Source organism: Janibacter sp. CoH_79_TC_3 (assembly GCF_058197955.1).
This window is the reverse complement of sequence record NZ_JBXWIV010000002.1, coordinates 403,700-461,370: the sequence shown is the minus strand read 5'-3', so window position 1 is coordinate 461,370 and position 57,671 is coordinate 403,700. Positions and strand designations below refer to the sequence as shown.

42 protein-coding genes (2 of these 42 running past the window's edge) are annotated in these 57,671 nt (G+C 37.9%); 15 read left to right on the top strand and 27 right to left on the bottom strand.

Annotated features, from left to right (window positions below; translation table 11 throughout):
- The 3 genes in view from AC2FA3_RS03995 to AC2FA3_RS03985 are tightly spaced (at most 38 nt apart) and all read left to right on the top strand, a layout consistent with a single transcriptional unit that may run on beyond the window.
- A protein-coding gene (locus tag AC2FA3_RS03995; RefSeq protein WP_490508427.1) for a hypothetical protein crosses the window boundary here: on the top strand, window positions 1-380 show its final stretch. The gene continues 652 nt to the left of window position 1, outside the view; only the last 380 of its 1,032 coding nucleotides appear in the window; its start codon lies beyond the left edge, outside the window; the stop codon is at window positions 378-380.
- 38 nt (window positions 381-418) lie between these two features.
- Window positions 419-2,938, top strand: coding sequence for an Hsp70 family protein (locus tag AC2FA3_RS03990; RefSeq protein WP_490508426.1), 2,520 nt, complete (start codon window positions 419-421; stop codon window positions 2,936-2,938).
- A gap of 4 nt (window positions 2,939-2,942) precedes the next feature.
- Window positions 2,943-4,655, top strand: coding sequence for an AAA family ATPase (locus AC2FA3_RS03985; RefSeq protein WP_490508425.1), 1,713 nt, complete (start codon window positions 2,943-2,945; stop codon window positions 4,653-4,655).
- 151 nt (window positions 4,656-4,806) lie between these two features.
- Here the strand turns inward: AC2FA3_RS03985 and AC2FA3_RS03980 are convergent, their stop codons facing one another.
- Entirely contained in the window at window positions 4,807-5,709 is a 903-nt protein-coding gene (locus AC2FA3_RS03980; RefSeq protein ID WP_490508424.1) for an XRE family transcriptional regulator, read from the bottom strand.
- A 1,085-nt stretch (window positions 5,710-6,794) separates the two neighbouring features.
- On the opposite strand from AC2FA3_RS03980, the gene AC2FA3_RS03975 reads away from it, so the two are divergent.
- Complete coding sequence (locus tag AC2FA3_RS03975) at window positions 6,795-8,132, top strand: DUF1376 domain-containing protein (RefSeq protein WP_490508423.1); 1,338 nt, start codon at window positions 6,795-6,797, stop codon at window positions 8,130-8,132.
- A gap of 153 nt (window positions 8,133-8,285) precedes the next feature.
- On the opposite strand, the gene AC2FA3_RS03970 is transcribed toward AC2FA3_RS03975, so the two are convergent.
- The 3 genes from AC2FA3_RS03970 to AC2FA3_RS03960 all read right to left on the bottom strand — a co-directional run bounded on the left by AC2FA3_RS03970 (window position 8,286) and on the right by AC2FA3_RS03960 (window position 11,404).
- Window positions 8,286-9,475 (bottom strand): IS3 family transposase gene (locus tag AC2FA3_RS03970; RefSeq protein WP_101210725.1). Its coding sequence is split into 2 segments (ribosomal slippage): window positions 8,286-9,217 and window positions 9,217-9,475, totalling 1,191 coding nucleotides; the frame shifts between segments, so codons are not numbered across the junction.
- A 358-nt stretch (window positions 9,476-9,833) separates the two neighbouring features.
- Window positions 9,834-10,999 (bottom strand): IS3 family transposase gene (locus AC2FA3_RS03965; RefSeq protein ID WP_192993974.1). Its coding sequence is split into 2 segments (ribosomal slippage): window positions 9,834-10,741 and window positions 10,741-10,999, totalling 1,167 coding nucleotides; the frame shifts between segments, so codons are not numbered across the junction.
- Window positions 11,000-11,191: 192 nt separating this feature from the next.
- The gene (locus AC2FA3_RS03960) at window positions 11,192-11,404 is read right to left on the bottom strand and encodes an ATP-binding protein (RefSeq protein ID WP_490508422.1); all 213 of its coding nucleotides are present in this window, start codon (window positions 11,402-11,404) and stop codon (window positions 11,192-11,194) included.
- A 447-nt stretch (window positions 11,405-11,851) separates the two neighbouring features.
- On the opposite strand from AC2FA3_RS03960, the gene AC2FA3_RS03955 reads away from it, so the two are divergent.
- Entirely contained in the window at window positions 11,852-12,463 is a 612-nt protein-coding gene (locus tag AC2FA3_RS03955; RefSeq protein ID WP_490508421.1) for a hypothetical protein, read from the top strand.
- A gap of 135 nt (window positions 12,464-12,598) precedes the next feature.
- On the opposite strand, the gene AC2FA3_RS03950 is transcribed toward AC2FA3_RS03955, so the two are convergent.
- From AC2FA3_RS03950 to AC2FA3_RS03875, 16 genes are all read right to left on the bottom strand, one after another.
- The gene (locus AC2FA3_RS03950) at window positions 12,599-12,859 is read right to left on the bottom strand and encodes a hypothetical protein (RefSeq protein ID WP_490508420.1); all 261 of its coding nucleotides are present in this window, start codon (window positions 12,857-12,859) and stop codon (window positions 12,599-12,601) included.
- Window positions 12,860-13,296: 437 nt separating this feature from the next.
- Window positions 13,297-14,202 carry a PD-(D/E)XK nuclease family protein gene (locus AC2FA3_RS03945; RefSeq protein ID WP_490508419.1) on the bottom strand — a complete coding sequence of 302 codons (906 nt, stop codon included), beginning with the start codon at window positions 14,200-14,202 and terminating at the stop codon, window positions 13,297-13,299.
- A gap of 117 nt (window positions 14,203-14,319) precedes the next feature.
- A complete protein-coding gene (locus tag AC2FA3_RS03940) occupies window positions 14,320-15,399 on the bottom strand; it encodes a PDDEXK-like family protein (protein WP_490508418.1) in 1,080 nt (359 codons plus the stop codon).
- 285 nt (window positions 15,400-15,684) lie between these two features.
- Window positions 15,685-17,076 (bottom strand): GIY-YIG nuclease family protein, encoded by a 1,392-nt coding sequence (locus AC2FA3_RS03935; protein WP_490508417.1) that lies wholly within the window; start codon window positions 17,074-17,076, stop codon window positions 15,685-15,687.
- The gene (locus AC2FA3_RS03930; RefSeq protein ID WP_490508416.1) at window positions 17,030-19,231 is read right to left on the bottom strand and encodes a DEAD/DEAH box helicase; all 2,202 of its coding nucleotides are present in this window, start codon (window positions 19,229-19,231) and stop codon (window positions 17,030-17,032) included. The genes AC2FA3_RS03935 and AC2FA3_RS03930 overlap by 47 nt, the downstream gene beginning before the upstream one ends.
- Before the next feature lie 50 nt (window positions 19,232-19,281).
- Window positions 19,282-19,983, bottom strand: coding sequence for a hypothetical protein (locus AC2FA3_RS03925; RefSeq protein ID WP_490508415.1), 702 nt, complete (start codon window positions 19,981-19,983; stop codon window positions 19,282-19,284).
- A gap of 168 nt (window positions 19,984-20,151) precedes the next feature.
- Entirely contained in the window at window positions 20,152-20,769 is a 618-nt protein-coding gene (locus AC2FA3_RS03920; protein ID WP_490508414.1) for a hypothetical protein, read from the bottom strand.
- Between the two features lie 62 nt (window positions 20,770-20,831).
- Window positions 20,832-22,505: a class I SAM-dependent DNA methyltransferase gene (locus AC2FA3_RS03915; protein WP_490508413.1), complete on the bottom strand. Its 1,674-nt coding sequence runs from the start codon at window positions 22,503-22,505 to the stop codon at window positions 20,832-20,834.
- A 450-nt stretch (window positions 22,506-22,955) separates the two neighbouring features.
- On the bottom strand, window positions 22,956-23,933 hold the full coding sequence (locus AC2FA3_RS03910; protein WP_490508412.1) for an Eco57I restriction-modification methylase domain-containing protein: 978 nt from the start codon (window positions 23,931-23,933) through the stop codon (window positions 22,956-22,958).
- Window positions 23,933-27,211, bottom strand: coding sequence for a DEAD/DEAH box helicase (locus tag AC2FA3_RS03905; protein WP_490508411.1), 3,279 nt, complete (start codon window positions 27,209-27,211; stop codon window positions 23,933-23,935). Before AC2FA3_RS03905 ends, AC2FA3_RS03910 begins: the two co-directional genes overlap by 1 nt.
- 2 nt (window positions 27,212-27,213) lie before the next feature.
- A complete protein-coding gene (locus AC2FA3_RS03900) occupies window positions 27,214-28,224 on the bottom strand; it encodes a hypothetical protein (RefSeq protein WP_490508410.1) in 1,011 nt (336 codons plus the stop codon).
- A gap of 57 nt (window positions 28,225-28,281) precedes the next feature.
- Window positions 28,282-28,731 (bottom strand): hypothetical protein, encoded by a 450-nt coding sequence (locus AC2FA3_RS03895; RefSeq protein ID WP_490508409.1) that lies wholly within the window; start codon window positions 28,729-28,731, stop codon window positions 28,282-28,284.
- Window positions 28,706-30,727 carry a hypothetical protein gene (locus AC2FA3_RS03890; RefSeq protein WP_490508408.1) on the bottom strand — a complete coding sequence of 674 codons (2,022 nt, stop codon included), beginning with the start codon at window positions 30,725-30,727 and terminating at the stop codon, window positions 28,706-28,708. Before AC2FA3_RS03890 ends, AC2FA3_RS03895 begins: the two co-directional genes overlap by 26 nt.
- Window positions 30,724-32,451 (bottom strand): site-specific integrase, encoded by a 1,728-nt coding sequence (locus AC2FA3_RS03885; RefSeq protein ID WP_490508407.1) that lies wholly within the window; start codon window positions 32,449-32,451, stop codon window positions 30,724-30,726. The genes AC2FA3_RS03890 and AC2FA3_RS03885 overlap by 4 nt, the downstream gene beginning before the upstream one ends.
- Window positions 32,444-33,709 carry a tyrosine-type recombinase/integrase gene (locus AC2FA3_RS03880; RefSeq protein WP_490508406.1) on the bottom strand — a complete coding sequence of 422 codons (1,266 nt, stop codon included), beginning with the start codon at window positions 33,707-33,709 and terminating at the stop codon, window positions 32,444-32,446. The genes AC2FA3_RS03885 and AC2FA3_RS03880 overlap by 8 nt, the downstream gene beginning before the upstream one ends.
- Before the next feature lie 107 nt (window positions 33,710-33,816).
- The gene (locus AC2FA3_RS03875) at window positions 33,817-34,956 is read right to left on the bottom strand and encodes a type IIL restriction-modification enzyme MmeI (RefSeq protein WP_490508405.1); all 1,140 of its coding nucleotides are present in this window, start codon (window positions 34,954-34,956) and stop codon (window positions 33,817-33,819) included.
- A gap of 244 nt (window positions 34,957-35,200) precedes the next feature.
- On the opposite strand from AC2FA3_RS03875, the gene AC2FA3_RS03870 reads away from it, so the two are divergent.
- The 4 genes from AC2FA3_RS03870 to AC2FA3_RS03855 all read left to right on the top strand — a co-directional run bounded on the left by AC2FA3_RS03870 (window position 35,201) and on the right by AC2FA3_RS03855 (window position 37,211).
- Window positions 35,201-35,608, top strand: a complete 408-nt coding sequence (locus tag AC2FA3_RS03870; protein WP_490508404.1) for a hypothetical protein — start codon at window positions 35,201-35,203, stop codon at window positions 35,606-35,608.
- Window positions 35,609-35,661: 53 nt separating this feature from the next.
- Window positions 35,662-36,084 (top strand): hypothetical protein, encoded by a 423-nt coding sequence (locus tag AC2FA3_RS03865; RefSeq protein WP_490508403.1) that lies wholly within the window; start codon window positions 35,662-35,664, stop codon window positions 36,082-36,084.
- A gap of 73 nt (window positions 36,085-36,157) precedes the next feature.
- On the top strand, window positions 36,158-36,331 hold the full coding sequence (locus AC2FA3_RS03860) for a hypothetical protein (RefSeq protein WP_490508402.1): 174 nt from the start codon (window positions 36,158-36,160) through the stop codon (window positions 36,329-36,331).
- Between the two features lie 178 nt (window positions 36,332-36,509).
- Window positions 36,510-37,211, top strand: coding sequence for an IS1 family transposase (locus AC2FA3_RS03855; protein WP_490508401.1), 702 nt, complete (start codon window positions 36,510-36,512; stop codon window positions 37,209-37,211).
- A 60-nt stretch (window positions 37,212-37,271) separates the two neighbouring features.
- On the opposite strand, the gene AC2FA3_RS03850 is transcribed toward AC2FA3_RS03855, so the two are convergent.
- From AC2FA3_RS03850 to AC2FA3_RS03840, 3 genes are all read right to left on the bottom strand, one after another.
- Window positions 37,272-39,161: a hypothetical protein gene (locus AC2FA3_RS03850; protein ID WP_490508400.1), complete on the bottom strand. Its 1,890-nt coding sequence runs from the start codon at window positions 39,159-39,161 to the stop codon at window positions 37,272-37,274.
- A gap of 78 nt (window positions 39,162-39,239) precedes the next feature.
- On the bottom strand, window positions 39,240-39,548 hold the full coding sequence (locus AC2FA3_RS03845; RefSeq protein ID WP_490508399.1) for a hypothetical protein: 309 nt from the start codon (window positions 39,546-39,548) through the stop codon (window positions 39,240-39,242).
- 204 nt (window positions 39,549-39,752) lie between these two features.
- A complete protein-coding gene (locus AC2FA3_RS03840) occupies window positions 39,753-40,469 on the bottom strand; it encodes a hypothetical protein (RefSeq protein WP_490508398.1) in 717 nt (238 codons plus the stop codon).
- Window positions 40,470-40,783: 314 nt separating this feature from the next.
- On the opposite strand from AC2FA3_RS03840, the gene AC2FA3_RS03835 reads away from it, so the two are divergent.
- From AC2FA3_RS03835 to AC2FA3_RS03825, 3 genes are all read left to right on the top strand, one after another.
- Window positions 40,784-41,230 (top strand): hypothetical protein, encoded by a 447-nt coding sequence (locus tag AC2FA3_RS03835; protein ID WP_490508397.1) that lies wholly within the window; start codon window positions 40,784-40,786, stop codon window positions 41,228-41,230.
- A gap of 215 nt (window positions 41,231-41,445) precedes the next feature.
- Window positions 41,446-42,210 (top strand): hypothetical protein, encoded by a 765-nt coding sequence (locus AC2FA3_RS03830; protein WP_490508396.1) that lies wholly within the window; start codon window positions 41,446-41,448, stop codon window positions 42,208-42,210.
- A gap of 324 nt (window positions 42,211-42,534) precedes the next feature.
- Complete coding sequence (locus AC2FA3_RS03825) at window positions 42,535-43,020, top strand: hypothetical protein (RefSeq protein ID WP_490508395.1); 486 nt, start codon at window positions 42,535-42,537, stop codon at window positions 43,018-43,020.
- A gap of 221 nt (window positions 43,021-43,241) precedes the next feature.
- On the opposite strand, the gene AC2FA3_RS03820 is transcribed toward AC2FA3_RS03825, so the two are convergent.
- Window positions 43,242-43,808, bottom strand: coding sequence for a hypothetical protein (locus AC2FA3_RS03820; RefSeq protein ID WP_490508394.1), 567 nt, complete (start codon window positions 43,806-43,808; stop codon window positions 43,242-43,244).
- 69 nt (window positions 43,809-43,877) lie between these two features.
- On the bottom strand, window positions 43,878-44,363 hold the full coding sequence (locus tag AC2FA3_RS03815) for a hypothetical protein (RefSeq protein WP_490508393.1): 486 nt from the start codon (window positions 44,361-44,363) through the stop codon (window positions 43,878-43,880).
- A 431-nt stretch (window positions 44,364-44,794) separates the two neighbouring features.
- Between AC2FA3_RS03815 and AC2FA3_RS03810 the strand changes: the two genes are divergently transcribed.
- Genes AC2FA3_RS03810 through AC2FA3_RS03800 form a run of 3 tightly spaced genes read left to right on the top strand, consistent with a single transcriptional unit; the run spans window position 44,795 to window position 50,923 of the window.
- Window positions 44,795-45,352, top strand: a complete 558-nt coding sequence (locus tag AC2FA3_RS03810) for a hypothetical protein (protein WP_490508392.1) — start codon at window positions 44,795-44,797, stop codon at window positions 45,350-45,352.
- A complete protein-coding gene (locus AC2FA3_RS03805) occupies window positions 45,352-47,676 on the top strand; it encodes a hypothetical protein (RefSeq protein WP_490508391.1) in 2,325 nt (774 codons plus the stop codon). Before AC2FA3_RS03810 ends, AC2FA3_RS03805 begins: the two co-directional genes overlap by 1 nt.
- Window positions 47,669-50,923, top strand: coding sequence for a site-specific integrase (locus AC2FA3_RS03800; protein WP_490508390.1), 3,255 nt, complete (start codon window positions 47,669-47,671; stop codon window positions 50,921-50,923). The genes AC2FA3_RS03805 and AC2FA3_RS03800 overlap by 8 nt, the downstream gene beginning before the upstream one ends.
- Before the next feature lie 28 nt (window positions 50,924-50,951).
- On the opposite strand, the gene AC2FA3_RS03795 is transcribed toward AC2FA3_RS03800, so the two are convergent.
- Window positions 50,952-56,249, bottom strand: coding sequence for an NACHT domain-containing protein (locus tag AC2FA3_RS03795; protein WP_490508389.1), 5,298 nt, complete (start codon window positions 56,247-56,249; stop codon window positions 50,952-50,954).
- Window positions 56,250-57,671, bottom strand: the 3' portion of a protein-coding gene (locus AC2FA3_RS03790) for an SIR2 family NAD-dependent protein deacylase (protein WP_490508388.1). The gene runs 2,112 nt beyond the window's last position; the window shows 1,422 of its 3,534 coding nt (coding positions 2,113-3,534); its start codon lies beyond the right edge, outside the window; its stop codon occupies window positions 56,250-56,252.

Below are 57,671 nucleotides of genomic sequence, written 5' to 3'. Positions count from 1 at the left end.
CTGAAGCTGCTACCCTAAGCGCTAGCCCACATATGCTTTCAAATAGTGAAGATAATATCGATCATGGTCTGGCTATTAAGCTTGCAGATGAAATTCATCGTATGCGTAGACGCATAACTGCGCTACCAGAGGATACTAAAGGGCTTAAATCATTGAGTAAGTCTCTTGAGAGGTTAGAGGACGAGCTTGAAGATAATGGCTATGAGGTGATTGATTATCTGGGTATGGATTATACCGAAGGAATGGCAATTAAAGCCCGATTTATACCCAGTGATGAGCTGAATGAAAATGAAAGTATAATCACCAGAGTAATTTACCCTCAGGTCAGCTTTAACGGGAAGATGGTTCAAGAGGCTGATGTTGAAGTGAGTGTTGGTTAGAAAAAATTCAATTAATAATAAAGTATAGGAATGTAGATATGCGTCAAAAAGTAGATTTTGGTATTGATTTGGGCACAACCAACTCTGCGATTGCAGTCATGCAAGATGGTGACTCTGTAATCATTAAATCAGATGACGATCAGGGCGATACCACACCCTCCTGTGTTTCTTTTAATAAAAAGCAGATTATGCGTGTTGGTGAGAAGGCAAAAAATTCAATAGAGCAAGAGGCTATACAAAATCTTGTAAAACATAAAGCGGGAAATCCTAACGGTTATCAAGAGTTTAAGCGCAATATGGGTACCAATTATCTCTATGAATCCACATTTATGAATAGAAGTTATACTGCTGAAGAACTCTCTGCTGAAGTGCTTAAAAAACTAAAAGGTTATGTCAGAGATGAGAGTGTCACTTCTGCTGTGATTACAGTCCCTGCTATGTTTGAACAAAGTCAGTTAGACGCTACGCAGCGGGCTGCTCAGCTAGCAGGATTTAGCTATTGTGAGCTACTACAAGAGCCTATTGCAGCCTCAATTGCTTATGGTGTTAAAGCAAATAGCCAGTCAGGCTACTGGCTAGTATTTGACTTTGGTGGTGGTACTTTTGATGCAGCATTGATGCATACGGAAGATGGCATCATGAAAGTAGTTGATTCAGCAGGCGATAACCACCTTGGTGGTAAAGACCTGGATACAGCAATAGTGGATCATTTGTTTATACCAGAGATTCAACAGCAATGTGAAATAGAAGACACTATTTCTAGTTCAGCTACTAAGGTAATACTACAAGAAGCATTGAAGAGATATGCAGCAGAGGCAAAGATCAAACTATCATCAAGTGGTCAGTGGAACGAATTTATTGATGATCTAGGTGAGGATGATAATGGAGAAGATATTGAATTTGATATCACAATTACATTAGATCAATATGAAAAAGTAGTCACTCCTATATTCCAGCAAGCTATTGATATCACCCAAGACTTAATTAAACGTAATAATTTAGAGCCCAATGACTTAAGCTCGCTTATTCTAGTAGGTGGTCCAACGTTCCAGCAAACGCTACGCCGTATGCTAGCAGAGCAAATCACAGATAAGATCGATACCAGTATAGATCCTATGACGGCCGTTGCTCGAGGCGCGACCTTATTTGCTTCCACTAAAGACATTCCTAGAGAGCTGCAAAAGCGTGATACTACAAAGGCTCAGCTTATCTTAAAATACCCTGAGACCACAGTTGAAACAGCTGAACACTTAGGTATTAAAATTGACAGAGCCTCATCAGACTCTCTACTGCCAGAGACATTCAATTTAGAAGTCCTGCGTACCGATGGTGCTTGGTCGTCAGGTAGTTTAGCTATAGACAATGATGTTGAAATTATTGAGTTGCACTTAAATACAGGGAAAACCAATCACTTTGAGCTAAAGCTATCGAGTAGTGATGGTACGATAATTCCTTGTCAGCCAAGTACCATTACTATTATTCAAGGTCTAAAAATAGCCAATGCGACATTACCTTATAATATTGGTATTGAGGTTTACGATACCTTGGTAGCCAAACAAGGTGTTTGGCCGCTGGCGGGATTAGAGAAAAACAAAACACTGCCAGCGAAAGGTAAAGGCACGTACAAGACGATGCAGGATGTTCGTCCAGGAGTGGAAGAGGACATTATAACCATTCCAATCTATGAAATTAACTTTGATAAAGAAGGTTCAAAGGCTGTTTTTAATAAGCGCTTTGGTGAAATTATTGTTTCGGGTAAGGACTTGCCTGGATTTTTACCTTCAGGCAGCGATGTTGAGGTTACTTTAAGTATAGACTCTTCACGTATTGCGAGATTTGAATTGTACTTTCCATCGCTAGATGAAACTTACGAAAAGCAAGTAGCTTCAGAGATTAAAACGGATATCTCTTCCAGTCAATTGAAGCGTGAGATTAATGAGGCACGAACAGTAGCACAGGAGCTATCACATTCAGGTAATAAAGAAGCCGATAAGAGAGTGCAAGAGCTTGATGAAGCTGAGCGATTACTTGATGAGCGTAGTGATGATCGTGATACCAAAGAGAAAGTTAGAACAAGTCTGACTAAAACATTAATTGAATTAGACGAATATGAAGAACAAGGGGCTTGGCCTAAAGCAGAGCTTGATCTTGAAGATGCTATTGAAGATTTGCGTGATATTAATAGTGAAAAAGGGAATGCTCAGTTTAGTAGTTTATTAACTGAGTTTGAAGCACAAGCCCGCCAGATTATATCCAAACAAGATGCGCAAAGTGCTGCAAAACTAACAGACGAAGTTAGAAGTGCTGCATTTAGCTTACATCGTCAAGATCCTGCTTTCTGGGTTGGTATGCTAGAGTATATGGATTACGGGTTTGACGATATTCAGTGGACGGATCGTGATGCTGCGTTTAGAGGAGTGCAACATGCGAAACGTTTGTTACAAACAAATCCTTCTCTTGACCAGTTGCAAGATGCTGTTGTCACCATTATGGGGCTAATGAAACCTGAAAGTAGGGCTGAAATGAATAACGTTGATACTAGTCTGCTGCGTAAGTAATGAGATGATGAATTCAGCATTTATTCGTGGTGATTTGATTGATGGTCGTTATCACGTCGACTTTTTTCTATATGAAGATGATATAACTGAAACATATAGAGTTAAAACCAATAAAAATGAGCTTAAATATCTTAAGCTCATTAAGTCTGAGTATACGTCTATTTTGGAAGTAGAAGCACTAAAAGAAGCGCTAGGCTTGATAAATAAAAACGGTCACCAAAGTATCCTAAGCTGCTCTGATTTGCAGAATTTAAGCGTAGAAGGGCAGTCACAGTATTACTTTATACACGATTTCGTTCATGGGGAGTCTTTAAAACAGCGATTAGATAGAGAGATTAGCATAGTTGTATATGATGCTTGCAAGATTATAAGAGCAAGTTTTGATGTACTGTCAAATGCTGGCATGGCTTCTACTCGAGTTTTAACTCCAAATGATATCTTTATAAACTACTTAGATGAAAAGGGGAGTGTACTTATATTCCCTTTAGATTTAACCCGCTATATAAAACATACAGAGTCATCTATACCTCGCTATTCATTGGCTTATCAAAGTAGAGAGGCGGAACATAATACGAACTATTCACTAGCAACTTTGCTGTATAGGTGTCTGTTTGGTTTTTTACCTTGGCAGTATGATATTGAATGGAAAGCAACTTACAAAGCAGTACAGTATCAAATATTTTCTTACCGAGATTCAAACCCTCTAAGTCAATCAACCTTTTACTCTCAGCACATACCGGACGATTTAAAAAGTATTGTCTTTCAAACTCTAAATAATATAGGGGTAAACGAGTTTAGCAAGAAGTTAGACTTATTTATAAAGCAATACTATGAGTTTCCTTATTATGACGATATTCAGCTACCTAATAGTGAGACAATAAACATCAAGCTTAAGGTATCAAAAGGCTCTCAGTATAAGAGTGATCATGTTGGTCTAAGCAAAGTAGCAGGGATGAGGGATCTGAAGTCCCTATTGACCACTGATATTATTGAGCCTTTAAAAAATAAGCAGGCTTATAAGGAATATGGGATTGAGCCACTTAACGGCTTATTGTTTTATGGTCCCCCTGGCTGTGGTAAAACTTTTATAGCAAAACAGCTTGCTGCTGAATTGGGTTATACATTCTTTGAAATTAAGCCTTCTGACTTGGCTAGTGTTTATGTTCATGGCACTCAAGAAAAGATTGGTAAGCTATTTTTAGAAGCCAGTCTTAAGGCACCTTCGGTGATATTTATTGATGAGGTTGATGCAGTAATGCCAAGTCGTGATAGTGCACATATGGGTCAACACTATTCTTCAGAAGTTAATGAATTTCTCGCTCAGCTCACAGAATGTAGTGAGAAAGGCATTCTTACCATTATGGCTACAAATAGGCCTGATGCAATAGACAAAGCGATTCTAAGAACTGGTAGAGTTGATAAAGCGGTTTATATACCTCTGCCTGACTTTAATACTCGTAAAGAGATGCTGAAGATTCTTTTGGAAGGACGACCTATAGATAGTGGTTTGGATCTTGACTCTATAGCCATGTTGATGGCGCATTACACCTCTAGCGATGTTAATTATATAGTCAATGAGGCGGCCAAACTTGCGCTGAAAGAAAGTAGTAAAATTGGTTATGGACATTTAACGGAAGTGCTTCGCAAAACGAAATCATCTGTTAATTATGATCAACTCGAAAAGTATGACTCTTTTACTGACTTTCAAAGGTTCTAGTTTTTCTGTTTTTAGACCTTAATCCAAGCTATGAGAATATTGGTTACGAACTATCTGAACCGCCCCGATATTGTCGTATTCTCTCAGAATGTTAAGTCTCCTACAATCCCGGGGCAGTTCAGATGTCTAGAATTAGTTGAGAACTATGTTTTTACCAAGGAACGAAGTTAGTCCAAGCATAAACATAGCCAATAATCACTAAACTATCTATTTCTTCCTTAGAAACTACCTCGTTTGGGTAATCTGTATTCTTACTCTGAAGCAGCAAGCTGCCATCTGACTGACTGAATAATGTTCTTATACCAGAGAAATTATATCTTCTAATTAGATAAGTGTTGCCATCCCGAATTGTTCTTTTGCTTAAATCGACTGAGCATTGAGAACCTCGCATGATTATGGGCTCCATGCTGATGTCTTCTTGATTATAATATAATGTCTTTTCAAGTTGAGCTTTTGAGCGCTCCGCAATTTCAGAAGGTGATCTTAGTGATTTGTTCGAGTATTTAAAATTAGTTAAGTCAAAAAACTCATCTATCTCCTGTAACGTATCCCTATTTTCGTACATATCATCTATTGTTATATGTGATTCAAACCATCTCTCATATTCCTCTGCCCCATATTTCTTGTATTCCTCTACTTGTTTTTCTTGTTCAGCAGATAACTCAAATTGCTGTTCATATTCACAATGCATATGATTTTCGAACTCATCACGTAAATACCGGATGCTATATGGAAGGCTAGGGTCTAATCCTAGTTTCTTAATGTAAACTTGCCTATTGTTTTCTTCAGCTGTATTTAAATAGTCCATAGCATCATCAATATCTGCATATGAAGTATAAGGATACTCACCATTCAAGATCCAGTATTCTGGTTCATCTAAAACTTGAGAAAGACGAAGCAAGTACTCTCCACTCGGGCAGGCTTTTCCTCTAAGCCATTTCGAAACACTTGATTTTGACACACCTGTTGTTTTCACGATGTCCACTTGTCTAAGACCTTTATCATCCATACATTTCTTAATTCTAGCTGCAACTTCTTTGAGGTATTCGCTCATAAGACACTCCCTAACTGAGATATTACTAAAGTTTCCTACATGTAATTTTAACACGGGAAACTTTAGTGTGGAACTTTATTTAAGTTATGGATTGTCATCTACTAAGCCAAATAATAAAAGTTGAATAATACTCAAGAAGTGAAAAGTAAACTTATCATAGTAAGTGGCAATCGTACGGTAATACTTAATTTTGATAAATAAATTCTCACTCAGACGAGGGGCTTTATAGAGCTTTTGTCAAAATCCATTAGCCATTAGCCATTAGCCATTAGCCATTAGCCATTAGCCATTAGCCATTAGCCATTAGCCATTAGCCATTAGTTATTAGTTATTGGCTAAAACTGGTGACACTTAGATGGTATCACTGCATGACCTCATACCACTCTCTTAACCAACTACTACAACGAATATAAATCATACTAAAGTTATCGAAACGTTCGGGTAAGTTGTATTAATTGATATATATATCTTTTCATCCTCTTTTCGTTAGTCATCTTATAGAGTCGACCGTTTCCTCATGTGCTTAATTTCAAGTTATAGAAATGTAATAAATATAAGTTATATATGATTTCGCTACCTAATTGATAATATTTCATAATAACCTTGATTGTTTCTATATTCATTTAAATAATATTAATATATATTTTTATTAAATTTTAGAATTTAGGACACTTTAGCTTGATTTAATTTGTGTCCTTGGTAGACTATATCAATCGCTAATTAATAACGCTAATCAACAAACATCAAGGAATAGCTATGCTTCGTAGGAAAAACTGGTCTGATTACACTCAGTTTGAGAAAGATATGATGAAAAAAGTTGTCATTGAGGCTGATTTGGATACTCCATTTACATCGGAGTACGCAGCAGCGTATCTTGGCAAATCGACGAGTACGCTTCAATACATGCGTTGCCATCAATCTAACGCAATCATTTATAGTAAAACGGGTCATCACGTTTTGTATAGAAAAAGACACCTTGATCAATATATTGATGATTGTAAAAAGTCCTGTACGTCAAGCTAAGGCTCTCAAGGTTTTAATCGATAGGGTTAGCTAAAATTGAATATTTATATATGGGATACCTCATGACACATAGTGAAACGAACACAGAGAAAAAATCTTACACTGAGTTTGGTGTTATGCATATGATTATGCACAAATTTGGTGATTGGGAGATTGAAACTCGATATATGTCTCGTATTGAAAAAAGCTTATATTTCGATATGCGTACTATTTATTTAAAAACGGGCGAAAGTCTAACTTCTGATATTGATATGCTGTCACGGCGTTTGTCATGTCAAACCAATAGTGAAAAAAGGGCCTTAGAATTCCTTTTAAAAGATAAGTTCACATTAGATAAGCGTACCAAACGCTACAAGCATCCTGAATGGGAAGTCATTCTAAAGAACTATAAATTTAAAAACCCAAACAAAGATGTCACAAATTACATAAGTAAAAATAATAGTTTGACAGATGGTGTCACATCAAAGAAACCTTCGACAGCTGCAGAGAGACAAGCAAAATTACGTGAGGAAGGCAAAGTGATTCGTGAGCATTTGTCTTCTATAGGTATTGATTCTAAGAAGGTCAAAAGTATAACTGAATTACGAAAATTATATGATGAACATAAAAGTATAGTCGAATTGACTTCAACAAATAATAATGTCACAAGCGATGTCACGGATGGTCACAATGAGTGTCACGCGATAGTCACGCAGAAAGAAGCTATAACAAGTAATCATGAACAAGGAACAGGAACAGTCAACCAACAACCAATTGAGAAAGAGAGGGATGCACAACATCTTCCTGAAGCACCCTTTGAACTTGAAATGGTAAACGAAATACCACTAGCTGCCGATTGTGAGATACAACGAATACAAGCACAGTCATCCCAAGTAGAAAAAATTCAATATCAACAGTTAGGAAGTATCGAAAACTGGCAAGCACCAGAACTGCATATAATCCTAGAGAAGCTAAACCGTAATGGAAATGTCATTAGTATGACGGATGAACAGTTCGAAATTCATGTCGAAGAATTTAAAGTTTACTACCATGCACAGGAATCTATGGGTAAATCACTGATAACCGAACATCTTCGTATAATGAAGTTGCACCATTGGATAGAGCGTGCTTTCTCTAGCCAGAGCCGAACCAATGTTAATAAAGATTATAGCAATTCTAACAATAGTGATTACCCTTATTCAACAAGTGAAAAATCTGTTTATCATGCTAGTCACACTCATTCTGAATCTAATATTAAAAAGGATGTTAAAGTCAATGCATTTTATGCTGGATTTTGGAGAGAACCTTTGCCTAATATGACGCTCGACGAAACATTAGAGTTAGTTAATCAATGTAGGGAAGTAGGAGAGGGGGCGCATGAAACACATGATCGTTTACTTAAAAAGATAGAGAGGGTGTGAGATTTTAGCTAAACTGTTGCTGACTAGATTCAAGCTCCAGTATTAACAACACTACCTAAGAAAAGTAAAAGTTATACCTTAGCACTCTACATTATATAGGTAATAGTATATAGAGATTTTTTTGACTTATCAGAGTGAAATTGTAGTGGTCAACTAATTTAGGACACCTGATAAGAGGTTTTGATTAAAGTAACGTCTTTCTGTTTCAGCTGGTGTTAAATAATTGTTGAAAGTGTGCGGTCTCACGGTTTGATAGTAGCCCCAGATATAATCACTAATGGCACTTTTAGCCTCAGCGATATTCTCATAACCGCCCTTTGGCATCCACTCTGTTTTGAAGCTTCTAAAGAAGCGCTCAGTTGGGGCGTTATCCCAACAATTTCCACGACGGCTCATACTCTGTGTCATACCGTCGCAATCATCGATTGATTCAGCAAATTTCTTACTGGTGTAATGCGTGCCCTGATCTGAGTGAAATAACACACCACTTGGTTTGAGTCTCGTCTGATACGCCATTTTCAGAGCGTTACCTGTCAGAATACTATCGGGTGAGTCTGAGACACTAAAGCCCACCACACGACGGGCGTACAGGTCTAAAACAACGGCTAGGTAACACCAGCCGCCTTTAATGCGAATATAAGTGACATCGCCCGTCCAGACTTGGTTGGGCGCCGTTGGGCTAAATCTGCGTTTTAAAAGGTTGTCATGGGTTTTATGTTCCTGATCAGCGTGCTTGTATTTGTGGGTCTTGAGCTGGCAACTGACCAGTTTCATTTGCTTCATAATCTTGGCAGCTAAGTAACGCGTTAGCCTAATACTGTGCTCATTCCACAGGATGGCGACAATGGTGCGAGCCCCAGCTGATTGTTTGGAGTCATTGAATATTTGACGTATCAAGGCTTTGAGTTTGACACGTTCAATATCGATAGGCTTAGTCTGTGTGCCATAGTAGTAGCTGCTTTTAATGATGCCAAATAAGTCACATAGTCGGCGTTTACTGACGCTTTTGTCTTGCTCTGCAAGCTTGCTTATCAGCGATAGCCGTTCAGGCTGTCCAAGGCCAGCAGAGCAGAAGCCTTTTTTAATATGTCGCGCTCCATAGTGAGTCGCTTAACCTGCTTACGCAATTCTTGTAGCTCGCGTTGTTCATCCGTTAAAGCATTGCCGACTTTAGGTGCTTGGCCATTCGTTTCTTGTCGATACTGACTCAGCCATTTCTGCAGGGTGGATTTGCCAATGCCAAGTGAGCTTGCTACATCAGGTATTTTACGCTTATGCTCAGTCACTAAGCTGATGGCTTCAAGCTTGAATTCTCGGGTATATTGATTGCGATTGTTGGTCATACTAGTTTCCTTCTTTGGGTTATTATAACCTCTTAGAAGCTGTCCAATTTTATTATGCCACTACAAATAAATCCGTGATATACATAGATATTTCGAACACTATAACATCGATGGATCTATTACCTAATAAGATAAATTTTTAATTAACATTTGGTTAACTTTAGTAGTGACTCACTTTCAGCTATTGATAGAGATCCTTCTAAGGCTGTCAATTGAGCGTATTGATGCTTTAACTCTTTGGGGAGGACAGTTACTAATAATGGTTTCGTATAATAGATGACGTACATTGTTAGAAGTCCGTCTGATCCAATATGACCCATGCTGTCAAATCCGTAGAACCAAACTTGGGAGATTTTAATTACGCAGCCTGACGATAGTAGTCAAACCACACCTGTCTTGGCGCTCGATAGCCCAAGCCCTTTTGAATCCTAGTCTGATTATAATACAGCTCAATATACCCAATGATATCGCTAGTGGCTGCAAACCTCGTTTTATAATCTTGATGATATACTAGTTCATTCTTCAAGACGCCCCAGAAGCTTTCTATAGGTGCGTTGTCATAGCAATTACCTTTGCCGCTCATTGAGCCTGTAAACTTATGCTGCTCGATAATCTTATGGTACGCATGGCTACAATATTGGCTACCTCTATCTGAATGAACAATCAGTCCTTGAGTAGGTCGTTTGTTCTTGATTGCCATATTGAGTGCACGGCATACTAAATCAGCGGTCATGCGCTTATTAATAGCGTAGCCGACAAGCTCTTTGGTGTATAAATCTTTCACTCCAGCTAAATATAACCAGCCCTCAGCAGTCCAGATATAGGTAATGTCGCTGACCCATGCTTCGTTAGGACGCTTAGCGTCAAACCTCTGATCTAAAACATTGTCATAGACCAGCTTGTTGTGGTTTGAGTCAGTAGTGACTTTAAAGCGCTTATGACGACGGCATTTGATGCCGTGTTCCTCTTTGATGCTTCTTACCATATACAGGCTAATGTTGTGGCCTTGTTTGCTTAGATGAGCATGCAATCGATCTACGCCATAACGTTCTTTCATTTCACTGTGAGCGGCTTTAACTAGTAGCTCGCACTGATTGCGGTGTACCTGCTGTTCGCTGATGTCACGACTTAGCCAATCGTAGTAGCTTGAGGGCTTAACGCTTAATACACGGCACATAGTAGTGGTGCTAAATATCTGACGATTGTCTTTGATAAAAGCGTACTTTACGGGCTGTTTTTCGCGAAGTACGCGGTCGCCTTTTTTAGAATCTCGCGCTCCTCTTCAGCCACTTTGAGCTGACGCTTGAGCTGCTTTATTTCTTGAAGAGCACTCATAAGGTCAGGATCATATTGCTCTGTGCCAACAAGCTTGCCTTGATTGGCTTTGTTATGCCAGTTTGATAGCGTTTGCATAGCAATACCTAACTGCTTTGCAGTAGCTGAGATATTGCCATTATTATCTGCTATCTTCTTGACAGCTTCAGCTTTAAATTCGTTACTGTAGGTTCTTAATTTCTTGGTCATGGTAAACTCCTATAATTGTGCTTAGTTTACCAAGTTTAGTTGTACGGTTTCTTCAGCATAGCTCAATATTTGTCTTTACCGCGTTAAACTGGTAAAAAAATTGCTTACCCTGAAACTCCATACTAAAAAATAACTTCTCTTTATATTATTAGTCGATGAAATTGAAAGCTTGAATATCACCCCTATTCCTTATCAAGACACACTTTTTTTATCATCTCTTACATAATCATAAACAATATAATTATTAGCATAAGGGAGATAGAATTCTATAAAAACTTTATGCACCTCTGGCTTTTTAGAGATACTGCTTAGCTTGGTGCCAAAAAAGGGCACGATAGCGCCCATTGATATTGTTTTGCCAGTGCTATTACAACCGGTAATGATAGTATTACTATCTAAATTCAATAATGTGGCTGTGTCCTTTTAGGTAACTATTTAATAAGGAAACTCTTAGCAGTTTATTTTTTACTACTTTTAGTAGCTGTTTATTGGAGATTAATTCATTGCTTATACACAACATGCTTTGCAGAAAAAATACTGTCGATACCTTTATTTTCGTTTTCGCCCGTTACTAGCATAACCTATACTTCATTGTCAGGTTGTCAAATTCAACTATTTTACTCGATGCATGTACTTATAAACTAATTTAGAATATAAATTTCAGTTAGTTTGACATATAAATAATAAAAGCCATATTTCCCACAACAGCTATAAATAGTTTTTAAGATATTGCTCAACAAAAGACTGTAGTGATAGTATTGTAAACAATTAGAGCAAAATCTAATATCCAAAATTAGCCTATTCATAATACTTGTATGAAAAAACCAATTAACAATTCAAGGGGATAAAAAATTGAAAAAAATATCTTTAATTTTAGGAGTAGGGCTGCTATTAGGTAGTATAAGTGCTAATGCATCAAACTATAGAGATATAGCTGAACAGCTCATTCAAAAGCCTGGTTCTAGCTGGAAATGGTCGGATCTTGATAGCCTCAAAAATGTTACGTGGAATGAGCCATTACGAAGCTATAATCACCAAAATGTTGAGCATTATGTTCGCTTTGGTCAGGTCGCTTCTACTAACGGTAATATAGAGTGGAGTATGTTCAACGTCAGCGGCTTTAAGTCAGGACCGAAAGAGTTCCAACTACAGACTAGTGGCGAAGACATATCACCCGATGCGGTATTATCTTCAGTATTCAATACTAAGCGATTAACTGAGATCGAATCAAATTGTACAAGACAAGAGTATAATCCTCAGAAATTCTATAAATGGCAAAAAGATGGCTATAAGCCTCTCTATGCTATTAATACTAGCCACCTAACCAATTTTGGAACTATATTTGATTTGTATATTTATGAGGATTATAAGGAGATGGTAAGCAGTATTAATAGAAGTGGCGATGGACCAATGTTACGTACAGAAAATGGTAGCTCTGTTAGTAGTTGCACATTTAAATCCTAATGATGACAGTGCTATCCGAAAAAAATCTCACTCACACTAACAGTATTACCTAAGAGAATTTTTTACCTACTTAATTCGGAAATCAAAAAACAGCGCCTAACAAGGGCGCTGTTTTTACATCAGTAAACTGAGTGATTAAGAGTGGCGATTATGAGTGTGCGTAGCTTGGTACTTACTTTTCGCCTTTAGATGAGTCGCGGCTTTCTTTGACTGATGCTTTGATACCACCACTTTTTTCTTAACATGCTGATGTTTGTTATTAAATTTCACGCTAGCTTTTTGATGCTTGACTTGAGTGCCATGATGTTTAGAAACGTGCGGCGCCGCATTAGCGTGGCTGACCATTGTAAAGCAGGCAGTCAGAGCTAAGATTGAGCTGATCATTATTCTTTTCATAGTGTTCTCTCGTTTAAGTTCAAATTATTTATAAATGGTGGTTAAAAGTGTTTTACCTAGTATCACGCAAAAGTGCTATCAGAACGAGGGTATCTTGATAAAGCCCCGTGCTATCCACAACGAGAATGATAACGGGTTGTAGCGTTAAGTAGCTTGAAGAAGATTAACGAAAGGTTATGACTGTTGCTTGTACTCTGATTGTTTAAACACCTCGCCTAAAAACCTCACGACATCTATCGTCGCATAAATCACATTTACCCTTGAATTGTTCAAGCGGCTGTCCCTACAATCAAAGTCATCTTGTCCAAACATAGTTATGTGTACTTGGGTTCATCTTATCTTTTATGCCGAGTCTGCCATGTATGCGCTCATCGACTGCAACAGCTTTTATGCCAACTGTGAAAATCTCTTATCAGCTGTCCTAAATTAGTTGACCACTACACATTATCACTGGCCTTCATCCATAGAACGATATCAGAGTCTGTTTTCCAATTAAGATTAGTAAATTTAATGACAGGCTCATAATAATACCACTTAGCGTGTTTTACTTTACATTCAAAATCTTGTAGGTCACAGGTATTTAAGTCTGATAGTATTCTTGCCCCAATCTTAGGCATCAGATTGTTGTAGATATAATCACTTAATTGTGAGAATTCATTCAAGTTTTCAGTTAAAAAAGTAATTTCGTTTGCATTGATATCAGTCATTGTGTTCAAGCCTTTTAAATGTAATAGGAACTCTCTAGCAAACAAAGTCCATTTGTTATAAGGGTTGTCAAACATAGTTTTTGACAAGCGTGTTTCAATATGATCAACCAGTTCGTTGTACGATATACCGTGCCAGCCATCTTCTGCCAAATCTGCACTGACGTTCCCATTGAGGCAGAGCACAAGTTTAACAAGTGTCTTTGAAGTTGAACCTTCAGAGCCATTATTGATACGCTTATTACCAAAGGCTGTGTATTCATCAAAGGGATTGTTTTGATGATGGTAGATTTTACATTCGATTATGATGACTGCTTTCTCTGTTTCTACGAGTAAGTCAATACGCTTTCCATTTTGCGTAGAGACTTCTGTCTCTACACTCTCAAAAGTACCTAAATCGGATAGTATGTTCTTTTCAGCGACGACAGATTTTAGACCACTAAAAAAGCTGTCGCCTAAGTTATGGGACTTTGATGGATCTAAAAAGAAGCTGAGTAGCTCAGTCGTCGGGTTTTCAAAATGCCCTCGTGTGCCAACATCAAATAGATTTAACTCCTCATCCGTAAACTCTAGTCCTCTAAATTTATCTATAAGGGCTTTAAACCTGTCAAGGTCATAGGGGGCTTGCACTAATGTCATTGTAATTCCTTTTATCGGTCGTTTTTATATTGTTGGCTTAGAGCTTCCTAGAATACTCTGTAAATAATGCACAGCGCACTGTACAGCACTGTTAATGTTCACTACGACAATTAAAACCTATAACTGGCTACGCACTTCAGTTTCAAACTCATTTATTAAAGTCAGCTTATGTACCAAGCCTTCAAGTGCTATCGTTTTGTTAAATTTTTCAAACGGTGCCTTATAGCCCAAAGTAGAATCATTTCTACCAGTCTTCCATTGTTTATTACTATATTTCATTAGGTGTTTATCGGCTTTGCTTAATAAGTCTTGGTGCACGATATCAGTCACATAGTAGTTTATACAGAATGACTCGCCTGCACGTGCGTCTAAATATAGAGCGACAAACGAATTGGACTGCCATTTTTTGAAAGAAAAACGTAGAGCAGGGTACTTGTTCCAAGTGCTTAATTTAATATCTATCTTTTCATTGGGGAAAATAGTACTTAATTCTTGCAAGAGCTCTAAATGAAAGGCTTTAATGGTTTTGTCTTTTAAGCGCTCAGCTTGATGAATTTCTCTTAAGTTTTCCAAAATGTAATCTGTAGTCTCAGGAGAAATGGTTGAACCGGACATAATACCTTCTAAATGTAGTATAAATTCACGAAGCAAGACCAACCACTTATTAATTGGTTGAGTAATAAAGGCTTGTGCTAGTTTCTCTCTAACACTATCCAGTAATGCAGGGTAGCTTAAACCGAGCCAGCCTGTAGGTGCATTACCCTTTGGCGATAGCACCACAAAAATAGGGTGTTTGCCTTGGTAATGTTCTTCTCTATGAATGTGCTGTTGGTAGCTTTTAAACGGGTTGTTTAGTTTATGAAAAACCTTGTTTTCGATTACCATGACCCAGTCATTACTCTCTAACAGGATATCAATATACTTGCCATCCTCCGTGAAGACCTCTCGTTCTGGCTCAGCAATGAGGGATACATCGTCGAAAGTTAGGGCTTCTTCCTGATTACAGTTGCCTAATGAGTCGAATATAGCCTCCATCATCAGGTTGCCTAAGCCATGTGCACCTTCACTATCACAAAAGAAAGCTAGCACATCTGAAGTTGGATTTTCGTAGTAACCACGGCTACCAATACTGAATATTGTGGCTTCAGGCGTTTCTGGGATTGGCAAGGTCTTAATGTGTTCTATTAATTGCTTCAACTGAATAATATCCATTCATTTACCTTAATTCTTTTCTTACCTGTTAATAATTGCTGCTGCGCAATAGAGCCCCGACTTTCACAAAGCCACCTGTCAAATATCATTATTATCAATTTGTAGTGGAAGCATTGTGAATGCTGCCTTAGAGATTTTATCAGTATAGTGTGTTCATATTTTGGTTGATAGTTTATATCTATAAATGCTATCTGTAGACCCGTAATATTGTAGGTAATGGCATCTAGTAATACTTAACTCATAGATATAAATTAATTCCGTAGAAGTTTATCACTTCAAAACCACCTTGCCAGCCGCACCATCCATTCGATAGTTTTTAATGTCCCCGGCGATAACAAGATTAATAGCTTTTTCGATCTCATCAAGGGGAATGTTGAACCATTCAGTCGCCTTGTAAAGGTTATCGTTTGCTGCTTTTGAAGATACCTTGACTCTTTGATCATAGAAGAAAGCATGCAGTACACCTTCCACACTACGCGCATTGGCATCATAAACTTGCCACTCAGCAATGATATCTACGGGCTGTTGCAAGAAAGCAGTATCTCTAATCGAATACTTGGTACGCGCCTCTCCTGTAAGGGTAGAGAAACCTACTTTATGCAGGTGCTTATAGTGGGCTAAGTTGCTTGGGGTATCAGTTAGCTTGGCTACATAAATGACACCAGTAAGTTGCCGATTGTCTCCAAAGTTTTTGGCGAGCTCATCATCCATCCAGTCAGGATCAGTAATTAATAGCTGGTAGCTGTTTTCATATTTATACTGAGCGGTAGCCAATGAATGAGTGAGCATATTCGACTCTGTACCATTAGAGAATATTAAGCGAAGTCTCTCTTGGCTACGGGCATTCTTTCTAGCCTCTGCTTTATAGATATTAGCCACATAGCAAAGCATGCCATTTAAAACAAAGACACTGCCGATGTTGATTGCTTTCACCGATGAAAAATTGGTTTTAGTAAAAGCACCCGTTTGAATGGCTTTAGATATGCGCTCAAAGGTTGCTTCAAACTTATAAAAATCCTTACATTCAAAGCGAGTTGCTATATCTTCGTCATTGTATTGATCATAGCTGGCACGTGTATTGCTCTGACTGTCACTGACTAAAATTTCAGAATGGATGTTGTCAAAAATCCCTAGGTCATCACTGTCGAAAATATCATCTAAACTATTAATAACAGTTGGCTCGCTAACAGGCACGGTTACCGGCTCAGCTTCTTTAGTGCTATCGCTGATTGCCTTTTCAGACCCATCATCCTTATTACTCATACTTTTTTCTGAGAGTGTCGGTTTGTCGTCAGATAGGGTAGAAGTAGTACTTTGCGTAGCCAATAAACCATGCTTATCTAAAGCTAGCAATTCTTGCGAGTTTGCGTGGTTGATTTGTATGGTAGCTAAGAGGCGAGCATTTATCTTTTCATTAATATCGCTAGCACTGCTACTGGGTATGCGTCCATGTTGATCGATAAAAAGATTGATAGTGTCAAACTGCTGCGCTAAAACGCTGTTATTCGCCGAGCTTTTGGTAGCAGGCTTTATATCATCTAATAAACCGGTACTGTCATTAGAAAAAATATCTTCTAGCGTTTTGTACTCACGACTTTGATAGATCTCATCGAGTTTAACCATGACTATTGGCTTCTCGCTTAGCTTTTTGGTTTCTAACATAAGAGATAACTTCAGTCATACGCCGCTCGATAGCATCTTCTGAGTTTCTATTAGGCTGACGACCTTTATTCTTTATAAACGCAACTATCTTTGGCCACATTAGTACCGCTTCTGCCTCAGTTACGGTAGAACGGCTGGCATGCACGACGTCATTGATAGTTTGCAAGACTTCTTTGTCGACTGTCCTAGAGAGAACTTCATACGCATCATGAAAGGGGTTGACTGATTTGACAAGATCGATGGGAAGGTTGTTCACATTGACAAACTTACTGCCAACCTTTACAAAGCCATTGCTAGGGTTTGAGTCATTGCTACTGCTTGATTTGGTTTTAGGGTTATATATTTTTGCGTCAGCTGGCAGGTGGCGCTCTTTAATAATGTCGTTTTCATTGAGCTGACTTTTTCGTTCAGCATTTAGAGTAGTGATATCTACATACTCAGTGCCTTGCTTAATGAAACAGCGTTCATTTTCGATGATGGCATCTTCAGGAATATCCTTACCTTCAACCACGCCGCCTTGACGATTGATGGCCATATACTGCATGACGCCCTCTTGTACTTGCCGTACTTCATTGGCATCTAGCGTTGGGTATTTACTACGAATAATACTTGGGATGACGGTATCTGATACCGCTTCGGTCTCGACGTTATTGGTTTCGGCGGCAATATACTTTTTGACCGTCTCAGTGTTTTGAGTGAGCTGAGCCAATATCTCATCACGGTCTTGGTTAAGTATCTTCATGACTCGATCAGAGGGCGGGTTGGCGCTGTCATCAATGATAACGGTACCTGCCGGCAAGTCCTGCGTCCCTAATATGTCTATCTCACTGCGGCGTTTAAAGTTGATGTTAGGTTTGAGCACTTGCTCCATCAGTAGCGATAAAGTAATAGCCTTTAATAAGTCATTAACAGAACTTGTCACTTCAGACTTATCCGCTTCGGGCTCAGCGATTAGGTTGGTAAATTGAGCATGGTGTTTGCCCGCGCTATCGCGTGTTGAGCGTCCAATAATCTGCACCACCTCGGTCAGAGAACCGCGATAACCAATGGTTAATACGTGCTCACAATACTCCCAGTCGAAGCCTTCTTTTGCCATCCCAAGAGCAACGATGATATCCATCTGGTCGCGAGAGGTAATATCCGCTAAGTAAGCTTGCGTATTCACTCGTATGGCGTCATCAGTGACTAGGTCTGCGAGTAGTAAGCGTCTGCCATCATGCGTACGTATGGTAATAACGCCAGTATTCTCATCACGAGATTCACTTTCACCGATAATATCTATAATACGACCAACAGTCTCATACTTGTCTGTCTCAGCGGTTAGGCTATTGACGTTAGGGATGTGAATGATGGTCTTTTTACTGGTATCTAAGCATTCATCTAAGGCATCAAAAAATGACTTCTTATAAAAGTGATAGCCGAGTCCTAATGATTTTAGGTGCTCATAACCATTCAGCTGTTCGTAATAAGTGTAAGTTACCTTATCGAACTTTTCTTCATCGCTATCTGACAAGATAGGCACTGAGTCACCACGGAAATAAGAACCCGTCATTGCCACAATATGCGCGCTAGTCTGCGTCATAATGCTATCGAGTATGGCTCCCAAGCGGTTAGAGTCATCTGCTGATACATGATGGAATTCATCAATACCAATAAGAACGTCGTTAAATAGCTCAATACTGCCGCCATCTTCGATGACCTTATCAAAGCCATATCTAAAACTGTGATGGGTACAGACTAATACTTGGGGTAGGGCGTCATCATCGCTATTCCCGTTGATAAACTCTGAAAAGATAGCGGTCTTGCGATTATCACTTTGAGCGAGACTTAAGCATAAATTATAGCGGTCTGCTACCTCCCAATCGGCAAAAAAACCATAGTCGCTAAGCGCTGTTGATCTAAAGGATTTACCAATACTCATCTCTGGGACGGCAATGATTACTTTTTTGACACCTTGGTTGATAAGCTTATCCAATGCCAAAAACATCATGGCGCGTGACTTACCAGAGGCGGGTGGCGACTTAATAAGCAAATACTGGCTATGACGCTTCTCGAAGGCACGTGCTTGCATTTCCCGCATGCCCATCGAATTATGTGTCTTGCTTTGACCAGTGCGGGCGTAAGTTTGATTTAATATATTAACCGTTTTGCTCATTGCTAATCCTTAAAAATATAAATCTTCACATCTGTTTGATTAGTTAAAAACTAATCACCATCGCAAATGATTGTTTTATTGCTAGGATTATATTTGGCACCATTAGTGTAAACTTTACCTGGTTCACCCCAATGCGGTTCGTATTGACGAGTACGGAAATTAGAAAATACTGTAGCCATGTTAGCACTGCTATCAAAGTTTAGGACTTGTTGCGAGCCTTCAGTTCCAGAGGTAAATTGAAAAGAGAAAGTGTCCAAAGGCTGACCTCTGTATTTAACCGTATCTTTGAATATCACGGTATAAGTAATATCAAAATTGTCTGGAGTTGATACAACAACGTCTTTGATTAAGTTGTGATATCCAGAAGGCCATTGATTTTTTGGTTTGACGATATATTTAACATTCGACGCTCTAGGGTCAGTTGGCCTAACGTCAACTGTCTGCACAAAGCTGTCTGTAAACTGACTATAGTTACTTCTTATTTTTTGATATGTGGCATTACTGTCGCCCATGCACCCGTCTTCCATCCAACCAAATAAATTATACATATCACTATTCGGCATCGTTCTTGATTGCGTGCCTGAGTTTTGGTTTCCAGCTTGGCTTATCCCTTCTTGAATGCCGTTTACGGTACCAGTTACAACAGAGTTTACAGTTTGACTTACTGCACTGCCAAGTGCTGATGTTTCAGCGCAGCCACTTAAGAATAAAGTAGCGCCGATAGCCACGGTCAATGGAAGTCTGATACTCATTTTTCAAATCCTTTTGGATAGTTTTAGGTTGGTTTCGTTAACTATTATTAAGTGCTCACTACTAAAGACAATTCATAAAAAGAATTGTTTTTAGCGTTGGAGTTTCACTTGCTTTTTTACTCTGCTTTTAGCCTCTACAGGCTGATTTATCATAACAATAGTGCAAAATTAGTAATAGCAAGTCAGCGTATTATTATTACGATCAAACTCAGCTTTTGAATCATACAAACCGTCACTCATATAGTCTGATGACCGACGTGTCTTGAAGTGTTTCCAAACACTTTGCATGTCTGCGTTTTTAGCAAACTTTAGAACGTATTCGCCACCTTCTGACTCAGGTCTAAATTTATAATGATACTCTGCTAGAGGCTGTTCGCGATATTTGACCCCATTTGCAAATTTAATATGATATTCCGTATATTCATTACTGGTCTGAATGCTCACATCCTTCATCAGTGGGCTATAGCCAGGGGCCCATTGAGACCGTGGAGCTATAGAAAACTCATAAATCTCATCATTTTTATTTGGTTCTGCAAGCGTCTTCATTTTCATTGTTTTGCTAATGAACTTATTATGATTTTCATTGATAGAACTATAAATGGGTCCATCTCCGATACAGCCATCCTCCATCCAAGCAAACATTATGAACATATCGCCTTCAGGAAGGTCTTGACCATTTTTACCTTTTAGCGATATGAGCTCGCTTTGTGGCGCGGCTGATGCTTGACCCATAGAAAGTACGAGTAGGGCAGTAAAGGCTACGCTTGGTAAGATTTTGAAAATCATAATAGAACGCTCTTTATAAGGGGTTTAATATTGTTTTGGTATGGATGCTGATGCCAAATAAGCTACTTAGCTTTCTTTTTACTTTTACTTTGTTCTTCCGCTTCTATAAGCTGCTCATAACGTGCCAGCAAATGCGCCAAGCGCTCTTCGGTATTGGCAAATCCTTGCGGACGATACAGCTTGTCCACCGCATCATCGAGCGTGCTGTGCGCTTGTTTTAAGTCGTCAGGCATCTTATCGGGATCGTATAGCTCTGCTAAAGTCATGCCAGCATTGCTGGCGCGGGCGAGTAGAATTTCTTCTGCGAGATTTTCAATGTTCTTTTTCTGATCGTCAGTTACATCAGGAAATGGGAAGGTGTTGTATACAATAGTACCTGAATAGCGATAATCACTCTTTAGACGACCAGCAACTAAGCGCATCCAGTCATTATGGATAACAGAGGATAAAATACCAAATTCATAAAGCGTTCCTTTTGGGATCATTTGATTAGCATCAGAAGATATAATGTCATAATCAAAAAATCCCATTGGAACATACTGACGACGTTCTGACGAAACTCTAGGAATAAGAATGTAATTACCTGATTTAGGTTGAGCAATCTGGCGAAATAGATGAGGGTATTTAGCATAGTCTCTAGTGGCTTGCGCATCACTTTCGGCTCTCTTTTGCTTCACACCTTCAAGCCTTTCTTTTATCAGAGGGTACTTCACCAACTCATCTAAATCAGCTTCTTCGAACCATAAACACCATCGTTGTTCACTATGAAGAAACTCTTTAGCACCTAATATAGGTTTTATAAATTGTGTAGCAAAAGGCTCATTATGCTCAAGGTATTTTTTTTCTTCTTGATTTAAAAATAAAAAACCACCATCAGTAGGCTTATTACCGAATATCATTTTAGTTCTTGGTTGTATGGGCTTCTTTAAAGCTTCTACAGTAATATTGCTTCCTGATACGAGGTATGGGCTAATATTTTCTACTTTCTCACTATGCCATGACTTATTAACAAGCTTGTATATAGTTTTATTTTTACTATCTTGAGCAGAAAGACCAATAATAATGACATGCACACCTGCATTATGTTTAGCATTGTTAGACCATGGAAACGTCTGGTAAGCAAAGTGAATATGAATACCTAATTTGAAAATATCAGGGAATAACATTGCTACTTGTTCACCTTGAGCAATCGAGTTGGTCGATACCAAGGCAAGTTCAGCGTTAGAGTTAGCAATATATTGTGAACCTTTCCAAAACCAAGAGGATACATAATCTAAATACTTTAGCGTTTTTTTGCCAAAAACGATTTTCATATCTTCAGATTGTTCATCAGTTCTATTGGTTGTGCCACCAAACGGAGGATTACCAATGATATAAATCTCATCGCTGCCATTATTTGGACAGACCTCGTTCCAGTCGATACGTAAGCTATTGCCATAAACAATATGGCCACTATCTTTAAGTGGCAGCATAGGCTGAGATGCACCGAACTCTTGCTCAAATAACACATTCATTTGGTGTTCAGCGAGCCAGAGTGACAAACGCGCTATTTGACTGGCAAAGTCGTCATATTCGATACCGTATAAATTATCTAAGCTGACCACACTATCAAAGCCTAAACCCAACAGATTGTCTTTAGAGCCTATTAAATCGCGTTGTGCCTTTAATACATCAATCTCTAGTTTACGTAGCTCTTTATACGCAATGATCAAAAAGTTACCTGAACCACAATACACATTACATTAGCAGGTGATGACATGACATAAACCCATGAAAACTCTTACGCATAGAGAATAAAAAAATGTCACCACTAATTGAATTTAAGTGATGACATTTTATATTTTATGTCACTAGCTGATTCAATAAAAATATCATAGAGATTAGTTTGTGTAAAATATAGATTTGAGCCTAATCCATCGCCTTAACCTTACTCTCGATAAAATCAATTTTAAATTGATCTAAGCCGTATTTTGCCTATAGCTGTTGGTTAATCTCAGAGATAGATTTGGACCAATCAATATCAGAATTAGAAGTAAAGTCTTGAAGTAGAATGTAAGCCAACCCTTCCTTCACTATGGCATGTTGTGTCCTTGTACTCCCCATTTGGTTTGTTTTTTAAGGGTGACAACTATCTTGCCATAGGTGGGGGTATAGTGAAAACTACCTTGAAAAACTCCGATGTTGACTTAATCATTTATAGCTTTAACTCTTTTATCAATATATTCCCAGTCGCTTGGACTTATATTCCACATTTTTCTCAAAATATCATCATTAATGGGTTTACAAAAATCAGATAGATTAGGTACAAACCTAAAATTCTTTTTATTAACATCCTGAGAAATTAAAGTTAATAAAATTAAAAATCTAACAGTTTTGGTAAAGAGATAATTCCTAAAATTCTCTGCCTCTTCTCTAGAATCGAATGATGATGCAACTATATATGATTCTGTGCATATCTCTCCAGGTCGAGCTATTAATACATTTTTTTCATGGTAGATTTTTATAGGTTTAGTAAAATCCGTTTGACCTGCAATTGGAGCTTTGGGGATTAGGACTTTCCACTTATTAATTATTTCATTTTTATCTTTTATGTCATTAGGGTCTGCATAACTGAGTCCAATCTTTTGCTTAAACCAACATGGGATTCCTTTATTTTTTGGTAAATAATTAGTTGGTATATCAAAAGGTCTAATAGAACCAACAACATCTATTAAACTACCATAGCTCTTATAATCACTACTTTTTAGAATTTTTCTTAAAATGTTTAGTGCTTGATTATCCCTAACAAATATATCAAATTCATCTAAATTCCTATAAGCTACTTCATTATCTCTGCTACTAACAACTTTACATTGTCCATTATAGTTTTTATCCCAAAGAAAGTAACAAACCCCTCCTGCTATATCTACACCTGGAAAAACCTTTGATGCCGACTCAAAATCATATAACTCTTTAAACCTTTTGTCTTTCAGAACATTTTTTCTAAAATCATCTAAACCAAATCCACCTGAATACCATCTTGCAGGCATAATCATAACCAAATAATTTGGTTGTAAACTTATTGCAATTTCCACAAACTTTTGATACACAGGGGTAGCTTGTCTTCCCGAACCGTTAGTATCAATTTGGTAAGGAGGATTACCAACAATTACATCAAATTTCATTATTTATTCTCCACAGGCTGGCTAACACCAAATATTTTATCGCATTTTGCTTCAAAACTTATCTCAGTCTCACCTTTGGCATACGGAATCGTATCCAATAACACAATATGCGACTGGTCAATATTTTTTGCCTTCTCATCAAATCCGAACACAAAATTACGGGCAATATTAAAAATAATTTCTGACGGAGCAAAACCATAAACTTGATGCTCCAAAATATGTTTAAGCCTTACATCGGGGTCGGGTATCTCATCAGCTAGCCCTACATACAGCCGTTTGACAATTTCTGTCAAATACAAGCCCGATTTAACGTATAAGTCCGCAAATGTCTTTTTCGACTGGGTAAAGATTTGCGGGTCTTCAGCTTCTAATTTATCAATCATCATTTTCACCACCCGTTTTGGGGTGTAAATCTGACTTGTTTCCTGCGGTGGGATATAGTCAAAAATATCCTCTTCTTGACTATCATCAAAATAATTGGCAAGTTGGGTTCGTTTTTTTAAAAACTCTTGCACAGACTCATCAAATACCGTTTCATCAAAAAAGTTAAATTTATCACGCAGGGTTCTAAATTGATCTAAGGTGATGCCAGTCACTTCTTTAAAAACATTGTCGCTGATACGCTTATCAAAATTATTAAGCACGGTGTCAGCATCACCATAGGCCATCAAAAATGAAGGTATGGTACGAGCAAAGCCACGCAAACGGGCACGTACATCATCTTCAACAGTATTTTTCTTGTTGTCTTCTGCTTTTTGTAAAATAGCTTGATTAGACGCTTGTACTTGCTCTTGTGTCTTAGCCGCAATCTTAGCCGCAACCTCTTTTTGATAGTCTTCTTGGATTTGCTTTTGCTTAATTTCATAAGTAGCTTTGGCTTCAGATATTTTGGCTTCATCAAGATGGGCTTGTGTTACCTCTTTCTTGTATTCAATTTCCGCCTCTTTTTGTTTAATACCAGTCTGTTTTTGTGTAATCTCAACCTCACGCGCCACTGCTTTGGCTGCATTTTTTACAATATTTTCGGCAAATTTTTGGTTGACCTCATTATCTTTAGCAGCCTCTCTAATACCTTGTTCCACATTTTCTATAAAGCTTTTTTCGATTGCCTTTGCATGGTTATCTTGGGATTGTTCACTAAAGGCCTCTACTGTTCTTTGGATATTGGCATACGTCTTTTCACCAAAGCGTGCTTCGGTTTCCGAGATTACAATATCTTCATCGACTTGAGCCTCACCTTCGCTATCAACCTTAACATCTTGCGTATCAATAGGGTCTTGAGTTTTTTGCGGAACAGTTTTACCAACCTCTACTGGATTAAGATTTTCGAGGATTTCTCGTACTTCTTGTGACGCAAAAATACCTGAAACATTCTTAAACAGTAGGTTTGACATAAAGCCACGGCGTACTACTTCTTGAGCCTTGATGGCTTTTGGTATGGTCAATACTTGAGTAGCATCAAGCTCAATCATTTTACCCTCGCTATCTTCTGCGATAACTGGGAAGAAATTTAGAAGATGCTTAATATTCTCTTTGCGATCATCACTTGTACCGCCACCGTTTGCCGTCCTTCGAGACAAATCGTTAGCAAACTCTTCGTAAATGATTAACGTGCGTTCAGGTGCAAAATCAAAAACATAAGCATTATCCTTTTGATATACTTGACCATTGACCTGATATTCCCACGGGTTTTGTGCTCGGAAGGCAGCTTGCATATAAAGACTGGGTGATTTGACGTTTGATAACATTAATACCGCTGTCCACTCAGGAATAGTGATGCCAGTGGTTAGCTGACCCACAGATAATGTAATGGTCTTATCATGTGTTTTAACAGCTTTTTTTACTCGAACAAGCGATTTATCATTATTGATCACATCGCTATCATGACCTTGACCATCACCTGCGGCAAGTATGATCTCGTAGTTCTCAAAGACAGGATGCTCTTTTAATAGCTTTTCTAAGGCTTTGGCACTGGCGACACGGTTTAATAGCCAAAAGGTGTGTTTAAGCTCATCACGCAATGCTTTGGTTGAAAATGGATACTTCTCATTACGAGATGATGATAATGAGTCTAGCCATTTTTTTACATCTGCCTCATGGACAAACTTACCATTGTCTTTTGTTTCAAAGAACTCATTAAGATCAAAAGCATAATCAATACTTTCACCCTCTATTTTTGCACCTTTATTTACTTCATCAGTGATGGCTTGACTCATTTGATAAGAAAACAAATTTAAACGAGGCAGTTTTTCATAGGGATTGTGTTCATCTGGATTGTCCCAATTGACTTTAGCCTGCTGTTCGTCTGCATAACTCCAATTGTAAATCTCGTCTTCACTAAACGTACCAGCAGCAACGGCTTTAAAAGGTGTGCCAGATAAATGTAGAGTAAAATTACGTTTAATATTTTCAAAGGCTAAATCAGTCTTAAGGGTGTCTACCCCCTCATGAGCCTCATCAATGACTAACATATCCCATGTCATGTCTTTGACCCAGCTAAGCTTATTGTAATTACCACCAAAACTAATCGCACCCTTCAAATCTTGTAGAGATATAAAGGCGATCATGCTTTTTTTGCCCGTAGCTGTCTGCGATAAAAATTCCTCTCTTGTCATGACAGGACGTTCACTTAACGAGTCACTGGTAGAGACAAACGCAAAGTCAGTTTGCCACGCAATGAACTTCTCAAAATCATCAAACCAAGAGTTAGCAATACTTGGCCTGTTTGTCACAATGAGTACTTTAGTCGCATCAATCTGTCGAGCTAAGTCATAGGTTGTTAGCGTCTTACCAAATCGTGGTTTAGCGTTCCATAGGAACTCACCTTTGGGATTAGATTTTATATGATGCAGAGTTTGAGTAGCAGCAGCAGCTTGTTCATCTCTAAGTTGATACTGAGCCTTTTCTTTAGCTTGATTATAAGAGTTTTCTAAAAAGCTTTTATAATCAGCATAAGATCTTTGTTTCAAGTTATGCTCATAAAAAAACCACTCAGAGTTTCCTAAACGCTTAATCTGCTTATGTTTGACTAGGTAATTATGAAGCTTTTTATCTGTGAACCGCTCACCTGACTCAAGAAAACTTGCAGGTGCGTCCCATAACTTTTCGTAGGTAAGGCGTGCTGTGTAGGTTTGTTCTTTAATGCGCTCATCGACACTTTCACGCTCGGTATAACCTATTTTTACCCAGCCATCTCTATCTTGCACTTGTGGTAGGGTATAAGCATAAATTTGTGGATAGATAGGTTTTGCAGTTTTTATTTTGGGGGAGTTACTCATTATTACCTTAATCCTTTGTCAAAGAGTTCCATCTTGTTTTTGTCCCAGTTCATTATTCTGACACGTTTGCCTGCTTTTCTCTGGCTTTTGTCATCAGAAATGTTGTCATCGAAAAGTTTTAACTGACTCTTAATAGGTCTTTTACGTATATCCGATAACGGAATGATATATTTCAAGCCATCCATCTGAAATAGATTGTAGCTAATAATATTGGCTATAGTAGCGAAGTGTTCATGCTTTGGTTTATCTTGCCACTTAGCCACATGATAATCGTAGTAAGTATAGAGTAGGTTTTCTCGTGCTAATAGCAGTGAATCACCGTTCCATTCAAAACCATAACTGGCTTTATATGCTTTCTCTACCAATTGTTGCCATTCAGATTTTTCATCCACATGCGCATTGATACGTGCCAATTTACGATCAACAAAGCCTACACGCTCTGATAAGGGCAATATATTGCCTGTCTCCATGTCATAACGTGTTGCCATATATGGCGCTTCACCACAGGTAATTTCTAGCCATTTACGGTTTATATAGGTTTGTAAGTCATCCTCACGGTAACTAGCATCGATCACATCATTTTGTTGTTTAACGACCCATGTAGGGGTAAATACCTCTGCTTTTGATTTGGTTCGCTCTTTTTGCACATATTGGGACTTTAAAGCACGAGGTATGATGATATGCCCCATGTGACCTGTTATCAATTTAGGTTTAATTTGATGCGAGACAGTATAGTATCTACCATATTGTATATAGTTCTCGTTTGCCCAGATGATATTTCTTATCTTTGTTGGTGTTGACGTGGTGCGGTCAATCAATAATGTATCAAGTATGGCTGGCATCTGTTCGCGAATGTCATTTTCAGAGATGTCAGCAGAACTAAATTGTACTTTAGTTCCTTTATCCTGATTTATATCTTTAGCTTTGAGACTGTAGAGGCTTTGACCAAAAAGACCAGCGCCTTCTGAATGTGTCATATATCTTCTATACTCATTGTTAATACTTAAATTCATAATGTTTTGCTAATCCGTTTTAATATACTACTTTTGAGTGCAAAGTATCTTAACCAGCTATGGCATTTTTGTTGCTTCAATGGCTGGCAATCTTGATTTTAACCTCTCATTCTCTAACGTCAGCTCTATTATCATTCTTTCGGCTTCCATTAGTTTCGATAAGGCTATATCGTTTTGCGCTTTTATGTCGTCAAGCTGTTGTTTTAAGCTCCTATTTTTTGCTGTTTTGGCAAGACTTTTTTGTCTAGTTGATTGTTGAGACGAGTTATCTTTATTTTCATCAATCCAAGATTGAATCTTATCAACCAAATCAGGGTATCGAGATCGGCGGAGAGCAGAGGGGTTGACTCCAGCCTCTTTAGCAACGTTATTTTGGGTCACAGGCGTCCCTTTAGGTAATAACTCAGGCTTACCTACCTTAAGACGCTCGAAAGCCTCTATAAACCGAATTTCGGCTCTTCCTGGCTGTTTATCTTTCGTATTAGATTTGGACTGTATTGATGACATTTATTGCCCTCTTTGCTGATTCTAGCTGTGCTTTTAATGACTGATATAATGGTGCCCCATCATCCGTATTAATTAACTGTATTTGTAAGTTGTCTTTAAGCTGATTAATCATAGGTAGCTTGTTCTTGTCTACAATCACAGATTCACAAGGGGAGAGATTGTCAAATCCCATACAAGAGCTAATATTGCTAATACCTCCATAGGGACACGGAGGACCTTGATTTGCACAACCTCCTAAAAAGGTTTCACGATAGCTTATTTTGCCCTTTTTAGCTGATTCAATAAGCTGCTTGTGATCCTTTTCAGTTATTTCAGATAGTATCTGTGCTTTTCTTTTATCGCCATGCGGAGAAATATGATTATCAGACTGCAACTCCTTAAATTCTCTTGCAAGCGTTTCATACATTTCTCGTAGGTATAGATTACGAACCTCGCTACTTAATGGAGCTTTAAGCTTATAATAATTTTGTCCATAATACCTGCTCATAACAAGGCTAGCGTGTTTTAGCTGATACTGTAATGAGAACTCTGATACAAGACCACTCGCTAACATGTTAACCGCACCAGTACGCCTTAATTGATGCCATGCGATAGGCCATACTTTACCTAAATTATATAATTTTGGATCTAGATTGGCAGTTAAGCGATGCGCAATTTCAAGATCATTTTTAGTAATAATCATTGTGTTTGCATCAAATAGTTTGGGGTAATTTGTATAAACTTCTCTATATGTTCTTGGTGTTATGTATTCGGTACTGACATCTAGAAAATGCATTCTCCACGGTTCATAACAATGGCACTGTAGCGTAGGATTTTTTAAAAATTCTTCTTTAAGCTTTAAATCTGAATCGTGCTTTGCAGCAAGAAGTCTGAGTTTTGTTATATGCTTCATTGATTCAACAGCAGTCTTGACTAAGGGCGAGACAATCCACCTTGCTTGTTGATCCTTAATTGTTTTAGTCGTTACACCTTTAATTAGGCATATTTCACTCCCTGTTTCATCTACTTCAACCTCGAAACAGTCAGCTCTTAAACGGCTACATTCACTAATGCGCATTAATGAGAAGTTAACTATATATGCAGTACCACAGAGATTGATAAGATTCATATAATTAGATAAAGTGTTTAGGTTGCAATTATGATTAACCACTACCCATTTTTCTAAAATATGATAAACACCAAATTCTGTTGCGAGATCTTTAATGCATTGCTTTGTGGTCACAATGCTTTTTTTGGATTTCTTAATAGATTTAAATTCTTCTCTGTTGGACTCAAGAAAAATAGAGCTGTTTGATGCGGATTTAGATTTGTAGGCTGATAAACAGTGTTTAAAGAGTTCTTCAAACTTTTCTTTGTTTTCTAAGTATTCATCCAAACATTCTTTTAATCGAAGTAATTGATAGCTCCAAATCCGAGGTGGTATATAGGCGGTTTGAGTTGAATCATCAAATTTTAGATTCTCGGTGAAAACCTTCATTCCATCCTTGTCGAGAATTTTAAACCCCAACTTATCTGAATTAAAGCTTATGTCGTGAAGGTATGTGAGTAGATGTTGGTGGCTAAATTTACCGTTTAGAGCTATCTCCTTAATAATTTCAGGATATTGAGATAGTTCTGAGACACATAAATTATGTTTCGAGCAAATGACGAAAATTGGCTTAATAGTTTCAAATTTCGTTACTATTGTTCTTGAAGTGACGGGCACTCCTGGTCCCCAAATCCACCAAGCCACAATTAGTCTTAGTAAATCAGCATTCTCTCTACTTACTTTATAACCATTTCCTGGACCATCCCCAAAATAGATTTTTAGCACGCTTCCATGCCACGGTGAAAAATCCCATCTAACGTCACCATACCTAGAAATCACCTTGCCATCCGAATCTATAATGACTGGAAAGCCATACTCTGGAGGCCATGTGTTGGGTCGAAAATTAAGCGCATCAGAGTTTACTGAAGTATCTAAGATCGATAACCCTGGCAGGTTTGGCAAAGTCATTTCATCTCCTCAAGTAAGTTAATAAACCCACTCCACTGCGGATGATAGTTCCCAGCCCTGATAGAGTCACGAGCATCAACGACCCACTGGTCCCTGATGCTACTGCTTTTAGCTATAGCTTCAAGCTTAAGATTAAGTCTATCAATAACTAAACAGGCTGGGTGTGTATAGTTTTTATTAGAGGGTTTGTATTCTCCAAGCTCAATTTTCTTGATTTTCAGGTGCGATGCAAGCTTCCAACAATAATCATAGCTCATAATATCTTTATGGTGCGTGCAAAAAATACATCCTTCAGGACTGATGCAATCAGGAATAGGGGCATCTTTAGAAGCTTGAGAAATACTTTGAGGGTGAGCTTGACCTACGCAAACACCAGGTCCTGGAGCAGCTAAAGAAGGGTCATAATTATCATGAAAATTTATTATTTCATTAGTAGCACGTTGGTGGTGGGGCCGTAGGTAATCACGTACTAAAACATCGGCTGTATGCCCCATCTGACTCGCAGTCAGCGAGATGTCATCTGTATGTCTTATTAACCAATTAACTCGTGTGTTGCGCAACTCAGATGGGTTTATAAATATTAAATCGTTTTTTTTGAACAGTTTTTTTACAGAGCTAAGTGTCGTTCGAGAAGCGGTGGATCGCACCATACCTCTACTTAGAAGTGGAAAAAGCCTGTCGTCAAGACTCTTAAGTCCAGTATCATTAAGCCATTTCAGATAGTTTTGAAGATGCTCTCTGTATGTGTTGTAACAACTGAAGATTGACTCTCCTTGTCTACGTCCTTTGTATACTCGAAAAACATCATAATCTTCACCATTGGTTTGCCATCTGTAGTCCTCAGATTTAAGCAAAACGGCTTGGGCTAAATTCATGCCAGTTTGAGCTAAGAAAACAAGAAGCTCAGCTTCGATACGAAGGTTAAGAATATTAGATCTTTTATTAACCTCAAATAAGCTTACACCCTCTGGCAGTGCTTGCCTTGCGAGTATGGCTGTTCTTTTTACCGCAGGGTTTTCAATCGTAGACACATCTAAATCTGGATCTATTAAATTGCCAGCAATTGTAACTACCTGCTCTTCGTTCAGTTTGATTTTGATCGGAACGGGGCCACGTACAGTAGCTAGGTCAAGACTCTGGCACATTGTTGTCAAGATCCTACCAAACTGGAAAGTGTTGGCTAAATTTTGTTTATCAGATTGTGTGCCTAATACAGGTTTGTTTTTATTAGGTCTAGATAATCTTGTATTGAGCATCAAACTATGACCAGGTTTAGAGCCTGGAAGACTTAGTGTTTTAGCAATAATATTTGCAATCATTGATGCTGTTTTATAAGCTGTGAAGTGGCTCAAATCTTTTTTTTGATTTACTCTAGTGAGCAAATATTCTGTCCAGATCTTAAAAGATGATACTATTTCTTCTTCCGTACAAGGTAGGTTATTTTTATCAATCGCAGCAAAGAATTTCCAAACTTGCTCTAGATATGTCTTTATAGTTCTATGAGAGCTGCCTGATATTAAAAGACCCATTAGCATGTCATAAAGCTTCATAACGAGTGTAGCTCTTTCTGGTAGTATATTGCCAAAATCACCGTTATCTATGCGTTTCATAACCTTGTCTCGCCTGACAGACGTGGCATTTTTATACAAAAGAACTTTTAAATCCCATGCAGTTTCATGAGTACCCATCATTAAGCCTTTGATTGTCAGGTCTTTATTAATCATTGGTGATATTCCTACTTAACCCCATAAACGCCTCAGTGAAGGCGTCTGATGCCTCCTTCATTGTTTTACTTGTCTCGATAAACTTGACATATTTCATCGTGGTGCTCTCGTCCTTATGAAGACAAGATCCTTTTACGAACTCTATAGCATCACTAACAGACATGGCGTCTAATGCTACTCTCATAAGCTCTGTTGCATATGTGGCTCGCGTTCTATGAAAGTAAAAACCTCGAAAAGCTTTTACTCCAGACTTTAGCCCTAATTTTCTTAGGCGAGACATCTCAACATTAATAGCGCTGCTACTATCTCCTTTGTAATTATTGCCGAATCTAGTAAGAAATAATAGGTCTTGATCAGCTTCAGGCGACAGAGCTTGTCGCTTCAATCTTCTTATACTTGAGGCATAGTCTAACAATGCTTCGAGTAGCTCATTAGGGATAGGGACAGAACCGCTGGCATCAAACTTCGTCTCAACAGGAGGGCGTGCACTTGGGCCAACAGAAATCGTTTTAATTCCTATCTCTGGAACAGTGATGGCATTTTGAAGGGTTGAGACTTTTAGGTCTGTAATTGAGCCTATGCGTAGTCCTGTAAAAAAACCTATTCTCAGCATAAGGGCTAGTTCTGTGGATGCGTTTTCATCAGCAAAACTAAGGATATCTCTCATGGCTTTTACTGCCACGGGTAGCAAGCCGTCTTCTAGTTGAATAGGTCCAGCTACAGTTCGATTTGGGATAGCAAGATTAGTACTTGCTACTTTGAGCGTATGTTCAAGTCCAAACTGATTAGTGAGTTTGATCCCAACAAGCTTATCTTTCCACATCGGCCACTCAGTTGAAATCAATCCTGTGTTTTTAGCCCATTTGTAGAACCTGATTACAGCTGCCATTCTTTGTGATGTCGTACTAGGGGCTAACTCACCTGAGTTCCTAGCTTGTATCAAAGCACCTCTAAATCGATTTAGACACCTTTCACTTTCACGGTCAGGGAAGTGCCACCAATCCATAGATTCAGACTCTAGCCACTTTGCATATGCTAGTAGGTGAGACATATTTGATCGAACTGTTTTGATGCTACTTCTGAAGGAGGTAGCTTGTTCTAAAGCCCATAGATTAGCTTCTGACCAAGTGGTGTTGTCTTGCCAGATAATTTGAGGTAAGCCTTTAATGATTTGATGATTTGATTTAGCCCAATGAACCTTATTGCTTTGAATGTTAACTCGGAAGGGATGGTAGTTAATTAGTTGAAGCGTAGCCACATTAGTTCCTTAGTTAATCAAAGCCTATATTTGATTGATGACTTTCTTAAGGACTATTATAAATGTTAACTGAGATTATGTCACTAGATTATTATGTAATATGTGTATTAAAAAGAGAGTATGTAAGGTGTACCGCAAGCCGGGTCAAATACTTTAATTTGGCCGATACGGGTAAGCAGGGCATCTAAGCGTTCGGCTTTATTATTCTTATGGCGATTTTCATAACTCAGCGCTATGACCGTGTCTAGCTCTGCACGTAGCTCATCTAAGAACAGTGGCTGTATGACCTTCATGATATTGCTAACACTGGTGTAATGCTGTCCTAAGCTGCCACGCTGCTCAGGGTCAATCACCGCTTGAAACATGGAGCCGAAAATATCTGGGTTAATCTCGGCCCAGCTCAAACGCGCACACTCTAACAAGATACGACGGGTACGCGCATCAAACTCTGGAATGGCAAACTGATATTCAAACAAGCTACCGTTCACATAGGGGAATGCACTTAGGTGAGTGGGCTTGGCATCGCGCTCGGTGCTAGACTCAGGTAAGTCTAGAACTTCAAATAGCTCATATAAGACACTATCGACATCACTGCCATCTATATTGGTGGTTCTATCAATCACGTCATAGAACTGGTCTGCTTTAAAAATACCCGTATCTTCGGCATAAAAACAAAACAATAGCCGCGTCAAAAATATATTGAGCGCATGTAAGTCATCAGCAGTATTAAACTCATTGAGCTTACGGATATGGTCAAACAAGCGACCCATTTTCTCTGACGCTTGTACATCAGCAGGGTGCTCTGAGTACTCACGTGCACGCTCTAAGCCGGCAAGTGGCAATAAGAAATGGTAGTTTTTATAAAGATCGGTAAAGTCGCAGTCAAGCGTCTCATCATACTTAGTGTCGTTAATCAGTACGGTGTTGAAGTCCGTTACCATCACCATACGGATTTTGTGCTGGTTGATGATTGGGCTGTTCATCACCTTACTTAGTGCTTTAGCAAGGTCTTGATCTTCATCTACAGGCTTAAAGTAGATACGATGCTTGTTGGCAACCTCGCCAGCTTCGGGATTGGCTGCTACGTTAAAACGGCCGTCATTCTTTTTGAGAGAGGTAATCGTGGATTTTGAGACATCTAGCAGCGTTAGGAAATCGTAGATAAAGTCGTCTTTTTTATTCTTATCAATGACTTTGGTGGTTAATTTTTCTAAATCTTCAAAAAACTGGGTTTGGTTAAATGCCATGGTTGTCTCTGTAGATGAATTACGGGTGTAAATAAGCAGGCTAATGTGCAATTATAGCGCTATCTTAGAACATTTAAAGGTTTAGTTGCTCTGAATGAGGTGATACAGCATCTTATCACTTGCAATAATAAGACTAGAATTTTATTAATGAGACTTGGTAATGATAGTTAGTGACTATTTTCACGGTGATTCTACCCGTATCGGATGGATCCAACATGATTGCTATAGAGAAGCATTACATATCATGGTTGATTTTGCCATCGATAAGCATCGCCATGCCGAAAGAGTAATTGATGTCCGTACGGAGCTTAGTGACTTGCGAGATGAGTTGAGAGGTTTTGACCATAGAACGCTGCAGTGGCTTCATGACTGTATGGCAGCTGCGTTCCGTATGGATTATTGTCTTAATGCAGATTTATTTACGTATGTGATACCCGACCCTCATACACCTGAAGAGACTATAATATTTTGGCTTGAATTTCTTAGAAAAGAGCTTGTGAGGGTATTTTCTGAGTATTTGCAGCTTCCTCGATTAATTCTTATTGCGGCTCTCTATCCAAACCCTGATAAAAAAGGTATGGCGGCAGAAGATGAGATTTATGAGCTTGCTAGACGACTATATCCTGATTTGAAGCGCTTTCAACTTGGATAGTTATCAAAGCAATATGCTGAAGCTTGAGTTTTTTTGCATATATAGAGAAGTTAATGAATCATACTGAGCACGAGATAAATACAGTCAATCTATATCAAAGCAGGTCAGTGGATTTCAATAGACCAAAATCTAACCCTAAACTAGTAAATGCTCAGCTAGATCAGGATCTATTACTCGCTGGTTTCACCATAGCGGGCGCGTATTTTGAGAGTGGTGTTCGTGACTTTGGTGATTATGCTGCAGCGATGATTAATGAATTAGGTACCGATATAACGCCATACTTGTTAGTGTTCTGGCAGAGCTTACGTTACTTCCCGGATTTTGATACTCACGGTATGACTAGTATAGAAGATAGTAAAAAATTACATGAGGAATTACTATTAGAGCAGAATGATAGCTGCAATGTATTAGCAACACGGCAAGGATTAAGCTTAAAGATGGTAGCTAGTATAAAAAAAAGAGCGGCAAAAATATGAGGATGAAGGTGTAATACATAATAGGGAAATACATCAGCAAATATTATCTACCTGGAAGCGAGACAGTCCAGAAATGGCAAAACGACTTAAAAATCTGCAAGTGTTGGACGATATGGCATTTGTATGTCAGGAAAGAATGTGGCAAGCGAAAGATGATTATCAAGCCAGCGGCATATCACCAACAGACGCAAGAGAAATAGCAGAGAGGGAACATCTGATGCTAGAACCTGAGAAGCCTTCATATTGATAAAGTATATTATGTATGCTATTGGTGAACTGCCCCAGTATTGTCGGAGGCTCAAAATTTGAGCTGGTACGAACCATAAGGAAAGCTAGGGCGCTAAAAAAACCGGTCGTGTATCAAAAAGTATGCTGAAGAAATAAAGGGAGGGTGACAGCCAAAGCAAGATGATATATTTGAGGTTATGAAGACACAAATAGATATCAGTTGCCCCGACTGTCACAGTAATAGTCTAAGGAAAAATGGGATAAATCGCGCTGGCAAGCAGAACTACCAGTGTAAGGACTGCAAACGCCAATTCATTGGTGATCATGCTTTAACCTACCAAGGTTGCCACTCTCAAATAGAAGATAAAATACGACTAATGACGGTTAGAGGTTGCGGCATCAGAGACATAGCCGTTATGATCTCAATTAGTATTGGTAAAGTGCTCAGCACCATAAGCTCATCTGTTTATAAGATCGCGCCTAAGAAGAGCTACTATGAACGCTTAGAGGTTGATGAGTTTTGGACTTACGTGTATCGCAAGAAACGTAAAGTCTGGCTCATCTATGCTTATGACCGTGCTACTAATGAGATTGTCGCTTATGTCTGGGGCAAACGTGACCTAAAAACGGCTAAGAATTTAAGAGCACGTTTAAAGCAGCTTACAGTCAGCTATGGCTCTATCAGTATGGACAACTGGGATAGCTTTAAAACCGCCTTTAAAAGTGATAACAAACGAATTGGCAAACAACATACGGTAGGTATAGAAGGTAATAACTGCCGTCTTAGACACCGATTAAGACGAGCCGTCAGAAAGACTTGCTGCTTCTCAAAAAAACTCGATAATCATTTTAAAGTGTTTGATTTCGTGTTCTTTCACATCAATTATGGCTATGTCTGATGCCAGCATACTTTTTGAAACACCACCAAAAAACCTTATCCGCTAACAACCACTCCTTAGTTACTCGATAGTTAGATACTCCTGCCGCTTAAGCTCAGCTTTTTCTTTTTCTATTAAAACCTCAGCTTTTGATAGCGACCTGCCTCTAAGTCGCGGCATACTCAAGTCTTCAATCTCTAATAAGTCATATTGAACCGCAGATAACAGTATCTCTCTTTGCTCAGCCTTGGTAAGCGCCATTTTCTCTCTTACTTTTAACGCATCTTCTTCTGAGATAGGTTCGCCCATATACATACCAGCATGAATATCCCTTAACATGCCAGCCTCGGTGTCGCGCCTTTTGGTCAGTTCCTCGGATGCCACTATATCTTCATTCATATTGTAAGCTGTTTGATTAATTTTATCCCAAGCATGAATAAGATTGCCTTCATGGTAGTAAACCCACTTCGCGCTATTATTAAAGCTTGATTTATCCATCTCATCATAGGCATCTCCACTCTTAAATGAGGGCCAAAACAAGAACCATGCTATTACAAAGATAAAGAAACCTTTGAGTAAGAAAAGTCTTTTGGTTGTATGCTCTACTTGAGCATGAAAATCATAAATAACTGTCAGTTTTTCAAAATCGACACCAAACTTATCCATGAAATTGACCAGTATTTTAAAGGCTCTTTTTATCAGCGAACCTTTTTCGTTGTAATCAATATAGGGTTTTATAAATAAATCGGGCCCAATACGTCTTAAGACCATCTTTTCAATGTAAAAATTAACAAGCAATATGACGTTCAACAATAAGAAGAATGCTGATAAGCCCATTGCAATGAACGGCATTATTACTGCTTTGTAGGCCTTTCTGCCCTGTTCGTCTATCTGCTCAGCTGTTAGCTCTAAATACTGCTCTGACTGCTCTCCTGTTGCGTTTGCATAAGCTGGAATGGCAGAGTAAGGCAGATTTTCTTCAACAATATCCATTAAGTCTTCTTCAAAATTCTTATCGCCTGGATATAAGTCTGTGATCCCTGTTTTTTCAATATACCAACGCTTAACATCAGGATGATCAAAAAAGGCTCCATTGTAAATTCCTGGCTTTATTGTGGTTTTATGTCCGAAAAATGCATCCATTGCACCACGCCAGCGCTCATCTGCTATCTTCTTGGTTTCTTTTAGGTTTTTTGTGTGCCTCTTATACTTGTTGTACTCCTTCTCAGTTTTCATATAAAACTGATAATACAAGTTTGCAATAAGTTCTGTTTGATTGAGCGTACTTCGTGTGTGCTCTTCAAAATACTTCGAGTCCTCAAAAGCACACATATAATAATCAGTAATCACTTGCTTATAAGCACTCTCGTCAATATCGCTTAGCAGTGTGATATATGGAAAGAACGCTTTATCCACGCCTCTTACTAAGCCTGTATTTTCCGATGTTTTTTGGGCACACTCTGAAACCTGTCTCAACTCTCGCTCACGGCTTTCCCAAAAATTTGCATACTTATACGATCTCATCCTTCCAAATGGATAGATAAAAGAGTTTTTAGCAGTCCATTCAGGCGGCTTTATCCAGTGAGTAGTATTATAAAATGGGACAAAAGTGCCATGCGTGGCCACAACCAAGAGTGCTTTATTTTTATCCTCAGCCTCTGCGCTATCAACAACATAGTTAATCAGCAATGTTTGCAGCCCAAAGCTTATAGGTATGGTTACTATGCAACAAGCCAAGAAGGTTATGTAGGTGTTCTTCCCAAATTTATTTATGGCAAACCGCGTGGCTATAAGCCCAAGACCAAGACCTGTAATTATCTTGCCCCAAAGCTCCATCGACTCGGCTATGAATATGTCACTTGTTACACTTAATTGCTTATAGATCGAAAAATTGACAACAATCTCAATAATAAAATACATCACCGTCAAGGCTATCAGGGCTTTTGTGTACTTTGCTTTATTTTTACTCATTTTAGGGTTGTCCCATCTACTTGCGCTTAGTCTTGTGTGGCCACTTAGCCCAAAATGCCTCGGTGGTGTGAAATATATTTATTCTTTTTCAATGCGCTCTATAGTTTCTTTGGTCGCTTTTATTGATGAGGCAATTTCAACACTGCTCTGTTTGGGGCCTATGTAAGCGCCTTCCTCTAGATGTTCTAAAGTTTTTTTATACTGTTTTAGTAAGATATTCTTTTGATCCTCCGCACTCATTGTTAGCGTTTCTCTTATCATTGAGATTTCTTTTTGCGATACAGGTTCGCCTTTGTAGTAACCATGAGTCATCATCATTAAATCGCCTTCTTCTGCCTTCCACTTGTCTTGAGCGGCTTTTTCCTCACGCACTTTCATTCTTTTCATGCCAGCCGACAGCTCAAACCCCGATATTAACAGCGTCACCTAAGAAAAGTAAATTTTATAGTCCAGCCATCTACACTATATAAATAATAGCATGTAGAGCTTTTCCGACTTGTCAAAGTAAGATTGTTCCATGGTATATGCAGAGATTGATGATATTTTAAATACCATAATATTAAGGGACTTACTACCTAATAAGTTATAGTCTTAGACCGACTCTAATGCTTGCTGGCAAGCCTGCGCCAAATAAGGATCAACCGTATCTTGTTTCAATAGCCATTTCAGATATCCAGCCCCATCTGAATGAGTGGCTAAATCTGTAATAGCCTCACCTTTATGCTTACCGAAGCTTAAATGCGTGGGTATACGAGCCATTTCACTAAATTCATATAAGCTTTCTACATCACTTATCTCATGACCTTGGCTATTCGCTAAATCAATCAGACTACCAAGCACCAGCTCAGTGAAGTAAATGTCAGCAATGGCAGCATGAGCATCTCTTGCTTGAGTACGGGCTATATCACGGTGAAAGTGATAGAGGAGGGATACTAGTTTGTGGCTTTCCAGTGTAGGAAGCAGGAAGTTAGCCATCGCATTGGTACATATCAGATTAGGACTATGAGTAACGCCAGCATTTTTAAGAACGGCCATATCAAAATCAATATTATGACCAATCAAGTACTCAACACTGTTAGGTAGTCTAAAATCAGTATGAGGCGGCTCATCTGCCACATCCTCATCACATATATGTGATATTGCCATAGAGCCCAAGCTGATTTCTTTTAGAGGATTAAAGCGCTTCGCTCTTGGTGCTTGCAATACAGTCACCTTGCCATTAATGACATCAACAATAGAGTAGGCGGCCTCAGTCATATGCGGTTCAACAAGCCCTGTGGTTTCAGTGTCGAGTATGTATGTGGTCATAATTGGCCTTAGTAAATATGAGGAGCTTAGCAGTCTGATATAAGTGGTTCCATTATAGCAGTCTATTTTGAGTGGTCTATTAATTGATTAACAGGATCTGCTTAGCTAGTTCTACTGGCGTATACATCAAAGGGATGGCAACCCTCCTAACAATAAGATACCTATCAAATAGAATTTGGTACATCCCACTTGCAAGCTTGTCATTTATTTAATGATTTTTTTACGGATTATGATAGAACATGGTAGATGCTAACTTATTAAGCTTATATATTACTCAGTGCATTTAATTAAGTTTATGTAACAAGATAAAACATTTGTGTTATATTAATAAAATAATAAGGATTTGTGAAAACGTCAATTATTGGAGCGGTAATGAAACCTACTTACTTTTTGTCTTTACTTTTTTAACCCTGTCATCTCTTGTATCTACTAGCGCACTAGCTGCCCCTGGTTTTTCAAATGGTATTAATGTTTATACCAGTCAAGACGGTGGTGTGTATAGCACTAGTTGGACTGCATATCCTATGACAATAGAAGGGTATACGGGTGCTAACCTTAAAAAGCCAGACAATCTGTTGATTGCTTTAACAGCTGATGGTAAGACAAGTAGTTTTAGAGGGGTACTAAGCATTACTTGTTCAAGCCCAATAAACTCAACCATAGTAAGTGATGCAGATTATAAAAGCTTAAAAGAGGCAATGGCTGATTACACACTACCTCGCCCTGTAGTGAACAACCTCTTTGCCAAATTCTGTAAATAGCGATTACCATTTTATTAAGTCATTAAGAGTTGCCCATATAAACAATGGGCGACTTTTTTGTTTGTGTAGAAGATCCACATATTTATAAATTTAAAGCTGCAAAAGTGCTCAGTACATTAATGAAGATTTATTCGCACCCATTATCCTTTGCTAAAGACTAATTCTTCTTCCTATAGTCCTTCTATTCATTTTCTAACAACATTAAGAGCTTAACTATGAAATCAGGTCATGTTTTATCATTGGTTGCTATAAGCAGTCTTATTGCGTTATCTGGCTGTGCGGACAATAACAAAGTAGAAGCTACTCAAGAAGCTGCTACTGAAGGTTCAGCTGTTGCCGAAGTGGTTGCAGTAGAGCCAGTAGTTGCTGAAGAAGAGGTCGTTGTTATTGAAGAAGTGATTGTCGAAGAAAAAAACCCACCTAGATTTGCTAAGGTTACTGATTACATCGCTTTAACGCTAAACAATAATTGGAACTGGGAAACACTTGCAAATACACCTGATGTTAAAGAGTGGCATAACCAAATTCCTGTTCAAGATAGATATTCACCTGAAGGTTTCAACTACTATATAAATAATAGTTTAGATAGTTACGGAGGTGTTTTTGCTCAAGGTAGTGAACTACAACCCAATGCCATTACTATTAACTCTATACAGAATGCAGCCGAATATAAGTCAGCTAGTGCGGTCTATGAGCTTGAAGATATTTTTAAAAAAAGTGAATTGACTCGAGTCAAATCTAATTGTGATGAAGAGAATGACTCTTTATTTTCTAAGCGGTTTTATAAATGGCAAAAAGAAGATCGTCAACCACTTTATGTATATGCGATCAGAGAAGAGGCTGATACTGGTATTACAACCAGTTATGGTATAGCTAAAAGTTTTGAGGATTTTTATAAGCCTGAATACAAGAATGCCCTTGAATATTTGAGAAGCAAAAATGGTGAGATTAGTAGTATCATTTGTACTTTTGATATCTAATACTTATCCAACATAATTTGATATTAATTGATTAAATTAGGGAGCCGAACTGTCAGATATCTCTACTTGCTATTAGTTACCTTATTAGGCTGTGCTGAGACTAAAATGATAGGTAGTACTGTTGGTCAAAGTATCAATTCTACGATGACGGGTTTGTCAATATTGTACAGCAAAGTATTTTGGCATTCTATGACAACTGGTGGCGATGTAGTAGTTTATAAATATTTTTTATAGATCTAAGTATTAGGCTTTATTTAATATAACTTGAATAGTATTTTCAGACTGAACGCCAATTAAACAATCATAATATAAGAGTAAAGACAGATGAGAAAGTCGTTAATAATTTTGGGCATTGCGTTTTTAGGTCAAACAACCGTCGCCAACGCTGCCACAGACTGGACACCGTATTTAAAGCCAATGTTGTTAGGATGCGATGAGGATCTTCAGTATACGGATATACCCAATCGCTACAAAGCATCAATTGCTAGCAAAAAAGTGAAAGGTGATACCAGTGATGAGCCTGAAGAGATTGTTACCACTTATACGTTAAAAGATTCTACTGCGTTTGGTATGCCTTTGACAAAGGTTGAAGTGCTATCAGGTAATGAATGGGCACATTTGACACTATTTTTTAAAGATAATAAATTCAAGACTTTACGTCCAAAATTCAAACTACCAAAAATTGATCCAGTACACATGAAGGTGCTAGAAAATAATGCCAGTGGATATGAAATAAAAATGCCAGGAGACAAACGTAATAGGTCCTTGATTTTCAACGCAAAACAAAAAACTATTACCTGTGATTGGTAAGGTTGCTATTTCAAATAGTTAATTAACAGTTAACAGTAGGCTGGATCATAATAACGGTATTATTATACTTAAGTCCTAAGGTTAATAATCTTTACTTAAGTAAATCACTACATATAAAAAGCCCCAAAATTTTATATTATAAATTTTGGGGCTTTTTTTAGACCCTATATAACTAAGAGTTTATTACAATTTCACTTAAATTCTCTATATTAATAATATATCTACCAAAAATAGCAGGTAACCGTTTTATTTTTAGAGTCGTATTCGGCCCCTCTTTTTTCCATTTCACCCCAGTATTCCATGGTTCGAGTTTGAAAGTTCGGCATAATGGTAGGTACAGTCGCAGTCGATGCAAACTTTAAAACGTTTTCACCACCTGATGATTCAGGTATAAAACTGAATTTATATTCTTCTAGAGGCTGACCGCGGTAGGTAACGCCTTTATTGAAAATAACTCGATATTCAGTGTATGGTTCACCTTTTTTCATTTTTACATCTTTTATCATATTTCGATATTCTGATAACCACTGCGACTTTGGCTTTACAAAGTCTCCAGAAGCTTTTTGACCTCTAATACTGTTTATAAATGCTGTGTCTTTAGCAGCAATCTTTTTATAAGACGGTTTTTCACCAGTACAAGCGTCTTCCATCCAGCCAAACACATGAACCATATCATTACTTTTGTAGCTACTCATACTTTTAGAAGAGCTAGGGGCAGCTAGAGTAGTTGTAGATAATAAAGATGCGGTCGCTAATAGGGCCAAAGAAGTTATAGATATAGATTTCATAGTTTCTCCAATAAATAAATGTAGATTGTTCAGGTACATGGTAAAGAACGCATTATAGCCAAATAATTGTTAGGACATACTGCTAATAAATTCATAAGGAACGCAGAAAGCAGCGTCTTTCTTAATGTATTTGAAACATTGTAAAACATCAGAAAAGTTAGGGTTTTTCTTTTCATAACGACTTCCTATTTCTTTATCCGAGATTTTTTTAAATGTTTTATGATGTAAGTTTATTATTTCAGCTGCCTTACCATTGACTGAGATACTTTCTTTTAAATTCTGGACGTTGCCGTTTTTATCAAAATCAAACGTAGCATTATTGACGGTACGATAAGCACTACCATTAGAGATTTTGAAATTTAACTGGCTAATGGCATAACTCATACTCCCTCCTACTGCACCATCGTAAGTACAAGCTTTTACGATAGCCTTCTTCTTACTAATAGAGTCAATGGTGGTGCATTTGGTACTGCCATTAACATCACTCGTGCCGGCAATAGCGTTAATAGAAAGTAATAACAATGGAGTAACCATCAGTGTTTTCGTGAGCTTCATGAATATATCCTTTTATGAGTTTTAATTTAAGTCAGAATGACTGGCTGTCTTTCTGATGAATCGATTATAACGTCTGAAATACTGGTTATTTTTTTAACCGACGAACGGTTGCCAATCGAATTTGAACTCCTAAAGCATATCCCCTTTTTTAGTAGTTAAGGCTATTAGTCAGTTTCAGAACTTAAGAGTTCAAGAATAAAAACCAACACTCAAACCCCAACTCTGAGCTACCCACCTAGTAAAACCTTAAAAAAATAATAACCTCTTAGAGCTATATTAGTTGTGGCTTTAGGAGGTTTTTTTGTGCTTAAAGCAATTCGAAATTTTTAAAGGTTATAGCCATTTTCCGATTCTGAGCACCATAGCACTAAAGTATTTGACACCTAAGTCGTTATTAGGTAACATGAATTATATTCACTATTTATTAAAATATGATGAAAAATATTAAATTTAGGCCAAGACAAAAACTCATAGTTCCCAGTAAAAGTAATTTGCTTGTGCATAGTTATGCTGAGAAGGCTTTATGTGTTTGGCAGAGATTTAAACCTGAGGTTACTTACATCAATACGCAGTATGTTGATAAGTTTTACCGCCCACCACTCCCCTTAATTGATGGAGGGGACAATACTTTTTATTTCTTTAATGATTTCCAGAACGTTAATCAGGTTTTAAGGTTAGAGGGTGATTACCCGTGTTTAATTACGCCTGAAAGTATTAAAGATATTCAGCAGCTGGCATGGATGGAAGTTATAAATTTGATGTTCTTAAAAGACATTCATCACCCTGATTTGTTTAATGCACTTAAAAGTACTGCACCTCAAAACGTCATATGCCAACTAATGGGTATTAGATATCTGACTATAAAAGGCTATTGCCGTTTTGCAGGCATTAGTCAAAGTAGTTATGAGTATCGCCAATGTAAGTTTGCACTAGAAGATCGATTTCTAGGTATTCCTCAAAGTATGAGCTGGTTGAGTGGTGCACCCTAATGAATATAAAGCAGTTTGATAACAGCGAATTACAGAAGGTTTTAGATCATCTAGTGCCACTTGATTCACCGTACTGTATAAAAGTCCAAAGTCTGATTATTAATGCTCTTTACATTAATCTAGGCTTTTGTCTACACATTGGTGAACATGCCAACATAGATATGCCTATATTTGCCTCATTTGAATGTGAAGCTATTGCTAGGACAGTCGTCAAAGAGAAAAGGATTGAAGATTGGGCAGTCACTTATATGCTGGTCTTGTTTTACCAGAGGTATGGTCAAGCACGTAGTGATGATGAAGCATGGCAGTTTATGAGTGCATATCTGCAAATAATTATTATGATTGCTATACGTAAGGATGAGCACTCTGCCAAAGTCAGTCAGCTAAGTGTGCGTCTAAGGATGGGGTTAAGGGACAATAACCCACAATCTGAGATTGTTAAAAAACTGATTGATATTCATGCTCAACGTGCTTCACTGACGAATGCGCTAGCAGCATTACGCGTATATGAAGCTAAGATAAGAAGTGATGAAGAGTCAGGCAAAGTGGTTAATCAAAAGTTGGCTGGTAAAATTGGTCAAATAAGACTTACCTATGAAGTGATTGCAGAGAACAAAGCGTTTGTAGGCAAAACCTATACCAACTCACAAAACAATGAGCTTAGTAAGGAACACGCGAATAAGCGATACCTTAATAGTGCTGATGAGCCACTACGAGCGACAGTATTTGGCAGACCTCATAAAAATGATAACGTGGCGGACGCTGAGAACATTGCTGATGATGACCCGCCTGCGCTCTTAGATAATGATTTTAAGCCTTCCAGGACAACCGCTAAATCCTCAGAGTTGCAGCAATGGAAGCTAAAAAACAACTATCGACACGCCCGCCGTAATCAGTTTCATTTTCCTACTAATCTACGTCAACTAAGTCTACTGAGCTATCAGATGCTATTTGCTCAGGTGTGGCAGCTTTTTGGCGTTGTTAGCTATAAACAGCGTCAGGTTTATGCAGTTATATTGCTATCAATGCTAAGTGGTCGGAAGATCCAAGATGTGATTTATGAGTTAGAACTGGATAAAAGTCAGCGCAAGTGGTTGAGTCATGAGAGCGGCTTGGCTGCTGATAGTTATGCTATGAGTAATACTATTAACGTAACTTCGAATCGTAGAAGCCATTTATTGCCACATCGTCAAAGCCATGATAATGAATTTAAATTACCTCTGCCAGCTAGGCTGCAAGCAGTTATTGCAAATAAGTTTTTGGTGGATAGTGATGAAGTATCTGAAGTGCTGGCAAGCTTAAAAACTCAACTAGAGCTACCAGTGTTATCAAATCAGCATATTGACGCTTGTTTATATACAGTTATAAAGAATGAGCTGCAAGAGCCATTACATGCCGACATGATTACTGGGGTTGATGTGAAACACAGCTCGCCCTTGTATTACACCAGTATTGAGACGATAAGCTTAGAAAAAACCTACTACAGCGCTATACAGCTATTGACCGAATACTGTACTACGGACAGCCAAGGTGAGCTTCGCCAATATAGTGCATCTAGAATTAAGAGTAATGAATATAAAAGACACGTCGGCAGCGATATGGCTTTAAACAATCATACCTGTTGCAAGTTCTTTGATGAGCTTGCTGAGGCAGCTGAGAGTTATAACGGTCGATTAAAGCGGAATGTAAGCATAAGGCAGGACCGTTATATTGAGCAGTTTAATGCTTATGGTGTCTGGCTATGGCACATCATCTTTATTCAGACTGGGATTAGACCTGTAAAGCATGCGCCTGGGCTTTTAAATCAATTTGACTTTAGGCAAAGGCTTTTATGGGTGTCGGATAAAGAAGAGCGTCATGGGCAAGGGCAGGGAAGGCTTATTCCTCTTAGTGATTTCTTAATCACAGCCATTCAGAATTATATTGAATATATCAAGCAATTTGCGGTCATGCATAATTCTATATATCCCAATGATCAATTTCCTATAAATAAAATTTTGAACTATAGTCAGCCACTCATTCAGCTATTTAGCCAAAATCCCAAAGGCTTTACCGGTATCACGCCTAGTAAGGTTCGCTATCAGATAAAATATTTTTTTAGTCACCAAGATAATTGGCTAAGACATCAATTACGTTCACTGCTAACGAATAGGTCTCCTGAGCATTTGATCTGCGCCTTATATGGTCATGAACATCCAGATCAGGAGACTATGCATCCAATGTCGTCATTATCCATTAATGAGCTAAAAGAGTTATCCGCTGACTTAGATAAAGTTGCAGTTAAGCTTGACCTACGACAAGTTGAGGTGAATATATATGGATAATGCCGTTGCTCATCAGTTGAGAGAAGAAAATAAAAGCAATAGTCATGAGAGTATCAAAAATGAGGCGAAAGTTTTGATAGCTTCGTATGTTGATGACAACCACATACCCACAGGAACAGACCTAACTGAATACTATCAAACCATTGGTAGCATACTTGAGGTGCATTTTGATACTGCGCATACCTATTACTTAGCCAGACAAGGATTTCTAGAATACATACGGAGTTACAGCAAAGTTCATGAACTGAGTTTGGATGAACCAGTTGTGCCAGTCATAGCAGAGCGTGATCATTTAACAATATCTTATGATTGGATGGTAAATGGTGCTCAAGTAAGCCTTGCTAGCCAGCAAATGATTGAAATGTGGCAACGAAAAAGAAGGTTCTCAAACAATGATTTGATTGAGTCAGTGCTCTACTGTAGCGTGATGTATGGGGGATTGAATGACATAGATGTGTTAAAAGCACTGTATCAATGGCTCCTAGGCGAACGTGAGATATATCAATTGCAGCTACCAACAACTGATGAGTTATCAGGTTCAGGTGTCAGCAGCGAGAGTTTGGCGCTAATCTTGCTCAGTATTGATGATGACAGTTACGGTTGTTCTTATACGCAAGCTCATACTTCAGAGAATATATCTGCTACAAGCTTACAGCGTTATGTAGAATACATACCTGATGATATGACACTTTGCTTTTTATATGCGCTAAAAGATAAGAAGTTAAAAAAAGAAGGTTGGAAATCGTTTGAAACCATTGTTGATGATATTTGTAAGAAGCTAAAACTACAGAATAAAGATAAAAGTAAACCACATTTATCACAATTAATAAAATACGCTGATTATCATTGGCGGCAGATGAAGGGGGGCGATATAGACACTGCACTTGCTATTGTTAGACAGGGCAAGATTAAAACGACGGGCTTAACCACAAATAAGCTTATTAATTATAATCAAGAGGTGATTAAATCAAACCCACAGCCACTTACTTGGTCAGAGTTATTTGTAGCAAGTTATTCAGGATCAGACAAAAAAACTACCAGTAGTAGGGAGTATCCAAGCTTTAGTAAGAATCTTATTAAAGAGGTTCAAGATGCCCTTAAAGGCAGTAAAGTATCAGCTATTATCCAAGTAGGGCTGTTGCAACAGGAGTTTACCCAGCCTAATGCCATGCGTCTTTTAGGATGGGTAAAGAGCTTATTGAGTGATAGTAACAACAGGTTAGATACCATTAGTAAATATCTGGGATGTATTGGTCGGGATTGGCTGATGCTAACAATGGATGAGAATCTTGATGAATGGTCTGATGAGGACTTTGAAGCTGTCTATGAGGAAATTATTCAAAGTAAGATCAAGGATGGCCGTAAATTTTCGATACTTAAAAAAGATTCTGATTTGAACGATGAAGCTATAAGTAACATAAATAAAGACGCTGTTATCATTAAAAGTGATTTATCTGAGGCTTCAAATGTAGTAAATGAGCTGGCAGGTGACATTAAAGTATCTTACTTAGGTAAGCTTAAAGATACTCAAAAATTTACTTACGGTAGACTGCGAGCTTTCCATGATTATCAGAGAGCGTACTATAATGCGCCATTTGTGTATTTCCCATGGGGTAATAAACGCCAAGTTGTAAATGCGAACATGATATCACCTCGGACATATCATGCGATGAAAGAATATCTTGTCACTTCAGATTTAGACTATGAGCAGAAAAATCTTTGCTTAGTAGTGTTAAGTCTTGCGTATCGAACAGGGTTGCGAATTAAAGAACTTATCGGTGTTAAAGTTCGTGATATAGCTGACATCTATATTGATGAGCATGGACGACGAATAGAGCAGCCACAAATCTGGTTAAGACCAAATCGCTATCGGAGATTGAAAAGTAGCAGCGCAAGCCGCCTTATACCCATTAACTGCCTACTCAAGAAAGACGAGCTAGAACAATTTACTCAGTTATATCGTCAGCAGAAAAGATTGAGGCGTCGTTACTTGTTTTCTCAAGGTTCAGGTGATCAGCCGTTACCCAGTGTGGTTTTTAGCAATCTCATGAAGTTAATTTGGGACAGATTGCTAGGAGAGCACGACTTCACATTTCATAGCTTTAGGCATACTGCGATTAGTCAGCTGGCGTTAGTACTAAGTAAGTCGCCATTGGCACAGGTGATGACTGATTATGATAGTGAGCAGTGCGAGAGAGTAATAAAAGGCATCCTTGGCTATCACAAGGATCAAGGCTCCTGGTTTGGGCTGGCTAGCTTTGCAGGGCATTTAACGTGCGACACAACCTTCGAGCATTATATTCATACTGCTCATCTGCTGGCAGGGGAGCAGCTTAGCAGAGCTTGCTTAGAGTTACCTATAACAGTGTTAGAGCTAATAACAGGATTAGATTACTCTATCATTTATAGGCAAGACAAAACTGCTTATGATGCAACGACAAAGACTGTGCAGATAAATAAGATAAGATCATACTTTCTTAAAAAAATAGCTGTTAATAAAACACCATTATTTAAGAATATAGATGAACCTAATAGCAATGCTAGCCAGCAACTGTTAAACGGTAATTTGAATGGATTTAATGAGTCAAATACAAATTCAATTTTCATTCATCCTAAATATGCGGACGTCATAGGTTTTCTAGAGGAGCTGCAGGAGTTAAAAGACAACTCTCGAGATGAGCTGTTACCTGAAGTTGCTATTAGACATGGTATAAGTCTAAATGAATCTAAATGTTTATATCTGCGTGCTAGTGAGCTGTTCGACGATGACAGGCTATTACTAGGTAGGCCTAAAGGTAGTAAAAATCAGGAAGTAATAATTAGAGCATTAGATAGAGCATATCAGATGTCTATAAAGGATCCTGAGAAGTTGAGAATGTTTATTGAGATATTTGCACACAAACAAAACTTAAATAACTCATCGATTCATTTTGGTATTAAGGAGACCCAGCTGGAGATGCTACAGAGTTTTATGCTAGTAGGTTGTCAGCTTATTGATGCCATTCATTGGCAGGTTAGAGCATATAGCGAGCAAGCTGTAAGTGATGTTAAAAAAGACTTGAGTCTGAACAACTTAATACGTGTCGGTGCTCGTGAGAGTTTTCATGGCTATGAGGTAAGGGTAGTGCAGAAAAAACGAAAACGATCTAATAAGAACTTGGCTGTTACTGGCGACTACTATGCTTCATCGGGCGTTCTTAAGTTTTTAGGGTATTTTTTGATGGTATTAATAGAAGATAAAGTATAGAGTTTAGAGCTGTTTATAGCTAGCTTGTTCAATTAACCTTGATGCTTCTAAACAATTCGCTTTGTTGTAGTGATGCACTACGTCTATCGCCTTGATCAATAAGCCAGTCAATAATTCTTAAGAGCTTTTGCCCAGTTTGCAAGTTTAGTGGATTGTCTCTTGCCGCAAAAAATTGAACTAGTTCAGCAAGCCTTGAATATAGCGTGCTACCTTGCCAGCCTACAAGCTTAGGTGTAGATATGACGGTTAAGACTTGATCTGCGAAAAGTTCAGCAGGATAGTCTTTTTTAGCGCTCTCACATAGTTGTACGAAATTTTGCATAACAACGCCTACCCAACCTGCTTCACGCACAAGCTTATCGATAATTGGTAATATCAAATTAATCTCAGACCAGTTTTCATTTGCAAACCGTTTAGCACCATTAAATTGGCTAAATCGAGTAAACATTAATATTTCTAGTGTATTATTTTTAAGTTGTTCGAATCTGCCAACTCTGTAGCTATCTTTGTTTAGCTCTTCAATTTGTAAGAATCTATCCAAACACTTTTGCAAAATTTTTATAATATCTTCTGATACAATCAATTCATCATAGAGATTGCTACTACAATAACTAATTAATGGCTCTATAAGCTTCCAACCTTCTTGAGTCTTTAGAGCTAGTATAGGTTCTACAAATCTATTATAGGTTTCACTAAAAGGTAACTTACTACAGATCATGCTTATGATATTACCTAAAGCGTCCATGAAGTCATAAAAGCTGCCTCGATTGCCTTTAAAATCATATTCTTCAGCCCAAGAAGGCTCAGTTAGTTCAATAGCCCAATTAATTAAACTCTCTATAAAACCTAGAAGTTCTTCTTTGAAGTCTGTCTGTAGTAAATCTTCAATAGGTAGTTGCTTTAAGATATGACTCAAAAAAGTTGTATCCCATTGTTCATCAGATCTTTCCCACTTTATAGCGTCAAAAGACTTATTTAAGTGATAGTTCGAAGAAGGTCTATATTTTTCTTCTTCCAACTCAACCCATGGGCTTCCACAATTTGGTAATTGAATGAATTGTTTATCAGATTCATAGTAATCAACTAAGGCAGATTCTATACTCTTTAATTCCGTCTTTACTTTCTCTGTATCCTCTGAGTTACAATTACGATATTTCAAATAATTATAACTCATGGATACGGCCATAAATATAGCAGAATAGGTCAGTTTTCTATCAATGTCATACAATGAAAGACATGCATTTAAAGCCGATATTGATATCTCATTTACTGGACTTGCAATAATGCATAAGAGCTGAAGCTTTGCGTTATCGTCGGCTGGATCAAATCTTATTTCAGAAGCTAGTGCTTTACTAGAAAATATTTTTGGATGAAAGGAAAGCTTTGCTTCTGAAGTATTGCACTCGTAAGAGTTGAACGGAATTAAAACAGCTCTACTTATAACGCCACGAGCCCACATCAAATCTGCATCTACCAAACCTTTTCTAAACCATAGTGTCATAGTCGCTACTGCAACAATAGCATTTTGTTTCATGCGTGTACGAGTAGACTCCTCAGTCCAACCTTCACAATCATCTTCAAAAAGCTCAGGCTCATCGTGTTCCTTTATAAAATCTAGAGCAGATTGAATAGAATATCCTTCTACGATGGAGTCTTGTAAAAGAGATTTATGAGCCCAATAGGCTATATTATTGAAATTAAGAAAATTTACACTTTGCTTATGTTCTTCTAAGTTTTTGCTACTATTTAAAGAAGGGCTATGATGCGAAATAGCGACTATATTTTCGTTTTCAGTAGATTGGACTATATAAGTAGCTTCATCTGCATATTCGGCGTAAAATTTAGCTCGTTCTATTAATCTTTCAGTAACTACTGCATTATCCATCTGTTCTTCAAAATTGTATGGTAGGAAGTTTTCAAGTCCAATTAATCTTTTTTTGATCTCCTCACTAAATTTAGAAAAAACGAATGCACTTAGTAAATTCGACAAGCAAAATTTATAGCTTTTCCTGTCTGATGATGAACCACGTATGTCTTGAGTATATCGATAGTAATCTAAATCAAGCACTTTTTGATTCGTCACCAAAGGAAGTATGCTTTCGCTAATGCACTGTTGTTCAAGAGCGAGTACAGACACAACACTTAGGATGGCTAATGATTCATGATCTTTGGTTATTTTTTGAATTAACTCGTCTAGATTCGCATGCGCTTCTAACTGCTCAAAACACCATTTTTCTAGGGTCATAAATGCTGATGACAATGTATCATTTACCCAGTATGGGCGTGACCAAATATATTCTTGCTCATTGCCCCAGAAAGTTTGAGATCCCCAAGGAAAGTCTAATGTGATAGGAATTGGTGTGAGCTTTTCATCAGATAGCTCATGAAGCTGTCGCCAAGCCGTGTTAGCATGGTTTGATAGCTCTGTAATTAGTCTTAATCCAGAGTCGGGAGCATGTTTTAATAACGAGTGGAATGGTTCTTTAGTTGAAGAGGAAGGATAGAAATCAAGAAAGTCAGTATTAATAGAAAGGTTATTCCAATCACTATCACTAATTCTCTCAGTTGAAAACGAACTTACAGATAATGATCTAAGTTGAAGAGACTTATTTTGTTTAGCAGTTCTGTCTTCTACTGGAATACTATTTAAATGTGCCCAGTATTCTTGAGATCGATTTTTCTCTTCACACTTTCTCGTATACCTGTCGAGCGGTAGCTCACATAACAATTTTTTCAAACATAGCTCTACTAGTAATTCGGGATGCTTCTGCGCGATAAACCCAGAAAGATGTATTATGTATTTAAAAATCTCATTAGGTATTTCATCTAGATCGAGTAGCCTATTCAAATAGGTTTGAATGAAAGTTGGATTAGAATTTGCTGACACTATAATCAAATTACGTAGCGCATCTTTAAATCCTGTTATGTCATTAACTAATTGCCAGTTATGAGTACTAGGATGATCTTTTATCCCTTCGATTTCAGATAGCCAATCTAAAGCTATTTGTAATATTTTGGATGAAAACTCAATAACAACCTGTGAAGGCTGTGTAGCGTTTTCAAAATTTATTGCTAGGTTTTGAAAAACTTTAAAGACATCGACAACTCTTGGATATATGTTTTCTGGCAATAAAGGAGTATCTTCTAATATAAAAATAATAACTTGAAACCATAGGGTTAAGTCAGTCGGCCACGCAAGAGAGGTAGCAACTTTTATATCTTTGGAAGTAGCAAGTATCAGCGGGTTTGGCTGTGTCTTTTCTGCTTGAAACCAAACCAATAACTTCTCATAGAGATCATAGTCGTTTTCAGCCAGTTTGCCTCTAAATTGATCACTGTATTGTGCTATATTTGGATGGCTGACGGCTCCCAACAACCACGCACGCATCCATTGAGAGCGAAGCTCATTAAATTTAGGGTTGTTTATATCATTAGACCATTCATCGCCTTCAAGTTTCTGCTGAGACAATAACTCAACGACTCTAGCAATAGCTGGAGGTTGACCGAACTCTTCAATTTTATTGAGCCATTCATTATCAGCTTCAAGTAAATTGTACAACAATGACCATTCAAAAAAGATGTCATGAGCGAAATCTACTGTAGTTTTTTTACTATCGACTCTAATCACACCGTCGCTGTTTAACTCATCTAGTTCCGAGTTACTATTAAGCGATCTTCTTTTTACGGATTTACTAAGATTTTTAACCTTATGCTCAGCTAATTCTAGTAAAGCGTTCTGTCTATCTATGACTTTTTGACTCGTCGCACTATATCCGCCACGTTTCCACCATTCATGTATCAAATCTAGTTCAGAATCTGGGGATGTATCATCTGATAGACTTAGCGTAGATAGAATTTTTGCAAAAAATGGGGTTCTAGTGACATGCTTTACATTTTCAGAAGAACTAAAAAGTAAGCCTCTTAAATTCGGAAACTGTTTTGAGAGAATATTTGCTTCATTATCATCTAATTTATTAACAGTGACGTTGCCAATTGAAGCCTGCTTAAGAACAGACCCAAGCCATGTTCTTAGCGGCTCTAGCCCTGTCTCACGTAAGGTAACGACTATTTTCCACTCTATTAATAGTGAGTCATTTAAAATCAAACTTATTAACTCATCGATAATTGGTCTATTCTGACTGTCAACACGGTCAATACCATCAATAAACAAGATGGGTGTGCCTGCTGATTTAATTTCAACTAATAGATCTTTTAGACTATGAGTTGAAGGTATCCCAGAGCTTTGAGCGTATTGAGCCCAGTTTTTACCGACCAATTGATCGGATTTTAAAAACAACACAAACGAGCTCTCTAAATAGCTCTCAATTTCTTTACGTAGCAGAGCAGACTTACCAGTACCTGGCATACCTGTTATCTGAATAAAACGGGACGTTTTAAGCACTTCAGAAAATTTTAATTTTAAGCCACTTCTATCTAAACTATATCCATCAATATCGCTTTGAATTTGATGTAAGTAAGTATTCGTAAGCTCTTTTATTTTTGAAATCTGCTCCTCAAAAGTTCTACCTTCTTTGAGTTTAACAACCTTACATAACTCATGGACTAAACGAACCCTATCAAACTGACCTGCCTTTCCTGCAGACTCTCTTCCTAACTCGTAAATATGGGACCAGACCAATACAGGTGATATATTACTATTATTCGGTAATTGCGATTGAATGTATCGTGTTCCTACATGAGCGTCAACTTCACCGTCATGTAGAAAGTCAAACCTCACAATAATAAAGTGTTTTAGAAAATCATGTTTTTCAGCAGGTATCAACGGAGTAGCAGATAACTCATCCAATAGCTGGTATATGGCTTCTCTAACAACTTTAATATCCGCACTAGCGTTCCCATTAGGACTAAACCGTTGCTCAAAGTGTTCAATATCACCACTTTCAACAGCTATTTGGCAGAGAAACCCTAGATCACGAAATTTAGCAGAGGATATTTCACTAACTGCCACTCCGTACTTATCTACACCATTATTAAAACTAGCATCTTGATAACTAGTTAAACTATCACGTATTACATCTCTAAAATTCTTATTAGTGTCAGCAGAGCTAATCGTCAGGTCGCGTTTGACCTGCAAGCTAGTTGTTCCAATTCGATCTGATGCGTCTATCCACTTTATTATGACGTCATCTAAAGGATAGCCGAAGTCTCTTTGCTGGCTAGCTACATTTACTACCGTACCATTACAGCCAGGTGCACTCGCTTCAGCTAACAATGCAGTTAAATAAAAGGCCATGACATGACCTTCATAGATAAAACCATCACCACCGGCAAGCTCTGGAGACTGTGAAGTATTTTTATTTTCCATTTATGCAAATCTTACTTCTGGTAGAGGGTCTGTTTTGGCTTCATCGATGATCCTTTTTAATTCACTATCTGGATAGTTTTTTAGTAGATTTCGAGCAAGTTTAATACTTTCAGTTCTAACTGAAGTAATGTTAATCGCTAAATGGCTGGCTGGATTTACATTTTCGTAGGCACTACCATCAAAAATTATTGGAATGACTTCAATTAGTGTTGAAATATTTTCATTACTTAAATATGCCAGAGAGTAGAGCTCATTAGCTATATATATCAATGAGGTAAGTCCACTAGTGCGATTCAAATTTATTGAATAAATTAACTTTGAAATTAATGGCTTCAATGCATCGTTAAAGTCTAATTTACACCAGTTCAATAAAGCAGTTGCTGATGATACAACTCTTCTTGTATCTTCTTTATAGAAACCTTCACGAATATCTTTTGTAAGAATATCAATAGCTACATCACAACTCTTAGTAAAATAGATAAACGATGATAGCACCTCAAAACCTTCTGTTTCTTTATAAAAACTAATCAATTTATTCAAATTATTTTCATTTAATTTCGATTTGCTTAAATAAGGTGTTATAGCATGGTTCAAAGTGTATGCAATTTCCTTGGCCAAACGTTCTTCCGTATTATCTATAAAAAACTCAGGAATATCAGTGTCTTTTGCAGTGGACCGCCATGCAATTAAAGTATTGAATATCTTGTTAGACTGTTTCTTCGTAGGCAGTTCTCTATATTTTTCATTCAAAACAAGATTTTTAATCGCTATAAGCGTATGGATATTAATTAAATCATTACTTTTAAAAAGATGTTTTCTGACAACTAAAGCCAACGCTTTACTATCATTGCCAGATAGTCCTAACAAAGCATGGTCTAAAATACCTAGTTTAGGAATAAAATTGTAGTTGGCTGGATTTCCCCATATTTTCCATTTTATAGATTCTAACTCGTTAGCATTCAAATAGTTGTTTTCAATTAAAGGAAATAGCTTTATTAAAGCATGAACGCTGTCCTCATTATTCGGAGAAATATGGTTTATGATTTCATCTAAACGTGAACTGATTTTAAGACTATCATTTCTTACGGGAGGTGATTTTACAACAGGGTTTGGCCATCTCTGACCAAAATCATTATCAATACTCACTTCGGTAGCTACAGGAAATAAGAGAGCATCTTCAAATATCTCCAACTTTCGATTATCTGGTATAGCTAGTAAACTGTATTCTATGAGATGGCTATAAGGTTTAGACAACCAAAAGTTTTTAATTTTATCTATGATTGCAATACTACAACTCCACTTAAATACTTCTATAGCCATATCCGGCTCCGCCCGTATAACGAACCTAGCTAAAGCCTCCATAAAAACTTGTAATCTACTAAAATAATAATATGCAGACTCATTATTAGTTTGAATGATTTT

What these genes read in the sequence shown, in the direction of transcription:
- AC2FA3_RS03990 (WP_490508426.1), top strand. Translation starts at nt 419, where the DNA reads ATGCGTCAAAAAGTAGATTTTGGTATTGATTTGGGCACAACCAACTCT.
- AC2FA3_RS03985 (WP_490508425.1), top strand. Translation starts at nt 2,943, where the DNA reads ATGATGAATTCAGCATTTATTCGTGGTGATTTGATTGATGGTCGTTAT.
- AC2FA3_RS03980 (WP_490508424.1), bottom strand. Translation starts at nt 5,709, where the DNA reads ATGAGCGAATACCTCAAAGAAGTTGCAGCTAGAATTAAGAAATGTATG.
- AC2FA3_RS03975 (WP_490508423.1), top strand. Translation starts at nt 6,795, where the DNA reads ATGACACATAGTGAAACGAACACAGAGAAAAAATCTTACACTGAGTTT.
- AC2FA3_RS03950 (WP_490508420.1), bottom strand. Translation starts at nt 12,859, where the DNA reads ATGAAAAGAATAATGATCAGCTCAATCTTAGCTCTGACTGCCTGCTTT.
- AC2FA3_RS03945 (WP_490508419.1), bottom strand. Translation starts at nt 14,202, where the DNA reads ATGACATTAGTGCAAGCCCCCTATGACCTTGACAGGTTTAAAGCCCTT.
- AC2FA3_RS03935 (WP_490508417.1), bottom strand. Translation starts at nt 17,076, where the DNA reads ATGTTAGAAACCAAAAAGCTAAGCGAGAAGCCAATAGTCATGGTTAAA.
- AC2FA3_RS03930 (WP_490508416.1), bottom strand. Translation starts at nt 19,231, where the DNA reads ATGAGCAAAACGGTTAATATATTAAATCAAACTTACGCCCGCACTGGT.
- AC2FA3_RS03925 (WP_490508415.1), bottom strand. Translation starts at nt 19,983, where the DNA reads ATGAGTATCAGACTTCCATTGACCGTGGCTATCGGCGCTACTTTATTC.
- AC2FA3_RS03920 (WP_490508414.1), bottom strand. Translation starts at nt 20,769, where the DNA reads ATGATTTTCAAAATCTTACCAAGCGTAGCCTTTACTGCCCTACTCGTA.
- AC2FA3_RS03910 (WP_490508412.1), bottom strand. Translation starts at nt 23,933, where the DNA reads ATGAAATTTGATGTAATTGTTGGTAATCCTCCTTACCAAATTGATACT.
- AC2FA3_RS03905 (WP_490508411.1), bottom strand. Translation starts at nt 27,211, where the DNA reads ATGAGTAACTCCCCCAAAATAAAAACTGCAAAACCTATCTATCCACAA.
- AC2FA3_RS03900 (WP_490508410.1), bottom strand. Translation starts at nt 28,224, where the DNA reads ATGAATTTAAGTATTAACAATGAGTATAGAAGATATATGACACATTCA.
- AC2FA3_RS03895 (WP_490508409.1), bottom strand. Translation starts at nt 28,731, where the DNA reads ATGTCATCAATACAGTCCAAATCTAATACGAAAGATAAACAGCCAGGA.
- AC2FA3_RS03890 (WP_490508408.1), bottom strand. Translation starts at nt 30,727, where the DNA reads ATGACTTTGCCAAACCTGCCAGGGTTATCGATCTTAGATACTTCAGTA.
- AC2FA3_RS03885 (WP_490508407.1), bottom strand. Translation starts at nt 32,451, where the DNA reads ATGATTAATAAAGACCTGACAATCAAAGGCTTAATGATGGGTACTCAT.
- AC2FA3_RS03875 (WP_490508405.1), bottom strand. Translation starts at nt 34,956, where the DNA reads ATGGCATTTAACCAAACCCAGTTTTTTGAAGATTTAGAAAAATTAACC.
- AC2FA3_RS03870 (WP_490508404.1), top strand. Translation starts at nt 35,201, where the DNA reads ATGGTTGATTTTGCCATCGATAAGCATCGCCATGCCGAAAGAGTAATT.
- AC2FA3_RS03865 (WP_490508403.1), top strand. Translation starts at nt 35,662, where the DNA reads ATGAATCATACTGAGCACGAGATAAATACAGTCAATCTATATCAAAGC.
- AC2FA3_RS03860 (WP_490508402.1), top strand. Translation starts at nt 36,158, where the DNA reads ATGGCAAAACGACTTAAAAATCTGCAAGTGTTGGACGATATGGCATTT.
- AC2FA3_RS03855 (WP_490508401.1), top strand. Translation starts at nt 36,510, where the DNA reads ATGAAGACACAAATAGATATCAGTTGCCCCGACTGTCACAGTAATAGT.
- AC2FA3_RS03850 (WP_490508400.1), bottom strand. Translation starts at nt 39,161, where the DNA reads ATGAGTAAAAATAAAGCAAAGTACACAAAAGCCCTGATAGCCTTGACG.
- AC2FA3_RS03845 (WP_490508399.1), bottom strand. Translation starts at nt 39,548, where the DNA reads ATGAAAAGAATGAAAGTGCGTGAGGAAAAAGCCGCTCAAGACAAGTGG.
- AC2FA3_RS03840 (WP_490508398.1), bottom strand. Translation starts at nt 40,469, where the DNA reads ATGACCACATACATACTCGACACTGAAACCACAGGGCTTGTTGAACCG.
- AC2FA3_RS03830 (WP_490508396.1), top strand. Translation starts at nt 41,446, where the DNA reads ATGAAATCAGGTCATGTTTTATCATTGGTTGCTATAAGCAGTCTTATT.
- AC2FA3_RS03825 (WP_490508395.1), top strand. Translation starts at nt 42,535, where the DNA reads ATGAGAAAGTCGTTAATAATTTTGGGCATTGCGTTTTTAGGTCAAACA.
- AC2FA3_RS03820 (WP_490508394.1), bottom strand. Translation starts at nt 43,808, where the DNA reads ATGAAATCTATATCTATAACTTCTTTGGCCCTATTAGCGACCGCATCT.
- AC2FA3_RS03815 (WP_490508393.1), bottom strand. Translation starts at nt 44,363, where the DNA reads ATGAAGCTCACGAAAACACTGATGGTTACTCCATTGTTATTACTTTCT.
- AC2FA3_RS03810 (WP_490508392.1), top strand. Translation starts at nt 44,795, where the DNA reads ATGATGAAAAATATTAAATTTAGGCCAAGACAAAAACTCATAGTTCCC.
- AC2FA3_RS03805 (WP_490508391.1), top strand. Translation starts at nt 45,352, where the DNA reads ATGAATATAAAGCAGTTTGATAACAGCGAATTACAGAAGGTTTTAGAT.
- AC2FA3_RS03800 (WP_490508390.1), top strand. Translation starts at nt 47,669, where the DNA reads ATGGATAATGCCGTTGCTCATCAGTTGAGAGAAGAAAATAAAAGCAAT.
- AC2FA3_RS03795 (WP_490508389.1), bottom strand. Translation starts at nt 56,249, where the DNA reads ATGGAAAATAAAAATACTTCACAGTCTCCAGAGCTTGCCGGTGGTGAT.